General features: G+C 69.7%; 53 protein-coding genes and 2 pseudogenes (1 of these 55 only partly in view). 27 read left to right on the top strand and 28 right to left on the bottom strand.

The window, feature by feature from the left end; all coding sequences use genetic code 11:
- The 6 genes from PV419_RS39995 to PV419_RS39970 all read right to left on the bottom strand — a co-directional run.
- Nucleotides 1-791: the 5' portion of a DEDDh family exonuclease gene (locus PV419_RS39995; protein ID WP_319697453.1), read on the bottom strand. 187 nt of this gene lie to the left of the window's left edge; 791 of the gene's 978 nt are visible here — the first part of the coding sequence; the start codon lies at nt 789-791; its stop codon lies off the left edge, out of view.
- A gap of 123 nt (nt 792-914) precedes the next feature.
- On the bottom strand, nt 915-1829 hold the full coding sequence (locus PV419_RS39990) for a carbohydrate ABC transporter permease (protein ID WP_319697452.1): 915 nt from the start codon (nt 1827-1829) through the stop codon (nt 915-917).
- Nucleotides 1829-2716 carry a sugar ABC transporter permease gene (locus PV419_RS39985; protein ID WP_319697450.1) on the bottom strand — a complete coding sequence of 296 codons (888 nt, stop codon included), beginning with the start codon at nt 2714-2716 and terminating at the stop codon, nt 1829-1831. Before PV419_RS39985 ends, PV419_RS39990 begins: the two co-directional genes overlap by 1 nt.
- A 10-nt stretch (nt 2717-2726) precedes the next feature.
- Complete coding sequence (locus PV419_RS39980; RefSeq protein ID WP_319697449.1) at nt 2727-4058, bottom strand: ABC transporter substrate-binding protein; 1332 nt, start codon at nt 4056-4058, stop codon at nt 2727-2729.
- Nucleotides 4059-4442: 384 nt separating this feature from the next.
- Entirely contained in the window at nt 4443-5531 is a 1089-nt protein-coding gene (locus PV419_RS39975) for a LacI family DNA-binding transcriptional regulator (RefSeq protein ID WP_319697447.1), read from the bottom strand.
- Between the two features lie 131 nt (nt 5532-5662).
- The gene (locus tag PV419_RS39970) at nt 5663-6676 is read right to left on the bottom strand and encodes a hydroxyacid dehydrogenase (protein ID WP_319697446.1); all 1014 of its coding nucleotides are present in this window, start codon (nt 6674-6676) and stop codon (nt 5663-5665) included.
- Between the two features lie 315 nt (nt 6677-6991).
- Between PV419_RS39970 and PV419_RS39965 the strand changes: the two genes are divergently transcribed.
- Both PV419_RS39965 and PV419_RS39960 read left to right on the top strand, forming a co-directional pair.
- The gene (locus PV419_RS39965) at nt 6992-8524 is read left to right on the top strand and encodes a glycosyl hydrolase family 28 protein (RefSeq protein ID WP_319697444.1); all 1533 of its coding nucleotides are present in this window, start codon (nt 6992-6994) and stop codon (nt 8522-8524) included.
- Nucleotides 8525-8547: 23 nt separating this feature from the next.
- Complete coding sequence (locus tag PV419_RS39960; RefSeq protein ID WP_319697443.1) at nt 8548-11877, top strand: alginate lyase family protein; 3330 nt, start codon at nt 8548-8550, stop codon at nt 11875-11877.
- 9 nt (nt 11878-11886) lie between these two features.
- Here PV419_RS39960 and PV419_RS39955 read toward each other — a convergent pair whose 3' ends face one another.
- The 3 genes from PV419_RS39955 to PV419_RS39945 all read right to left on the bottom strand — a co-directional run bounded on the left by PV419_RS39955 (nt 11887) and on the right by PV419_RS39945 (nt 15692).
- Nucleotides 11887-12408: a hypothetical protein gene (locus PV419_RS39955; protein ID WP_319697441.1), complete on the bottom strand. Its 522-nt coding sequence runs from the start codon at nt 12406-12408 to the stop codon at nt 11887-11889.
- 84 nt (nt 12409-12492) lie between these two features.
- Nucleotides 12493-14046 (bottom strand): S8 family peptidase, encoded by a 1554-nt coding sequence (locus PV419_RS39950; RefSeq protein WP_319697440.1) that lies wholly within the window; start codon nt 14044-14046, stop codon nt 12493-12495.
- A 74-nt stretch (nt 14047-14120) separates the two neighbouring features.
- Nucleotides 14121-15692: a S8 family serine peptidase gene (locus PV419_RS39945; protein WP_319697438.1), complete on the bottom strand. Its 1572-nt coding sequence runs from the start codon at nt 15690-15692 to the stop codon at nt 14121-14123.
- A gap of 274 nt (nt 15693-15966) precedes the next feature.
- On the opposite strand from PV419_RS39945, the gene PV419_RS39940 reads away from it, so the two are divergent.
- From PV419_RS39940 to moaA, 3 genes are all read left to right on the top strand, one after another.
- Nucleotides 15967-16323, top strand: a complete 357-nt coding sequence (locus PV419_RS39940) for a DUF485 domain-containing protein (RefSeq protein WP_319697436.1) — start codon at nt 15967-15969, stop codon at nt 16321-16323.
- Nucleotides 16320-17918, top strand: coding sequence for a cation acetate symporter (locus tag PV419_RS39935; protein ID WP_319697434.1), 1599 nt, complete (start codon nt 16320-16322; stop codon nt 17916-17918). The genes PV419_RS39940 and PV419_RS39935 overlap by 4 nt, the downstream gene beginning before the upstream one ends.
- 166 nt (nt 17919-18084) lie before the next feature.
- Nucleotides 18085-19074: a GTP 3',8-cyclase MoaA gene (gene moaA, locus PV419_RS39930; RefSeq protein WP_319697433.1), complete on the top strand. Its 990-nt coding sequence runs from the start codon at nt 18085-18087 to the stop codon at nt 19072-19074.
- A gap of 5 nt (nt 19075-19079) precedes the next feature.
- Here moaA and PV419_RS39925 read toward each other — a convergent pair whose 3' ends face one another.
- Together PV419_RS39925 and PV419_RS39920 are read right to left on the bottom strand one after the other, a co-directional pair.
- On the bottom strand, nt 19080-19307 hold the full coding sequence (locus PV419_RS39925) for a hypothetical protein (protein ID WP_319697431.1): 228 nt from the start codon (nt 19305-19307) through the stop codon (nt 19080-19082).
- 193 nt (nt 19308-19500) lie between these two features.
- Nucleotides 19501-19890, bottom strand: a complete 390-nt coding sequence (locus PV419_RS39920; RefSeq protein ID WP_319697544.1) for a DUF3099 domain-containing protein — start codon at nt 19888-19890, stop codon at nt 19501-19503.
- 190 nt (nt 19891-20080) lie between these two features.
- Between PV419_RS39920 and PV419_RS39915 the strand changes: the two genes are divergently transcribed.
- Nucleotides 20081-20362, top strand: coding sequence for a GlsB/YeaQ/YmgE family stress response membrane protein (locus PV419_RS39915; protein WP_319697429.1), 282 nt, complete (start codon nt 20081-20083; stop codon nt 20360-20362).
- A 160-nt stretch (nt 20363-20522) separates the two neighbouring features.
- On the opposite strand, the gene tyrS is transcribed toward PV419_RS39915, so the two are convergent.
- From tyrS to PV419_RS39880, 7 genes are all read right to left on the bottom strand, one after another.
- Nucleotides 20523-21941: a tyrosine--tRNA ligase gene (gene tyrS / locus PV419_RS39910; RefSeq protein WP_319697427.1), complete on the bottom strand. Its 1419-nt coding sequence runs from the start codon at nt 21939-21941 to the stop codon at nt 20523-20525.
- Between the two features lie 77 nt (nt 21942-22018).
- The gene (locus PV419_RS39905; RefSeq protein ID WP_319697425.1) at nt 22019-23428 is read right to left on the bottom strand and encodes a metallopeptidase TldD-related protein; all 1410 of its coding nucleotides are present in this window, start codon (nt 23426-23428) and stop codon (nt 22019-22021) included.
- A complete protein-coding gene (locus PV419_RS39900) occupies nt 23425-24951 on the bottom strand; it encodes a TldD/PmbA family protein (protein WP_319697423.1) in 1527 nt (508 codons plus the stop codon). Before PV419_RS39900 ends, PV419_RS39905 begins: the two co-directional genes overlap by 4 nt.
- Nucleotides 24952-25108: 157 nt before the next feature.
- A complete protein-coding gene (locus PV419_RS39895) occupies nt 25109-25369 on the bottom strand; it encodes a hypothetical protein (RefSeq protein ID WP_319697422.1) in 261 nt (86 codons plus the stop codon).
- Nucleotides 25370-25371: 2 nt separating this feature from the next.
- On the bottom strand, nt 25372-29868 hold the full coding sequence (locus PV419_RS39890; protein ID WP_319697420.1) for a DUF6531 domain-containing protein: 4497 nt from the start codon (nt 29866-29868) through the stop codon (nt 25372-25374).
- A complete protein-coding gene (locus tag PV419_RS39885) occupies nt 29865-30416 on the bottom strand; it encodes a hypothetical protein (RefSeq protein ID WP_319697418.1) in 552 nt (183 codons plus the stop codon). Before PV419_RS39885 ends, PV419_RS39890 begins: the two co-directional genes overlap by 4 nt.
- 70 nt (nt 30417-30486) lie before the next feature.
- A complete protein-coding gene (locus PV419_RS39880) occupies nt 30487-30801 on the bottom strand; it encodes a hypothetical protein (RefSeq protein WP_319697417.1) in 315 nt (104 codons plus the stop codon).
- Between the two features lie 166 nt (nt 30802-30967).
- Here PV419_RS39880 and PV419_RS39875 point away from each other — a divergent pair, with 166 nt between their 5' ends.
- Nucleotides 30968-31492 carry a GNAT family protein gene (locus PV419_RS39875; protein ID WP_319697416.1) on the top strand — a complete coding sequence of 175 codons (525 nt, stop codon included), beginning with the start codon at nt 30968-30970 and terminating at the stop codon, nt 31490-31492.
- A 14-nt stretch (nt 31493-31506) separates the two neighbouring features.
- Here PV419_RS39875 and PV419_RS39870 read toward each other — a convergent pair whose 3' ends face one another.
- Both PV419_RS39870 and PV419_RS39865 read right to left on the bottom strand, forming a co-directional pair.
- On the bottom strand, nt 31507-31725 hold the full coding sequence (locus PV419_RS39870) for a DUF397 domain-containing protein (RefSeq protein ID WP_319697414.1): 219 nt from the start codon (nt 31723-31725) through the stop codon (nt 31507-31509).
- A complete protein-coding gene (locus tag PV419_RS39865; RefSeq protein WP_319697413.1) occupies nt 31722-32552 on the bottom strand; it encodes a helix-turn-helix transcriptional regulator in 831 nt (276 codons plus the stop codon). The genes PV419_RS39870 and PV419_RS39865 overlap by 4 nt, the downstream gene beginning before the upstream one ends.
- A gap of 151 nt (nt 32553-32703) precedes the next feature.
- Between PV419_RS39865 and PV419_RS39860 the strand changes: the two genes are divergently transcribed.
- The 4 genes from PV419_RS39860 to PV419_RS39845 all read left to right on the top strand — a co-directional run bounded on the left by PV419_RS39860 (nt 32704) and on the right by PV419_RS39845 (nt 35350).
- Nucleotides 32704-33165, top strand: coding sequence for an ATP-binding protein (locus PV419_RS39860; RefSeq protein WP_319697411.1), 462 nt, complete (start codon nt 32704-32706; stop codon nt 33163-33165).
- A gap of 186 nt (nt 33166-33351) precedes the next feature.
- The gene (fabG, locus tag PV419_RS39855; RefSeq protein ID WP_319697409.1) at nt 33352-34056 is read left to right on the top strand and encodes a 3-oxoacyl-[acyl-carrier-protein] reductase; all 705 of its coding nucleotides are present in this window, start codon (nt 33352-33354) and stop codon (nt 34054-34056) included.
- Nucleotides 34057-34061: 5 nt separating this feature from the next.
- Complete coding sequence (fabI, locus tag PV419_RS39850; protein WP_319697407.1) at nt 34062-34832, top strand: enoyl-ACP reductase FabI; 771 nt, start codon at nt 34062-34064, stop codon at nt 34830-34832.
- Between the two features lie 194 nt (nt 34833-35026).
- Nucleotides 35027-35350, top strand: coding sequence for a hypothetical protein (locus PV419_RS39845; protein WP_319697405.1), 324 nt, complete (start codon nt 35027-35029; stop codon nt 35348-35350).
- Between the two features lie 23 nt (nt 35351-35373).
- On the opposite strand, the gene PV419_RS39840 is transcribed toward PV419_RS39845, so the two are convergent.
- A complete protein-coding gene (locus tag PV419_RS39840; RefSeq protein ID WP_319697403.1) occupies nt 35374-36072 on the bottom strand; it encodes a FadR/GntR family transcriptional regulator in 699 nt (232 codons plus the stop codon).
- A 115-nt stretch (nt 36073-36187) separates the two neighbouring features.
- Here PV419_RS39840 and PV419_RS39835 point away from each other — a divergent pair, with 115 nt between their 5' ends.
- The 4 genes from PV419_RS39835 (at nt 36188) to PV419_RS39820 (ending at nt 38728) form a co-directional block, all read left to right on the top strand.
- Nucleotides 36188-37504 carry an MFS transporter gene (locus PV419_RS39835; protein WP_319697402.1) on the top strand — a complete coding sequence of 439 codons (1317 nt, stop codon included), beginning with the start codon at nt 36188-36190 and terminating at the stop codon, nt 37502-37504.
- A gap of 80 nt (nt 37505-37584) precedes the next feature.
- Complete coding sequence (locus tag PV419_RS39830; protein ID WP_319697400.1) at nt 37585-37701, top strand: SGM_5486 family transporter-associated protein; 117 nt, start codon at nt 37585-37587, stop codon at nt 37699-37701.
- Between the two features lie 192 nt (nt 37702-37893).
- Nucleotides 37894-38103, top strand: a complete 210-nt coding sequence (locus tag PV419_RS39825; protein ID WP_319697398.1) for a hypothetical protein — start codon at nt 37894-37896, stop codon at nt 38101-38103.
- Between the two features lie 106 nt (nt 38104-38209).
- Entirely contained in the window at nt 38210-38728 is a 519-nt protein-coding gene (locus PV419_RS39820) for a histidine phosphatase family protein (RefSeq protein WP_319697396.1), read from the top strand.
- 75 nt (nt 38729-38803) lie between these two features.
- On the opposite strand, the gene serB is transcribed toward PV419_RS39820, so the two are convergent.
- Together serB and PV419_RS39810 are read right to left on the bottom strand one after the other, a co-directional pair.
- A complete protein-coding gene (gene serB / locus PV419_RS39815) occupies nt 38804-40051 on the bottom strand; it encodes a phosphoserine phosphatase SerB (RefSeq protein WP_319697395.1) in 1248 nt (415 codons plus the stop codon).
- A gap of 78 nt (nt 40052-40129) precedes the next feature.
- Complete coding sequence (locus tag PV419_RS39810; RefSeq protein WP_319697394.1) at nt 40130-41578, bottom strand: streptophobe family protein; 1449 nt, start codon at nt 41576-41578, stop codon at nt 40130-40132.
- Nucleotides 41579-41801: 223 nt separating this feature from the next.
- On the opposite strand from PV419_RS39810, the gene PV419_RS39805 reads away from it, so the two are divergent.
- Nucleotides 41802-44474, top strand: a complete 2673-nt coding sequence (locus PV419_RS39805; protein WP_319697392.1) for an FHA domain-containing protein — start codon at nt 41802-41804, stop codon at nt 44472-44474.
- 88 nt (nt 44475-44562) lie between these two features.
- Here the strand turns inward: PV419_RS39805 and PV419_RS39800 are convergent, their stop codons facing one another.
- Nucleotides 44563-45384 (bottom strand): transglycosylase SLT domain-containing protein, encoded by an 822-nt coding sequence (locus PV419_RS39800; RefSeq protein ID WP_319697391.1) that lies wholly within the window; start codon nt 45382-45384, stop codon nt 44563-44565.
- Nucleotides 45385-45831: 447 nt separating this feature from the next.
- Here PV419_RS39800 and PV419_RS39795 point away from each other — a divergent pair, with 447 nt between their 5' ends.
- The 3 genes from PV419_RS39795 (at nt 45832) to PV419_RS39785 (ending at nt 48065) form a co-directional block, all read left to right on the top strand.
- Nucleotides 45832-46989, top strand: a complete 1158-nt coding sequence (locus PV419_RS39795) for a GAF domain-containing sensor histidine kinase (RefSeq protein WP_319697389.1) — start codon at nt 45832-45834, stop codon at nt 46987-46989.
- A complete protein-coding gene (locus tag PV419_RS39790; protein ID WP_319697387.1) occupies nt 46982-47632 on the top strand; it encodes a response regulator transcription factor in 651 nt (216 codons plus the stop codon). Before PV419_RS39795 ends, PV419_RS39790 begins: the two co-directional genes overlap by 8 nt.
- Nucleotides 47633-47822: 190 nt before the next feature.
- Nucleotides 47823-48065 (top strand): chaplin, encoded by a 243-nt coding sequence (locus PV419_RS39785; RefSeq protein WP_319697385.1) that lies wholly within the window; start codon nt 47823-47825, stop codon nt 48063-48065.
- A 120-nt stretch (nt 48066-48185) separates the two neighbouring features.
- Here the strand turns inward: PV419_RS39785 and PV419_RS39780 are convergent, their stop codons facing one another.
- Nucleotides 48186-48989 (bottom strand): hypothetical protein, encoded by an 804-nt coding sequence (locus tag PV419_RS39780; protein WP_319697384.1) that lies wholly within the window; start codon nt 48987-48989, stop codon nt 48186-48188.
- Between the two features lie 109 nt (nt 48990-49098).
- Between PV419_RS39780 and PV419_RS39775 the strand changes: the two genes are divergently transcribed.
- From PV419_RS39775 to PV419_RS39765, 3 genes are all read left to right on the top strand, one after another.
- On the top strand, nt 49099-49890 hold the full coding sequence (locus PV419_RS39775; RefSeq protein ID WP_319697382.1) for an ABC transporter ATP-binding protein: 792 nt from the start codon (nt 49099-49101) through the stop codon (nt 49888-49890).
- Between the two features lie 94 nt (nt 49891-49984).
- The gene (locus PV419_RS39770) at nt 49985-50410 is read left to right on the top strand and encodes an NfeD family protein (RefSeq protein WP_319697380.1); all 426 of its coding nucleotides are present in this window, start codon (nt 49985-49987) and stop codon (nt 50408-50410) included.
- A gap of 212 nt (nt 50411-50622) precedes the next feature.
- Nucleotides 50623-51576, top strand: a complete 954-nt coding sequence (locus PV419_RS39765) for an SPFH domain-containing protein (RefSeq protein WP_319697379.1) — start codon at nt 50623-50625, stop codon at nt 51574-51576.
- A 96-nt stretch (nt 51577-51672) separates the two neighbouring features.
- On the opposite strand, the gene PV419_RS39760 is transcribed toward PV419_RS39765, so the two are convergent.
- Both PV419_RS39760 and PV419_RS39755 read right to left on the bottom strand, forming a co-directional pair.
- Nucleotides 51673-52176 carry an HNH endonuclease gene (locus PV419_RS39760; protein ID WP_319697377.1) on the bottom strand — a complete coding sequence of 168 codons (504 nt, stop codon included), beginning with the start codon at nt 52174-52176 and terminating at the stop codon, nt 51673-51675.
- Nucleotides 52177-52344: 168 nt separating this feature from the next.
- Nucleotides 52345-52911 (bottom strand): YbhB/YbcL family Raf kinase inhibitor-like protein, encoded by a 567-nt coding sequence (locus PV419_RS39755; protein WP_319697376.1) that lies wholly within the window; start codon nt 52909-52911, stop codon nt 52345-52347.
- Nucleotides 52912-52995: 84 nt separating this feature from the next.
- Here PV419_RS39755 and PV419_RS39750 point away from each other — a divergent pair, with 84 nt between their 5' ends.
- Nucleotides 52996-53334 carry a barstar family protein gene (locus PV419_RS39750; protein WP_319697375.1) on the top strand — a complete coding sequence of 113 codons (339 nt, stop codon included), beginning with the start codon at nt 52996-52998 and terminating at the stop codon, nt 53332-53334.
- A 92-nt stretch (nt 53335-53426) separates the two neighbouring features.
- Here the strand turns inward: PV419_RS39750 and PV419_RS39745 are convergent, their stop codons facing one another.
- On the bottom strand, nt 53427-54209 hold the full coding sequence (locus PV419_RS39745) for a sporulation protein (protein ID WP_319697374.1): 783 nt from the start codon (nt 54207-54209) through the stop codon (nt 53427-53429).
- Between the two features lie 169 nt (nt 54210-54378).
- Between PV419_RS39745 and PV419_RS39740 the strand changes: the two are divergent.
- The 4 genes and pseudogenes from PV419_RS39740 to PV419_RS39725 form a co-directional block, all read left to right on the top strand.
- Nucleotides 54379-54509, top strand: a pseudogene (locus PV419_RS39740) (3-methyladenine DNA glycosylase); the annotation flags it as partial.
- Between the two features lie 9 nt (nt 54510-54518).
- Nucleotides 54519-55130 (top strand): DNA-3-methyladenine glycosylase, encoded by a 612-nt coding sequence (locus PV419_RS39735; RefSeq protein ID WP_319697372.1) that lies wholly within the window; start codon nt 54519-54521, stop codon nt 55128-55130.
- Between the two features lie 369 nt (nt 55131-55499).
- Nucleotides 55500-55682 carry a recombinase family protein gene (locus PV419_RS39730; protein ID WP_319697542.1) on the top strand — a complete coding sequence of 61 codons (183 nt, stop codon included), beginning with the start codon at nt 55500-55502 and terminating at the stop codon, nt 55680-55682.
- Between the two features lie 77 nt (nt 55683-55759).
- Nucleotides 55760-55966: pseudogene (locus PV419_RS39725) on the top strand (hypothetical protein); the annotation flags it as partial.
- Between the last annotated feature and the right edge of the window lie 290 nt (nt 55967-56256).

Raw genomic sequence — 56256 nt, 5'->3', positions numbered from 1 at the left:
TCCTCCAGCAGCTCGCGGTCGATCGAGGTGTCGCCGGAGAACGCCACCCGCATGCCCTGGACCAGCCGGCCGCCCGGCTCGTAGCGCCCCGGGTTGGGGTAGGGGCAGGCCGGGCGCTTGCGGCTGGGGCGCCAGCTGGTCGCGCGGTAGGACCGCTGGTAGCCGATCGGCCGGGGGGCGTCGGACCATTCGGTCAGCGGCTGGCAGGCGAGCAGGGGCAGCCGCAGCCCGGCCGCCGCGGCCAGGCGCAGACTCGGCCGGAACGTCTCGGCGAGCACCCGCGCGTCGTCCAGGGCGTGGTGGGCGCGCTGCTGGACCACCCCGTAGTGCGCGGCCAGGGACTCCAGCTTGTGGTTGGGCAGCGGCAGGCCAAGCTCCTTGGAGAGCGCGATGGTGCACAGCCGCTGCCGCACCGGCGCGGCGCTCTTGGCGCGCGCGTACTCCCGGGCGAGCATCGACCAGTCGAAGACCGCGTTGTGCGCGACCAGCACCCGGCCGTCCAGGCGCTCGGCCAGCTCGCCGGCGATCTCCGCGAAGAGCGGGGCGTCGGCCAGCGTGTCGCTGGTCAGGCCGTGGATCCACACCGGGCCCGGATCACGCTGCGGATTGACCAGGGTGTACCAGTGGTCCTGCACGGCGCCGCGCGCGTCCAGTTGGTAGACCGCGGCGGACACGATCCGGTCGTCGCGGGCGAGCCCGGTCGTCTCCACGTCGACGACCGCGTAGCCGTCGGGATAGGCGTCCGGCCACGGGGAGGACGGCGGTGCGGCGGCCATGCGGTCTTCGAGCATGGTCCATGAGGATACGCACCGCCGCCGACAGTCCGGCGCGCCCGTGCCCGAAGGGGCCCCGCTACCGGGCCCCTGACGGCCCGTCGGATGGCGGCCGACTCGGCCGTGCGGGCGTGCCGCTCGTCACTTCAGGGCTCCCATCGTGACGCCGGTCCGCCAGTAGCGGCGCATCGCCACCATCATGATCGCCATCGGCACGATGGACAGCAGCGCGCCCGTCAGCACCAGACTGGTCACGTCGACGCCGGACTCCAGGCGGTTGCCGGTCCAGTTGTACAGGCCCAGGTTGAGCGTCCAGTTCTTCTCACCGCGCAGCACGGTCAGCGGGAGGAAGAAGGCGTTCCAGGTGTTGACGAAGGCGAGCAGGAACACGGTGGCGCCGCCCGTCGTCATCATCCGCAGCACGATGCTGAAGAAGATCCGCAGCTCTCCGGCGCCGTCGAGGCGGGCCGCCTCCAGCAGTTCGTAGGGGATCGTGGCCTCGGTGTACACCTTGGCCAGATACACGCTGAACGGGTTGATCAAGCAGGGAATCAGCATCGCCCAGGGGGTGTCGACCAGTCCGATCGCCGAGAACAGCAGGTACAGCGGCAGGGTGAGCAGGGCGATCGGGATCAGGAACGAGCCCACCACGCATGCGAACACCACGCCCCGCCCGGGAAAGTCGAAGCGGGCGAGGCCGTAGCCCGCGGCGAGGGCGACGAGGGTGCCGCCGAGCGAGCCGACGCCCGCGTACAGGAACGAGTTGGCCGTCCAGCGCAGGTAGATGCCGTCGTGGTAGGTGAACAGCTGGTGCAGGTTCTCCCACAGGTGCATGCCGGAGAACCACAGGCCGTTCGTCTGGTACAGCCCGACCCGGTCCTTGGTCGCGGCGACGATCAGCCACCACACCGGGAACATGCTGTACACGCTGGCCAGGATCAGCCCGATCAGCAGGAACCGCTGACCGCCCCGCCCGCGGGAGGCGCCGTCCGGGCGGGTCAGCCGGCGGACGGTGCGGGCGGGGGGTCGCTTTACGTCGTTTTCGGTCAGCAGCATCAGTCGGCCTTCTTCGAGGTCAGCCGGTAGAAGAGGAAGGAGGCCACGCCGAGGATGAGGGCGAGCAGCACCGACAGGGCCGCGGCGTAGTGGTAGTTACCGGCGTTGAACGCCTGGTTGTAGATGACCATGATCGGGGTGAAGCTGTCATCGACCGTCTGCGGGGTGACGTTCCGGAACAGCGCGGGCTCGTTGAAGAGCTGCAGCATCTGGATGATCGAGAGCAGTCCGGTCAGGATGAGGGCGCCGCGCACATGCGGGATCTTGATGCTCCGCGCGATGCGGATCTCGGAGGCGCCGTCCAGCCGAGCGGCTTCGAACAGCTCACGGGGAACGCCCTGGAGCGCCGAATAGATGATCACCATGTTGTAGCCGATGCCGTGCCATGTCAGCAGGTTGCCTATGGACGGCCAGACCATCGAAGGCGCGAAGAAATTCCAGTCGAATCCGAAGAATTGGCCGAGCGGCGTCAGCGGTCCCACGGCGGGGCTGTAGATGTTGACCCACACGATCGCCGCGACCACTCCGGGGATCATGTAAGGGACCAGCAGGAAGATCCGGAACCGGCCGGCCACCCGTGAGGTGAGCGCGTCCAGGAGCAGCGCCAGCACCAGGCTGATGAGCAGCATCACCGGAATCTGCACGCAGGCGAACAGCACGACCCGCAGGATGGCGTTCATGAACGCCGAGTCGGTCAGGCCGTGCTGGTAGTTGTCCAGGCCGACGAACTCCTTGGTGGCACCGCCGTCGAGTCCGAGTCCGGACTGCTTCTCCAGGAACAGCGACTGGTAGACGGCGTACCCGATGGGAAGCAGGTACAGGAAGACAAAGCCGAGCTGGAAGGGCACCGTGAAGGCGGCGCCCTTCCAGCGCTGGGAGCGGATCATCGGGTATGCCTCAGCCCTTGACGCTGATTCCGCGGGACTTGAGGTCGTCGACCGTCCACTTCTGCATGTGCGCGAGCAGGTCGGTGACCTTCTGCTCCTTGTTCATGACCTTCGCCCAGCCGCTCTGCAGCTCGGTGAACATCGCGGTCCAGTTCGGGCCGAAGATCCAGTCGGTGGTGACCGTGCCCAGGCTGTCCGTGACGACCTTCTTGGCCGGTTCGTAGTTCTTGCCGAGGAGCTTGGCGGAGATCGCCTCGGCGATGTACGTGTCGCTGTCGGCCAGCGCGGGCATCACGCCGTTGCCGGTCTCCGGGCTGGCCATCGTCTTGACCGCGCCGGTGTCGGTGGACATCCACAGCGCGGCCTCGGCGGCCTGCCGCTGGTTCTTGCACTGCTTGGTCACCAGGGTCAGGCCGCCGCTCTGGTTGGTGCCGGCCGGGGTCTTGGCCGCCTCGCCCTTGAACGTCGGCCAGGGCGACAGCGCCCACTTGCCGTTGGACTTGGTGAAGTTCTGCACCATGCCGGCCATCTGCCAGGTGGAGATCTGCCGGGTCGCGGTGGCGCCGTTGTCATAGTTGCGCTGCACGGCGGCGTAGTCCGCGAAGGAGAGCTTGGAGTTCAGGTCGTTGTCGATGATCTGCTGGATCACCTTCGCCGCCTTGAGGGTGCCCTTGTCCTGGAAGTTCACCTTCCAGGAGTCGCCGTCGATGGCGTACCAGTGCGCGCCCGCCTGCATGGCGAGCACCTCCAGGGTGCTCGGGTCCTCACCGGCGTAGTTGGTGATCTTGATGCCGTGCTTCTTCAGCACCTTGCCCGCGGCGATGAAGTCGTCCCACGTCGCGGGCGCCTTGAGGCCGTACTTCTGGAAGACGTCGGTGCGGTAGATGGTGAAGGCGGGCGCCGAGCTGGTGGGCACGCCGTAGATCTTCCCCTGCACCTGCGCGCCGGCCCACGCCCCGGCGTTGAACTTGTCCTTGTCGGACTTCACGTACTGGGTGATGTCGGCGAGCGCGCCCTGTGAGACCCAGGTCGTCACATACTCGGCGGTGTTCTGAACCAGGCAGGGTGCGTTCCCGGCCTTGACCGCGTTGGTCAGGTTCTTCTGCATGGTCAGCTGGTCGGTGACCTTCGTGTACTTGAGCTTGATGTCCTTGTGGCTGGCGTTGAACGCCTTGACGACGGCTTCCTGGCCGTTGGCCCAACCCCAGAAGGGGAGGGTCACCGGACCCGAGGACGCGTCGTCCCCGGAGTCGGATCCGCCGCAAGCGGAGAGCAGACCCGTCAGGGCGAGACCCACGACGGCGGCGCGGGCGAACCTTCTCCTGGGACTGGTGAAGTTCATCGGACCGTGTTCCTTCGGAAAGTAGGCGTCTCGGGGCGAGAGTTGAGACGACGGTGGCTCGGGGCGTTGGCCAGGAAAGGCGTCCGGAAACCGTCGGCACGCGATGCGGGGACCGGCCAAGCAGAAGCTGTAGTAAGCGGTTCCTGGACGTTAAGCCGACGTGTCGGTTGATAGCAAGAGGTGTGCGGGAAAATATCGGCGGCCGGTTGTCCGCCGGGGCGCGTCAGGCCGACGGGCCGTCCACCCGTTAACCGCGGATGTCTCCGCAGCTCACAGGGGTTCCTGATCAAGTCGCCGCGACGTCTGGCGGATGCGGGGCACCGGTCAGGTGGAGCGCGTCAAACGTTGGGAAAACGCTTTCGTAACAACGCGCTCCAGTGTGCGCTACCCATGGCGGGCCGGCGGCTGTACGGAGTGTCGTACGACGACGTGGGTGCCCAGCACCAGGTGGTCGCCGTCGCTGCCCTTGCGGCGGCCCGCGGCGCCCTCACGCCGGTCGGCCACCGCGCGCAGCGCTACGCGGCCCATCTCCTCGTACGGCACGTGCACGGTGGTCAGCTGAGGAGTGAGCTGGGAGGCCAGCGGGATGTCGTCGTAGCCGACGATCGACACGTCCTCGGGCACTCTGAGGCCCGCCGCACGCAGCGCCTGCATGGCCCCCGCGGCGACCACGTCGGTGCCGGCGAGCACCGACGTGAAGTCCAGCCCCTGCCGCAGGCTCGCCCCGACCGCGTCGTACCCGTGCTCGTAGTCGTAGGGGCCGTGCCGCACCATGCCGGGATCGAAGGGCACGCCGTAGGCCTCGAAGGCCCGCTGGGCGCCGCTCAGCCGGGCCTGGGCCGTGGTGAGGTCGGCGGGGCCCGGCAACACCAGGACACGCCGGTGGCCGGTGGACAGGAGGTGGCTGGCCATGGCGTACGCGCCGCCCTCGTTGTCGTAGTCGACCGTCGTCGCCGGGACGTCGCCCTCCAGCGGTGGTCTGCCGACCAGCACGAGGTGCGAGCCGGCCGCGTCCAGGGAGCGCGCGAACCGGGCCATCCGCAGCTGGTACTCGTCGAAGTCATAGGCGCCGCCCAGCAGGATCACCGCGGCCACGCCCTGCTGGCGCATCAGGTTCACCAGCGCCAGTTCCCGCTCGGGGTCGTCCCCGGTCGTGCCGACCAGCGAGAGCCAGCCGCGCAGCGAGGCGGCGCTCTCGACGCCCCTGGCCACGTGGGCGAAGGCGGCACCGGTGATGTCGTTGATGAGGATCGCCACGGTCGGTGTGCCGCCGCCGGCCAGGGAGCGGGCGTGGGCGTTGGTGACGTAGTCCAGGTCCTGTACGACCTTCATCACCCGGCGGCGCAGGTCGTCCGACACCGGATAGTTGCCGGACAGAACGCGCGACACGCTCGCCACGGAGACTCCCGCGCGCTCCGCCACGTCGCGGATCGTCGCCCGTCCGCCGTCACCCGGCGCCTTGCGCTGACTCACCGTTGCGGCTCCTTCACCGTAGTGACCCGTGCGCCGGAGATGCCGGGTCCCCGCCCGCTGAAACCGTATCCCATCGTTACTCCCTGCAGAATTGCTCGTGGACCGCGGGGCACCTTGCCGAGGGCGGGGTGTCAGGCCACCCGGGCGAGATCCGTGCGGTGCACCTCGTGAGCGAGCGGCAGGCCCGCGGCCAGGCGTTCCAGCTCCTCGACGACGATGCGGCCGAGCCGCTCCAGCTCGTTGCCGAGCGAGCCCGCGATGTGCGGGGTGAGGAAGACGTTGGGGAGCGTGTACAGCGGGGACTCGGTCGGCAGCGGCTCGGGTTCCGTGACGTCGAGGACCGCGTGCAGCCGGCCGGCGGACAGTTCGTCCGTGAGCGCCTCGGGGTCGACCAGCGCGCCCCGGGAGGTGTTGATCAGTACACCGCCGTCCCGGATCAGGGCGAGCCGGGCCCGGTCGAGCATGCGGTGGGTCTCGGGGATGTCGGGGGCGTGGAGGCTGACGATGTCGCTGCGGCGCAGCAGATCCTCCAGGGGCAGGAGTTCGGCGCCGAGCGCGGCGGCCTCGACGGCGTCCACGTAGGGGTCGTGGAGCAGCAGCTCGAAGTCGAACGGCCGCAGCAGGTCGAGAAGGCGACGGCCCACGCGTGAGGCGCCGATGATCCCGATCCGGCGGCCGAGGTTGCCGGTGGTGGCGGTCTCGGCGGAGGAGGGGCGGGCGTGTGTGGCGCGGAAGCGCTCACGGTGCGTGAACGCGTCCTTCCCGGCCAGCAGGATCATCGCGAGCGTGTACTCGGCGACCGGCAGCGCGTTGCCGGTGACCGCGCTGGAGACGCTGATGCCGCGCTCCCACAGGGCCTCGCCGATCAGCGAGCGGACGGAGCCCCCGGCGTGCAGGACGGCGCGCAGCCGGGGCGCCGCGGCCAGGGCGTCCGCGCCGAGGTGCGGACAGTCCCAGCCGGTGATCAGCACTTCGGCGTCGGCCAGCGCCGAGACGGCGGGCGGGGTGGTGAAGTCCTGGAGGACCAGCGAGGGGTCGATCTCGGCCGTCTGCTTCAGCCGTGTCATGAGGGGCGGGGGGAGGAGCAGGGGGAGGTGCACCGGATCCATGGCGAATACGGCCCTCGGCAGCTGGGCGCTGGGCATGACTCTCCTGAGGTGCGAGAGAAACATTTTCTGAAAGCGTCTTCTACGCTATATCTGGCCCGGAGCGAGGGTCAATCGATGGCAGGCTCCGGCGGTCTTCTCCGCCGCGGCCGCCGCGGTCCCCCCATACCGGGGTATTTTTCGAAAACATGCGAAGACCCTTGACGAGCTTTCCGGACAGGAAGAAACTCTGGCCCACCCGGTGTAGGAACCGTTTGCTACCTGTTACTTCCGCCGATCGCGCGTATCACCCCCAGCAGAAGATGAGGCGTCCACGCGCTCCCACGCCCCTTCCGCTCTTGCAAGGAGTCGAGTATGAACACGCCCCTGACCCGCCGTTCCACCCTTCAGGCGGCGGGCGCCACCGTGCTCGCCGCCGGCCTGTCCGGCATGATGGCCACGGCTGCGCGGGCCGACGAGTCCTCGGGTGACACGCCCCAGCTGGTGACCTACACCGTGCCGTCCGGAGCCCCGGTCAAGACCGACAGCTTCAGCGTCAAGGTCCGTGTGCCGGGTGGCAGCTGGCAGACGCTCGGCACCTACCTGGCCACCCTGAACCTGGTCAACACCACCACCGGCTCCGGTCAGCAGCAGAAGGCGTCGCTGGCGTACTTCGACTTCTCGGGCACGGTCGAGGTTCAGGTGACGTACATCAAGGGAGGCGTGCGGAAGGTGCGCGTCCGCCCGGACTCGTACGGCATCAAGCCCGAGGTCCTCGCCGACACCCTCCAGTTCACCCTGGACCGCCCGCGGAACATCGTCGTCCAGATCAACGACGACATCTTCGACTGTCTGCACCTGTTCGCCCGCCCGCTGGAGCAGAACGTGCCGGACAAGGACGACCCCGACGTCATCTACTTCGGCCCCGGCGTGCACACCACCCCCGACGGAACCCTGACCGTTCCCTCCGACAAAACCGTGTACCTGCACGGCGGCGCGGTGCTCAAGTCGCGGGTCATCTTCAAGGACGTCGAGAAGGCGAAGCTTCTCGGGCGCGGCGTGATCTACGCGGCGCCCGGGGGAGGCGCCACCGTCGAGGGCTCGAAGAACATCACCATCGGTGAGGTCACCATGCTCAACCCGAACGGCTACGCCGTCACCATCGGCGAGTCGGAGCACGTCACCATCCGCGGCATGGGCTCCTTCAGCTCCAAGGGCTGGGGCGACGGCATCGACATCTTCTCCAGCAGCCATGTCACCGTCGATGGCGTCTTCATGCGCAACGCCGACGACTGCATCGCGATCTACACCCACCGCTGGGACTACTACGGCGACACCTCGAACATCCACGTCAAGAACTCGACCCTCTGGGCGGACGTCGCGCACCCGATCAACGTGGGGACGCACGGCAACACCGACAGCCCCGAGGTCATCGAGAACCTCACCTTCGAGAACATCGACATCTGCGACCACCGCGAACCCCAGATGGGCTACCAGGGCTGCCTCGCCCTCAACCCCGGCGACAGCAACCTGATCAAGAACGTGAAGGTCGACGGCATGCGCGTCGAGGACTTCCGCCAGGGCCAGCTCATCCATATGCGGGTCATGTACAACACGAAGTACAACACCTCGGTCGGACGCGGCATCCAGGACGTCTACATCAAGGACCTCAGCTACACCGGCCCCGCCCTCAGCACCTGCCTGCTGCTCGGCTACGACACCGACCACGGCATCGACAGCGTGACGTTCGAGAACCTGGTCCTCAACGGCAAGGTCATCGCCGACTCGATGAAGAAGCCCGGCTGGTACCTGACCACCGATTACATCCCGATGCACATCAACGAGCACGTCACGAATCTCAAGTTCCTCACCACCGCCGAGGCCGCCGCCGCGGCATCCGCGAGCTGAGCCGGCGGAAGGACGACATTCTCATGTCTTACGCAACCAGCCGCCGGGGTTTCCTCGGCAGCACCGCGGCCCTGCTGCTGGCGTCGGGCGCGACCGGACTGGTCATGGCCGGCCCGGCGCGGGCCCAGGACAACACCGGGCTCAGAAAGTTCGCCCACCCCGGGCTGCTGCACAGCGCCGACGACCTGGCCCGGATGAAGTCCGCGATCGCCGCCAAGGAATCCCCGATCTACGACGGCTATCTGGCGCTCGCGGCCCACTCGCGCTCCCAGGCGACCTACACCGTGCAGAACATCGGCCAGATCACCTCCTGGGGCCGCGGCCCCTCCAACTTCATGAACCAGGCCGTCGCCGACTCGGCCGCCGCCTACCAGAACGCCCTCATCTGGTCCGTCACCGGCGAGGCCGCGCACGCCGACAAGGCCCGTGACATCCTCAACGCCTGGTCGGCCTCGCTCACCGCCATCACCGGCGCGGACGGCCCGCTCGGCGCCGGGCTCCAGGCCTTCAAGTTCGTCAACGCGGCCGAGCTGCTCCGCCACACCGGCTACGACGGCTGGGACGCGGCCGACATCGCGCGCTGCGAGGAATCCTTCCTGCGCGTGTGGTACCCGGCGGTCTCGGAGTACATGCTCTACGCCAACGGCAACTGGGACCTCACGGCCCTCCAGACGATTCTGGCCATCGGCGTGTTCTGCGAGGAGCCCACGCTCTTCGAGGACGCGCTCCGCTTCGCCGCGGCCGGCGCGGGCAACGGCAGCGTCCGCAACCGGGTCGTCACCGACGAGGGCCAGGGCCAGGAGAGCGGCCGAGACCAGGGCCACGAGCAGCTTGCCGTCGGCCTGATGGGCGACGCCGCCCAGGTCGCCTGGAACCAGGGCGTCGACCTGTGGGGGTTCGACGACCACCGCGTCCTGGCCAACGCCGAGTACGCCGCCCGCTACAACCTGGGCAGCGATGTCCCCTTCGTCCCCGACCTCGACCGCACCGGCAAATACATCAAGACGACGGTCTCGAACAAGGTCCGCGGCACGCTGCCCCCGATCTACGAGATGTACTACGCCCACTACGCCGGTGTACGGGGTCTGGACACTCCGTACACGAAGAGCGCCGTCTTCCGCGGCACCGGCGGCGCCCGCGTCGTCGAGGGCAGCAACGACGACCTGCCCAGCTGGGGCACCTTCGCCTACGCGGGTGCCAAGGCATCCTCGCCGACCACGCCGACGCCCCCGGCGGGCGTCACGGCGGTGGGGGAGGACCAGGCCGTCACCGTGACCTGGCTGCCCTCCGCCTGGGCCGACTCGTACGAGGTCCTGCGGGCCACCCGCCCCGAGGGTTCGTACGAGCGGATCGCCTCCGGCATCGGCAAGCCGACGTACACCGACAGCGACGTACACGCGGGGCGGACGTACTACTACACGGTCATCGCCTCCAACGCGCTGGGCCGAAGCGGCGATTCGAGCTGGGCAGCGGCCACCGCGGGTCTGCCCGGCCCCTGGTCCACCCGCGACATCGGGGACGTGAAGATCCCCGGCTCCGCCGCCTTCGACGGCGAGCGCTTCGTACTCGAGGCGTCCGGCACCTCCGGCACCTGCCGTCTGGCCTACCTCCCGCTGCGCGGCGACGGCACGGTCACCGCGCGGATCGTATGGCCGCTCAGCTCGCAGTACTCCAAGATCGGCGTCACCGTGCGCGCCTCCCTCGACGCGGCCGCGGCACACGCCTCGATGCTGATCCAGGGGCTGCCGCTGCACACGTGGAGCGGCGTGTGGACGGTACGTCCAAAGGCCGGGGCGTCCGTCTCCGCCACCGGCAGCACGCCCGTGCCGCCGTCCCAGCAGCAGTCGATCACCACCAACGCCTCCTTCCCGATCTCCGATCTCGGCGAGCTGCCCGAGTCGGCCACACCGCTGGAGGCCCCGTACGTCGAGGGTGCGGGCGACGGCTACCGGCTGCGGGCACCGTACTGGGTGCGGGTGACCCGGAAGGGCGGCCGCTGCACCGGCGCCATCTCCCCGGACGGCATCCGATGGACCGAAGTCGGCTCCACTGCTGTCGACTTGGGGCGAACCGCGTACGTGGGGCTCGCGCTCACCTCCTGCCTGGGCGTTGACGAGGACTATGCCGAGACCGGCACCGGCGCCTTCGACAACGTCACCGTGACCTCCACCTCCGGCGAGGGCTGGTCGGTACCACGCCCCACGCGCACCGCCACCGGCCTTCGGGCCTTCGCCGACGCCGACGCCGTCGAGCTGGCCTGGACCGATCCCGACCTCGCGGCCCGGTACACCGTGCTGAGAGCGACGAGTGCCGACGGCTCGTACGAAACCCTCGCCACCGGTGTCCAGGCGGTCGGCTTCGGCACCCGCATCCGGTACGCGGACGCGACCGGGACGCCGGGGACGACCTACCATTACGCCGTCGCGAAGAGCAACACCAGCGGCCGCGGACCGCGCTCGACATCGGCGAGCGCCGAGATGCCGACGCCGTCCGCGCCCCAACTCACCTCCTCGGCCATCGCGTTCGCCAACAAGGGGGCCACCTTCCGCCATCTGCTGCGGGCCTCGCACGAGCCCGTACGGTTCACCGCCGGTGGCCTGCCCGACGGCCTGCGCATCGACAAGCGCACCGGCCTCATCTCGGGAACCCCCACCGAGACCGGCGAGTTCTCGGTGACGACCACCGCGGGCAACGCCTCCGGGACCGTATCCGGCACCCTGAGCCTCACGGTCGGCACGCCCCCGCCCGACCCGTGGAGCTACGGCGACCTCGGGGATCCCGTCCTCGACGACCGGGCCTTCGGCACCCTCGGCGTGGTGGCGGTCCGTACCCCGGGCAGCACGTCGTACCGCGACGGCACCTTCACCGTCCGCGGCGCGGGTGTGGACCTGACCGTCAACAACCAGGGGATGACAGGGCAGTTCGTCCGGCAGCCCGTCACCGGAGACTGCGAGGTCACCGCCCGTCTCGTCTCCCGTACCGGCGCCACCGCCGACCGGGTCGGCCTGCTCATGGCCAAGTCCCTGTCACCGTTCGACCAGGCGGCCGGGGCGATTGTCACGGCCGGGACCAGCGCGCAGCTCATGCTGCGCCCCACCGTGGCGGGCGCCTCCGTCTTCTCCGGCACCACCACCGTGCAACTCCCTCTGCTGCTCCGGCTGAAGCGCACCGGGACCGCCTTCGCCGCGGCCGTCTCGACCGATGACGGCGCCACCTGGACCTCCCTCGCCTCCGGCGAGATCTCCGGATTCGGCGATGCCCCCTACTACGTGGGTCTCGTGGTCTGCTCCCGTAACCCGCTGGCCCTCAGCACCACGCGGTTCGAGGAGGCGAGCGTCAGCACACCGGGCTGAGGGTGCCTCTCACGCCGCGACCGGCAGCCGCCGCAGCCTGACCACGCGCTGCGGGTCCGAGTGCCGGTCGTGGCTCAGCTCCCAGCCCAGCTCGCGGGCCGTCTGGAGCACATAGCCCGCGCCGACGCCGCGGAAGTCGCGCAGAGGTATGTCGTACGGGCCGGGCGGCGGGGCCTTCCTGGCCGCCTGGGCCGCCTCTTCCTTGCGGGTCCAGGCGGCGAGCTTCTTGTCGACGCGCGCCCGGTAGAAGTCGGCGTCGCCCTCGTGCCGCAGCTCGGGGAGCGTCACACACCAGCGGGGCCAGATCTCCACGCGGTCCCCGAACGAGTCGAGCAGCTTGGTGAAGCCCTTCTCGAACCCGGGAATCAGCGACAGCACCTCCCCGACGACCGCGAACGCGAGGAACACCAGGAAGACGGCCAGCAGCAGCACCCACCACACCGGCAGGACCACCACGGTGAGCAGGAACAGCGGCACCAGCAGGGCCCTGGAACGGGTGGGAAGCGGCCCCCAGGAGTCGTGGCGGTCCACGGGACGGTCCTCTCGCGGCATCGGAGCATACGTACGGGCCGTCGGGCGGAATCCGCCCGACGGCCCGTGCATTGTGTCAGTGCCTCACTTGGTGACCGCGTCCAGGGCGTCCGCGATCCCGGCCCCGTAGAAGCCGTTGTACGCGGGGCTGCCCTCGCACACCGCGTCGGCAGTGCCGTCGCCGTCGATGTCGTACGGGTCGGGGCAGGCGGTGTCGTCGGCCTGGGCCTTGAGCAGCGCCTTGACCTGCCATGCGGAGGCGTGCGGGTGGGTGCTCTTGATGAGCGCGGCGACACCGGCCACATGCGGGGAGGCCATGGAGGTGCCCGCCATGTAGCCGTACTTGCCGCCCGGGAGGGTGTTGTAGATGAGTCCGCTCTCCGCCGGGGGCGCCGGCTTCTGGTACACGGTGCTGTCGCCGCCGGGGGCCGCGATGTCGATCACGCCGAGGCCGTAGTTGGAGAAGGAGGACTTGAGCCCCTTGGCCCCGGTCGAGGCCACGGTGACCACGCCCGGCAGCTGGGTGGGGATGTCCAGGCAGGTGCGCGGGTCGATCTCCCGGTCGCCGGGGGTGGTGTCGTTGGGGCTGGAGGGGTCGGTGATGGAGTCGGCGGCCAGGTCGTAGCTCTCGTTGCCCGCCGCGGCCACATTGACCACGCCCTTGCGCTCCGCGTACCGCGAGGCGCGGGTGACGGCCTCGACCAGGGCCTTCTGGTCCGGGTCTGTGGTGCAGTTGAAGTACCAGGGGTCGGTGTAATAGCTGTTGTTGGTGACGTCCACGCCGTGCTCGGCGGCCCAGACGAAGCCGCACACCACGGCCTCGGTGTAGAAGAAGCCGTCGGTCGTGGACACCTTGATACCGGAGACCTTGACCCCCGGGGCCACCCCGGTGACGCCGATGCCGTTCTTCGCGGCGGCGATCTCCCCGGCGACATGGGTGCCGTGCGGGCTCTCGGAGGCCGAGGGACGCCAGGCGCCGTCGGCGGTGTCCGGCTTTCCGGTGACGCAGTTGACCGACGCCTTGCGGTCGAAGTTCGGGGCGAGGTCGGGGTGGGTGTCGTCCACGCCGGTGTCGATCACGCCCACGGTGACGTTCCGGCTGCCCAGGCTCTTCTCATGGGCCTTGTCCGCCTTGATCGCGGGCAGGTCCCACTGCAGCGGCTCCAGCGGGTCCTGCCCGGCGGTGGCCTGCGCGGCGACGGCCTTGCGCTGCGCCTCGGTCAGCATCCGCGGCGCGCCGGTGTCGGTGGTGGACTGGGCGGGCAGCGGGGCGGTGCGGGTGGCGCCCGCGGAGGCGACGCCGCGCACCTGACGGATCGTCTTGGCGAAGGCGGGGTCGGCGGAGTGGACGACGATGACGCCGATCCGGTCGTACGCCACGACGACGCTGCCACCGGCCGTGGCGATGGCCTTCTTCACCCGGGCCGCGTTCCCGGGGCCGGGGCGGGTGTTGACGACATAGCTCAGCGACGGGCCGTCGGCCGCGGCGCCGGAGGCCCGGGCCGAACCGCCGCCGGAGCCGCCGGAGCCGCCGGCGGCGGTGGCGGTCGTGGGCAGGAAGGCCAGGGCGGCGGTGAGGGCCAGGGCGGCGGGTATCGCGGCGGTGCGCGGCGCCAGGGCGGAGGAGCGCGACGTCATGGGTACTCCGGTTCTGGTGGATGGGCGGGCTGGGGCGTGTGGCGTCACGGGGCGATCGCTCACTGGGCGACTGCTCACTTGGCGACGGCGTCCAGCGCGTCGACGATGCCGTAGCCGTAGAAGCTGTTGATGTGCTTGGTGCCGGTGCAGGTGGCGTCCGTGTCTCCGTCACCGTCCGGGTCGTACGGCCCGGTGGGGCAGCCCGGGTTGTCGGCCTGGGCCTTGAGCAGCCACTGGATCTCCTGCGGGCTCGCCTTGGGGTGCGTGCTCTTCAGCAGCGCCGCGACCCCCGACACATGGGGCGAGGCCATCGAGGTGCCCTGCAGATAGCCGTAGTCGCCGCCGGGCATGGTGGACAGGATGCGGCCGTCCTTGGCGGGCAGCTCGGGCACCTGGTACTTGTCGCCGCCCGGGCCCGCCACATCGACCTGGTCCAGGCCGTAGCTGGAGTAGTACGACTTCAGGGACGTGACGCCGGTCGCGGAGACCGTGACGACGCCGGGCAGCTGGGTGGGCACGTCCGGGCAGACCGACGGGTCGACGGTGCGCTCCACGGGGGTGGTGTCGTTGGGGCTCGTGGTGTCGGTGAGCGAGCCGGCCGCCAGGTCGTGGCTGGAGTTGCCCGCGGAGGCGACGTTGACCACGCCTTTGCGCTGGGCGTACGCCGTGGCCCGGCCGACCGCGTCGGTGATCGCCTTCTGGTCCGGGTCGGCCGCGCAGTTGTACTTCCACGGGTCGACGAAGTAGCTGTTGTTCGTCACCTCGACGCCGTGGTCGGCCGCGAAGACGAAGGCGCACACCACGCTCTCCGCGTAGAACAGGCTCGTGGTCGGCTCGCTGACCTTGATGGCGGAGACCTTCACCCCGGGCGCGACGCCGGCCACGCCCACGCCGTTGCGCGCGGCGGCGATCTCCCCGGCCACATGCGTGCCGTGGTAATCCTCGGCCGGGTCCCACGGGCGCCAGGCGCCCGGGCTGGTGTCGGCGACGCCGCCGACGCAGCCGGCCGACTGGGTCCGGGAGAAGTTGGGGGCCAGATCGGGGTGGGTGTCGTCCACGCCGGTGTCGATGACGGCGACGGTGACCTTGCGGCTGCCCGGGTTGACCTTGGCGGCCTGGTCGGCCTTGATGGCGGGGATGTCCCACTGCAGGGACTCCAGCGGCTCCTGCCCGGCGGACAGCGCCTTCGCCGCGGTGGCCGCCGAGGTGCGGGGCGCGGGCACCTTCTCGGGCCTGCCGACCTCGGTGGTGGCGGCCGGGGTCAGCGGCGCGGTGCGGGTCGCGCCCGCCGACTGCACGCCACGCACCTGACGGATCGTCCGGGCGAAGGCGGGGTCCGCAGAACGGGCGACGATGACTCCTATGCGTTCATAGGCGGTCACCACCGTGCCGTGCGAGGCCGTGATCGCCTTCTTCACCGCGCCGACGGTGCCGTGGTCGGCGGCGGTGTTGACCACGTACGACAGCGACGGGCCGTCGGCCGTGGCCGAAGAGGTGAGGGCCGAAGGGGTGGGCGCGCCTTGGGGGATGGCCGAGGCCGCCTGGGGGAGCAGGACGAGGGACGCGGTGAGCGCCAGCCCGGCCGGCACCGCCGCCAGGGCGCGCCGTGGTCTGGTGCCTGGATGTGCCGGTCTGTGATGAGCCATGGGGTCTCCACATCATCCGTACAGACCGCCCGACGCGAGTCGCGCGTAGGCGGGTACATGACGAGCGAAACTATCGTCGATCAAGGCCCCCATCAAGGCATTCCGGAGGAAAACGCGCCACAGTACCCGGAGTCAATCACTCCACCGACTTCTTCCCTCCTTTCAACTACCAGCCTCTGTCGGACGGCCCCCCGTCGCCCTACCATGCGTGATCTGGATCACGAGAACCGCCGAACAGACGTACCGTCAAGAACGCCATTCACCGGGAGAGACCGTGGACACCGCGCCGGCCAGCGATCGCCCTGGCGATCAGCGACAGCAAGAACATCCCCCGTACGCCGAGGTGCAAGCGAGTGAGGAGTTCGGCGAACTGCGCCGCGCCCACCGCTCGTTCGCCTTTCCGCTCACCATCGCGTTCGTCAGCTGGTACCTGTTGTACGTCCTGCTGTCCAACTACGCGGGCGGCTTCATGGACACCAAGCTGGTCGGCAACATCAACGTCGCCCTGGTGTTCGGCCTCGCCCAGTTCCTGACCACCTTCCTCATCGCCTGGTGGTACTCCCGGCACGCCGCGGCCAAGCTCGACCCCCGGTCCGCCGCGATCAAGTCCAGTTTGGAAGGCGACGCATGAGTATCCATCAGCTCGCAGTCGACAGCGCGTCGGACAACCGGCCGCTGATCATCACGCTCTTCTCAATCTTCGTCCTCGCGACCCTCGGCATCACCGTATGGGCCGGCCGCCAGACCAAGGACGCCACCGACTTCTACGCCGGCGGCCGCTCCTTCAGCGGCTTCCAGAACGGCCTGGCCATCTCCGGCGACTACATGTCCGCCGCGTCCTTCCTCGGCATCGCCGGTGCCATCGCGCTCGCCGGTTACGACGGGTTCCTGTACTCGATCGGCTTCCTCGTCGCCTGGCTGGTCGCCCTGCTGCTGGTCGCCGAGCCGCTGCGCAACACCGGCCGGTACACGATGGGCGACGTGCTCGCCTACCGGATGCGCCAGCGCCCGGTCCGCACCGCCGCGGGCGTCTCCACCATCGTCGTCTCGATCTTCTACCTGCTGGCCCAGATGGCGGGCGCGGGCCTGCTGGTCTCCCTGCTGCTGGGCATCACCAACGAGGCCGGGAAGATCCTCATCGTCGTCCTCGTCGGCGTCGTGATGATCCTTTACGTGTCCATCGGCGGTATGAAGGGCACCACCTGGGTCCAGATGGTCAAGGCCGTGATGCTGATCGCGGGCGCCCTGCTGATGACCTTCCTGGTGCTGCTCAAGTTCGACTTCAACGTGTCCGAACTGCTGGGCGAGGCGGCGAAGAACAGCAAGATGGGCCACGCGTTCCTGGAGCCGGGCCTGAAGTACGGGGTGAGCGGCACCACCAAGCTCGACTTCATCTCGCTCGGCATCGCCCTGGTGCTCGGCACCGCGGGCCTGCCGCACATCCTCATCCGCTTCTACACCGTCCCCACGGCCAAGGCCGCCCGCACCTCGGTGAACTGGGCGATCGGCATCATCGGCGCGTTCTACCTGATGACCATCGCCCTGGGCTTCGGCGCCGCCGCACTGCTGGACAAGACCGACATCAAGAATTCGAACAAGGCCGGCAACACCGCCGCACCCCTGCTCGCCGAGGAACTCGGCGGCCCGGTGCTGCTCGCCGTGATCTCCGCGGTGGCGTTCGCGACGATCCTCGCCGTCGTCGCCGGGCTCACCCTCGCCTCCTCGTCCTCCTTCGCCCACGACCTGTACGCCAACGTCATCCGCAAGGGTCAGGCGACACAAAAGGAGGAGGTCAGGGCCGCGCGCTGGGCGACCGTCGGGATCGGCGCCGTCGCGGTCGTGCTCGGGGTCTTCGCCCGGGACCTCAACGTCGCCGGGCTCGTCGCACTGGCCTTCGCGGTCGCCGCGTCCGCCAACCTCCCGACGATCCTCTACAGCCTGTTCTGGAAGCGGTTCACCACCCAGGGCGCGCTGTGGTCCATCTACGGCGGGCTGGTCTCCTCGGTCGTCCTGGTGCTCTTCTCGCCGGTCGTCTCCGGCAAGGACACCTCCATGTTCAAGAACGCCGACTTCTACTGGTTCCCGCTGGAGAACCCCGGCCTGATCTCCATCCCGCTGGGCTTCCTGCTCGGCTGGGTGGGATCCCTGCTGTCCAAGGAGGAGCCGGACAAGGCCAAGTACGCAGAGCTGGAGGTGCGCTCGCTCACCGGCTACGGCGCGCACTGACACCCCGCCCCCAAAGAAGCACCGCCGGCCCCGCCACGGACCTGCTCGACGGCCCGGTGAGATTCGCGAAACCTCGAATGTCACAGGCGTCGCGTACGCTACGGGAGGATTGACCGTAGCGTGAAGAAATGCGCGACATCGAGCACCAGTCCGTGGAGGGGCCGCCATGCTGATCGACACCTATGGTCGTATCGCCACTGACCTGCGCGTCTCCCTCACCGACCGCTGTAATCTGCGCTGCACCTACTGCATGCCGGAAGAGGGCCTGCAGTGGCTCGCCAAGCCCGATCTCCTCACCGATGACGAGATCGTCCGGCTGATCCGGATAGCCGTCACCGACCTCGGGGTCACCGAAGTCCGCTTCACCGGCGGCGAGCCGCTGCTGCGCCCCGGGCTCGTCGGCATCGTCGAGCGCTGCGCCGCCCTCGACCCCCGCCCCCAGATGTCGCTCACCACCAACGGCATCGGCCTCGAGCGCACCGCCGCCGCCCTGCGCGCCGCGGGCCTGGACCGGGTCAATGTCTCGCTGGACACCCTGCGCCCCGAGGTCTTCCAGACCATGACCCGGCGCAAGCGCCACGCCGATGTGCTGCGCGGCCTGGAGGCCGCCGGGGCCGCCGGGCTCGCCCCGGTGAAGGTCAATGCCGTGCTGATGCCCGGGCTCAACGACGACGAGGCCCCCGACCTGCTCGCCTGGGCCCTCGCGCACCAGTACGAGCTGCGCTTCATCGAGCAGATGCCGCTGGACGCCCAGCACGGCTGGAAGCGCGACGGCATGATCACCGCCGGGGACATCCTGACCAGCCTGCGCACCCGCTTCACCCTCACCCCGGAAGGTGACGAGGAGCGCGGCTCCGCGCCCGCCGAGCGCTGGCTGGTCGACGGCGGCCCGGCCCGCGTCGGGGTCATCGCCTCCGTCACCCGCCCCTTCTGCCGCGCCTGCGACCGCACCCGGCTCACCGCCGACGGACAGGTGCGCACCTGCCTGTTCGCCCGCGAGGAGTCCGATCTGCGCGGGGCGCTGCGCTCCGGCGCGCCGGACGAGGAGATCGCCCGGCTGTGGCGGCTGGCGATGTGGGGAAAGAAGGCCGGCTCCGGTCTGGACGACCCCTCGTTCCTCCAGCCCGACCGCCCGATGTCAGCGATCGGCGGCTGACGACGTCAGCGGTCGGCGGCCGACGACCACTCCTCCAGGGTCACCACGTCCTTCAGGAAGCCGCGCACTCCGAGGAAGTCGGACAGATACCCGCGGTGCTCCTCGCACGCCAGCCAGGTCTTGCGCCGCTCGGGCGTGTGGATCTTCGGGTTGTTCCAGGCCAGCACCCACACGGCAGGGGCACGGCAGTCCTTCGCGGAGCAGATGACGGCGTCGGTCTCGGGAGTGTTCACACCGCAGACTCTACGGAAGCCGTGCTGGACATGGCGACGCCGGGCAGCCACGGGGGGAGCCGCCCGGCGTCGGTCCATCGCTCCGACGGGGGATGCGGAGCGCGTACGAAGTATGTCACGAGGGATGGGGCCGAGTGCACCGGAACCGCGCTATTGATCTGAGGTTTTCTTGAGCTTACGGAATCGGCCCAGGTCAGCTGTGTTCGGCGCGTCCATCTTCGGAGGGCGTTGTGGTGTCTTCCACGTCGGGTTCCGCCCTGGTCGATCCGGAACCCCCCTTCTCCTGACCGGAGATGAGCATCGGACGGTGCGGCACGGGAATGAAGGTGGAGGGGAGCGAGGGGGCGTTCTCCCGGCCCGCGTTGGCTATCACCACGGCGATGTACGGCAGCACCGCACCCAGCACCAGGGCCACTATGGCCACATGCCGCTCCACGTTCCACAGCACCGCGGCCAGGATGACGGACACGGTCCGGATCGACATCGAGATGACATAGCGCCGCTGCCGGCCACGCACATCGTCGGCCAGCCCCTGCCGGGCCCCGGTGATCCGGAAGACCTCGGTTTCGCTGTGCTTCCGCATCACGTTCCACCACCCGATCGCCACGCCGGAACTCCCCGCTTCCGGACGTACCCCACGTTACGCCCGAACTCCAGGGGGTACACGAGCGGGGCACCCTCGCGGGTGGGGCGTCGCTACGCCGTACCGCGTACGGCGGACTACGGCATGCGCCGCACTACCATCACCCGCAATCTGGCTGGAGGAGGCGTTCATGAACTGGCTGTGGGCCATCGTCGTGGGCCTGGTGCTCGGTGTGCTGGCCAGGGCCATCCTGCCGGGCAGGCAACTCATCCCGCTCTGGCTGACGACGATCTTCGGCATCCTCGGCGCCATCGTGGGCAACCTGGTGGCGGGCTGGGTGGGGATCCGGCACACCTCGGGGGTCGACTGGGGACGGCATCTGCTCCAGCTGGCCGGAGCGGTGCTCATCGTCGCGGTGGGCACGCGGCTGTACGCCGCGATCCGCGGCGGCCGGCGGAGAGAGCGGGCCTGAGCCTGCCGGCATGGCGTTGGCCCGGTGGCGGCATGGCACCGGCCTGCCGGGACCGCGCCATGCCGGACGGACGGCTGCCGGACAGACGGCGGGGGCCGGCGCGCTTGGTGGACGCGCACCGACCCCCGCTCAGCCCTGCTGATCGGCCGCTCCCGGCCGCTCACAGCCCCCGCAGCCGGGCGATCTTCCGTCCCGCCTTGAGGTAGACGCTCCCCGAGTCGGCGGTGAGCCCGGCGCCCGCCAAGGTCTCCGCCGCCACCTCGGCCAGCGGCCGCACCGCCTGCGCCTCGGTGAGCACCGCGGACTCCTGCCCGCCGTCGGTCTCGACGACCAGGCGCAGACCGTTCTGCTTGGCGACCCTGCGGGCCGCCGAGGCGCTCGGCTGGAACTGGAGCACCTTGCTCAGCACGGTCGCGATCGACTCGGCGCCATGCTCCGCCGCGTCGACCTCCGGCAGCGTCTCGACGTCCGTGAACGACTTCTTCGAGAACTGCGCCACGAACCCGGCGCGCGCCGCCATGGCCGCCGCCACGCCGTACAGCGCCGTCACCACCTCGCCCGCCAGCACCTTCTTCAGGTCCATCGGGTGCAGCGACCGGTCCTCCAGCCGCTCCTTGACGAGGTCGATCTCGCTGTCGGTCCACTCCGTCCAGGCCCGCAGGTACGGCGCCATCAGCCGGTCCGGGATCGACATGATCTTGCCGAAGACATCCTCGGCGGTCGCGGACAGCGGGATGTAGTTGCCCTTGGACTTGGACATCTTGGCGCCGGTGCCGTCCGTGCCCTCGATCAGCGGCATGGTGACGACCAGTTGCGGCCGCTGCCCGCGCAGCTCCATCAGCTTGCGGCCCATCTGCAGATTCAGCAGCTGGTCCGCGCCGCCCAGTTCGATATCGCATTCCAGCGCGACCGAGTCGAGCCCCTGGGCGATCGGGTAGAGCAGCTCCGACATGGTCAGGCCGGAGCCCTCGGCCAGCCGGTTGCGGAAGTCGTCGCGCTGCAGCAGCTGGGAGGCCGGCACCTGGGCGAGCAGCCCCAGCAGCTCGGGGAAGGTGTACGGCGCCAGCCACTCGCTGTTCTGCCGGAAGCTGACCTTCTCGAAGTCGAAGAAGGGCCGGACCTGCTCCCGGTAGCCCGCCAGGTTCCGGGCGATGTCCTCGTCGGTGAGTGGCGGCCGCTCGGCCGTACGCCCGGTGGGGTCGCCGATCTTGGCGGTGAAGTCACCGATGAGCAGGGTGACGTCGTGCCCCATCCGCTGGAAGCGGCTGAGGACGGCCATCGGCACGGCGTGGCCGAGGTGCACATCGGCGGCCGTCGGGTCGATGCCCAGCTTGAGGTGCAGACCCCGGCCCGCGGTCCGGCGCTCCTCGATCCGCTCGGCCAGCTGGTCCACGCCCGGCAGGACCTCGACCGCACGCGCCGCGATCAGCTCGGCCTGCTCCTTCGCCGACAGGTCCGTCAGGTCCAGATAGCGCCGGGAGCCCGTCTCCCCGAGCAGCTCCTCCACGGTCTTGTCGGAGGAGAGGTCTGCGGTGAGCAGTGCGCTGGCGCGGGCGACGGATTCGCCGAGGCGTGTCATGGCGTTCCTGGTAGTAGTCGGGAATCGATGGATGGATGGGCGTGGACCAGTCTATTCGGCCCGTTCGTACGGCCGGTTCACACGCCCTTGCTGACGGAGCTCATATTGAAGTCCGGGACCCGCAGCGCGGGCATCGCGGCGCGGGTGAACCAGTCACCCCACTCGCGCGGCAGCGTCCGCTCGGTGCGGCCCGCCTCGGTCGCCCGGGACAGCAGGCTCACCGGCGATTCGTTGAACCTGAAGTTGTTCACCTCGCCGACGACCTCACCGCCCTCCACGAGATAGACCCCGTCCCGGGTCAGCCCGGTGAGCAGCAACGTGGCCGGGTCGACTTCGCGGATGTACCACAGGCAGGTGAGCAGCAGGCAGCGCCCGCCGTGGCCCGTGGCCTCCACCATCTCCTCCAGCGAGCGCGGACCGCCCCCGTCCAGGATCAGATTGTCGATCCCGGGGGCCACCGGCAGATCCGTCAGACCCGCCGTGTGGCGCGTGGTGATCAGCTGGTTCAGCACGCCGTCCCGGATCCAGTCGGTGGCGGTCAGTGGCAGTCCGTTGTCGAACACCGACGCGTCGTCCCCGGAGGAGTGCGCGATCACAAACGGCGCCGCCTCCAGATCGGGCGCCGCCGGGTCGCTGCGCAGCGTCAGCGGCAACTCGGTCAGCTTCTCGCCGACCCGCGTGCCGCCGCCCGGCTTGGAGAAGACCGTACGGCCCTCCGCCGCGTCCCGCGCCGCCGAGGACCAGAACTGGTAGATCAGCAGGTCGGCGACCGCCGTCGGGGGCAGCAGTGTCTCGTACCGCCCGGCCGGGAGGTCGACCTTGCGCTGCGCCCACACCAGCCGCCGGGCCAGCTCGGCGTCGATCGCGGCCGGGTCCACGTCCGTGAAGTCGCGCGTCGCCTGACCGGCCCAGGCCGAGCGGGTGCGGTCCGGGGACTTGGCGTTGATCTCCAGTGTGCCGGTCGGCTGGTCGTGGCGCAGCCGCAGCCCCGTGGAGGTGCCCAGGTAGCTCGTGACGACCTCGTGGTTGGCGAACCCGTACAACTCCCGCCCGCCCGCCCGCGCCTGCGCGAACGACTCGCCGAGGGCCGGTGCGAAGGCCGTGAACACCTCGGAGGAGGTCTCGTCGGGCACGTCGGTGAATCCCGCTGAGGCAGCCGGCCCGCCGTCCCCCTCCACCAGCGGCTGGGCGTCCTCGGCCGGCCCGGCCTCCCGGGCGGCGGCCTCGGCGGCCCGCACCAGCGGCTCCAGGTCCTCGGCGGTGACGGCCGACCGGGACACCACGCCCGAGGCGGCCCCCTGGCCGCCGTCGACCGTGGCCACGACCGTGAGCGTGCGGCCCCGGGTCACGCCGTTGGTCGTCAGGGCATTGCCCGCCCAGCGCAGATTGGCGGTGGAGCGCTCATTGGCGATCACCACGCAGCCGTCCGCCCGGGACAGCTCCAGGGCCCGCTCGACGACCTCGTGAGGCTTGTTGACGCCGCTCATGCACCCGCCTCCTGCGTGGTGTTCAAAATATTGACATCCCGGAACAAGGCGGACGGGCAGCCGTGCGAGACGGCGGCGACCTGGCCCGGCTGGGCCTTGCCGCAGTTGAAGGCGCCGCCCAGGACATACGTCTGCGGGCCGCCGACCGCGGCCATCGAGCCCCAGAAATCGGTGGTCGTGGCCTGGTAGGCGAAGTCCCGCACCTGCCCCGCCAGCCGCCCGTTCTCGATCCGGAACGCCCGCTGGGCGGTGAACTGGAAGTTGTAGCGCTGCATGTCGATGGACCACGAACGGTCGCCCATCAGATACAGCCCCCGCTCCACGCCGCCGATCAGCTCCTCGGTCGAGGGCCCGTCCGGCGCGGGCTGCAGCGATACGTTCGCCATCCGCTGGACCGGCACATGACCGGGGGAGTCGGCGAAAGCACACCCATTGGACCGCTCGAAGCCGGTCAGCCTGGCGATCCTGCGATCCAGCTGATACCCGACCAGCGTCCCGTCGCGGACCAGATCCCAGGACTGCGCGGCCACCCCCTCGTCGTCGTAGCCGATGGTGGCCAGCCCGTGCTCGGCGGTCCGGTCGCCGGTGACGTTCATGATCTCGGAGCCGTACTTGAGCTTGCCCAGCTGGTCGAAGGTGGCGAACGAGGTGCCCGCGTACGCCGCCTCGTAGCCGAGCGCGCGGTCCAGCTCGGTCGCGTGCCCGATCGACTCATGAATCGTCAGCCACAGATTCGACGGGTCGATCACCAGGTCATACGCCCCCGCCTCGACCGACGGCGCCCGCATCTTCTCCGCCAGCAGCTCCGGGATCTCCGCCAGCTCCGCGTCCCAGTCCCAGCCGCCCGCCCCGGTCAGATACTCCCAGCCGCGCCCCACCGGCGGGGCGAGCGTACGCATCGAGTCGAACTCTCCGCTGTCCGGGTCCACCGCGACCGCCGTGAGCTGCGGATGCACCCGCACGCGCTGCTGGGTCGTCGTGGTCCCCGCGGTGTCCGCGTAGAACTTGTTCTCCTGCACGGTCAGCAGCGACGCGTCCGCGTGCGCGACCCCGTTCGCCGCCAGCAGCCGCTCGCTCCACTCCGTGAGCAGCCCCGTCTTGTCCGCGTCCGGCACATCGAAAGGATTGATGTCGTAACGGGACACCCAGGTCCGATCCGTGTGCACCGGCTCGTCCGCCAGCTCCACCCGCTCCTCGGACCCCGAGGCCTGGATCACCTTCCCCGACAACTTCGCCATCGCCACCGCCTGCGCGGCCACCCGCGCCGCGGCATCCATGGTCAGGTCCACCCCTGAAGCGAACCCCCAGGTCCCGCCGTGCACCACCCGCACCGCGTACCCCAGATCGGTGGTATCCGAAGACCCCGCGGGCTTCCCGTCCCGCAACCGCCAAGCGGCGCTCCTCACCCGCTCAAAGCGGAAGTCGGCATGATCGGCCCCCAGCGCACGGGCGCGCGCGAGGGCCGCGTCCGCGAGTGCGCGCAGCGGCAGCGCGAGGAAGGACGGATCGATCTCATGCGGCACGGGCGACTCCCCTTCGTCGGTGTGTGACCGGTCGATATGTGTCCGTCCGCAGTGAACCATGCCGGTAGGGCGGGGGTCTGGTTATTTCCGGTTTGTGCCCAAGGCTCTGCCATGATGCGGCTGGCGGGCCTCGGCGCGTTAGTGCGCATGAGATGAATTAGTGAAGATTATTATCTTGTCCATCGCTGAGGGAGGCTTGAATTCCTTGCCAATTTTCGTGTTGGTCTCGCCATGAAGCACTCTGATAGAGAGCTGTTTTCGCTTCTGGCAGCGACAGCCCGAGAACCCGGGAAGCTACATAGATCGTCTCGATCGGGGATTTTCCAAGGTCGTGCAACTTTCGAAATACTTCTTCCTGTTCAGTCATTCCATCTTCGGTGAACTTTGACGCGAGCGCGTCCAGGAGCGATCGATCCATACTCATTCTCCTCCCAAAATTTTATCGACATCCAAGGTCATGGAGCTAGGGCGCTTAAATATTGATCCATCCGGCTTCGGGATGTGGCGCTCATAATCGAGCACAACGGTACTGTATCCATCGGCTCGCGCTTGTGTTGCCAGTTCGTATTTCATCTGCCTCAGCGCATCAGGACCGACTGGCGCTCGACTGAGTCCCTCTGTGCCCTTGGGGAATACCATGAAACCTTCCAGATGCAAAGTGTCGCCGGCTGCACGCACCGTCGCCATGGTCTCAATTGTCTGGCCAGACACGTCGAATGAGTCGTCCCAGATGTCACCATCGACAAATCGAGGGCTTGGTTTGCAGCCCTCCAGTCCGAGTTGATCAATCCAGGTGAGAGGGTTGGTGACGTAGACGTGGGGGTTGTCAGCTGGGGCAAGGCCAAGTGGGTCGGGAGTGAGATAGCGAGCCGTCTCTGGGTCGTAGTAGCGAAAACAGTTGTAGTTGAGGCCCGTTTCCAGGTCCGCGTATTGGCCGGAAAAGCGGAGGGGGCAGTCGGGCGTGCCGGGTGGGGTGGGGAGGGGGGTGCCCCAGAGGGTGGTGCGGTGTTGCCAGGCGAGGGTGCCGTCGGGGGTGACGAGTTCGGTGGGGGTGCCGACGAGGTCGGTGATGATGGCGTGGAAGCGGGCGTCGTACTCCGACTGGGGGGTGCTGTCGGGCAGGTGGGGGATTGAGGCTGTCTTCTCCGCCCCGTCACGCGATGCGTGGTGCTCGGTCTGGGTTATGGGGCGGTGGGTTCCCGGGGCGTAGTCCCAGGTTGTTACCACCCCGTCCATTGCCGTTTGTTCGGCCAGGCGGGTGCCGTCCCAGGTGAAGTGGATCTGGTCGGCGACCGTGCCGTCCTCCGCCAGCCGCTGCTTGGCGGTGCGGCGACCCAACGGGTCGTAGGTGTAGTGCCAGCGTTCGCCCCCGGGGGTGGTGGCGTCAGTGAGGCGGTCTTCCGCGTTCCAGTCGTAGGTCCAGGTGCGGGTCTGGCCGTTGAGGAGTTTGCGGGTGCGGCGGACGAGGCGGCCCTGCGCGTCGTGTTCGTAGGTGGTGCGGCCGGCGCGGTGGATGATCGTGCCGGTGAACTGGCGGTCGCCGGGCGCCTCGTGGTCGGGGGCGATGGCGTGGGTGAGGTTGCCCGCGCTGTCGTAGGCGTACGTTTCGCTCCAGCCGTGGGCGTGGACCGCCCTGACGCGGCCGACCGGGTCGAGGTCGAAGCGGCGGGTGCCGGACGTCAGTTCGCGGATCTCGGTGAGGTGGTCGTCCGGGCGGTAGGCGTACTCCCGGTGCTGGAGCAGCGCGGACGTGTTGCCGTGGGTGAGCGCCTGGGTCGTCAGGCGGTCCAGCGCGTCCCATGCCTGGGTCAGGCTCACGTCGTCCCCGAGCGTGCGCGAGGTCTCGCGGCCCGCCGCGTCGTAGCCGAAGTGCAGCGCGTTGTCCGCCGTGGTGAGTGTTGTGGGACGGCCCGTCGCGTCGTACGTCCATTCCGAGCGCAGGCCACTCGGCGTGATGCGTTCGGTGCGGTTGCCCGCCTGATCGTAGGTGTAGGCCGTGGTCCTGTCGTTGACCGTCTCGGTCAGGATTCCGCCCCGCGCGTCATACGTGCGGCGCAGCTGCGTGTCCGGGTTCGCCGCCTGGGTCAGGCGGCCCGCGGCGTCATACGCGAATGTCGTCTCCGTGCCATCCGCCGTGCGCGACGCGATCGGGCGGCCCAACGCGTCCCGCGTGTAGGTGAGGGTTTCGCTCGCGCCGTTCTCCCGGGATATCAGGCGGCCCGCCGCGTCGTGCTCGTACCTCAGCGTGCGGCCGTTGAAGTCCGTCTCGGCCGAGACCCGGCCTGCCCCGTCATAGGTGTACGTCCACGTCCGGCCTTGGGGGTTGGTGACAGCGGTGAGGCGCAGTTCCGTGTCGTACGTGAAGGCGTACGTCGCCCCATCCGGGCCTGTTCGGGTCGCGGGGAGATCGAAATGGGTGTGGGTATGTCGCGTGGTGTTACCAGCCGGATCGGTGTGTTCGACGAGGTTGCCCTCGGCGTCCCAGGTCCATGTCTCGCGGGAGCCATCCGGACGAGTGCGCCAGGCGGGCCTGCCTTCGATCGTCCAACCTTGGCCGGTGGTGTGGCCGAGGGGGTCGGTTATGCGGGTGATGTGGCCGTGGGGGCCCCGACGGAGGGCGGTCGTGTTACCCAGGGCGTCGATGACCTGGACCGGCAGGCCCGCCTCGTTGCACACCACGTGAGTGGTGTGGCCCAAGGGGTCGATGACCGAAGACAAGTGGCCCGACTCGTCGTAGGCGTAGTGAGTCGTGGCGCCCGTGGGATCCGTGGCCCTGATGCGGTTGCCCCGGTCGTCGTATGTGTGGCGCCACACGGCTCCGTTGGGTTCGCGGACCTCCAGCAACTGACCGTGCCCGTTGTACGTGGCCGTGACCGCTGTGCCGTCCGGGCGGTCGAGGCGTACGAGGTTGCCGGAATCGTCGTACGCATAGCGCGTGGTGTTGCCCAGGGAATCAGTGGTGGCGAGGGGGTGGCGGTTGGCGTCGTCCCACTGCGTACGGGTGGTGTTCCCGAGAGGGTCGGTCTCCGCGACGACCTTGTACGCCTCGTTGTAGACGTAGGTGGTGGTGTTGCCCTGCGAGTCGGTGTAGCGGGTGGTGCGGGCCTCGGTGTCGTAGTGGAGGCGGCCCGAGAGGATGCCGTCCGGGCCGATCCCGCGCAGCACCCGGCCCCGGTGGTCGTAGACGTAGGCGTACGTCGTGCCGTTGCGGTCCGTCCAGGACGTGACGCGGTGCCGGTCGTCGTACTGGTACCGCAGCGGCAGACCAGTGGAGTTGATGATCTCGGTCAGGTTCCCGGCCTCGTCGTAGCCGTAGGAGATCAGTGTGGTGCTGTGCTCGTGGTCCTCGCCGTGCAGGAGGCGCAAGGAGGTGATCCGCAGCAGGGTGGGGTCGGTGTCGATGGCGATGCGGTAGCCGCCGGAGTGGACGACCTCCTGCGGTGCGCCCTGCTCGTCGTACGTGATGTCGATGCGGTCGCCGTCGCCGTCGCCGGTCCGGTCGGTGATCGCCTTCAGGGCCAGCTCGCGGCCGCCTGCCGGGAGTGGCACGAAGTGGAGGGTGCGGTTGTGTTCCGGGGCGGTGATGGTGAAGGTGCTGTCGGGCTTGCCGTCCCAGCACAGTGGCCAGCGCGGCCCGGAGGTGGGCAGCGTCGGGACGTCGGGCTCGGGCACCGGGTAGGTGAGGAGCATGCCGTCGTCGGTGATGTAGACGACGCCGGCGTCGTCGATCTCCAGACGCTGGTCGAGGGTGCCGGCCCAGGTGCGGCCGAACCAGCCCCCGCACGGATGCCCCGAGACATAGTGCCGCTCCAGCACCAGCGGCAGGGCTCCGGGCAGGCTGACGTCGGTGGCGGACATGACCATCTCGCCGGTCGCCACGTCGATCGGCTCACCAGTGGTGCACTTCTCCCCACCGGGGGTGCAGTTCCGCTTGGGGTCGCTGTCGGTCCGCTTGCGGGCGCTGCCGTCCCGGCGCAGCCCGCGCTCGCGGTTGAGCAGGCGTTGTGCGGCGTTCTTGGCCGCGGCTCCGCCGCGGCGTACCGCGCCGGAGCCGCCGGTGGCCAGGGCGAGGAGGAGTTCGGGGGTGAGCTGGCCGGCGGCGCGGGCGGGGTTGCGCTGCCACTCGTCCCAGTTGGTGACCGCCTTGGCGAACTCCTTGGGATGGTCGACCGCGTAGGCGATGCCGTCCTGGATGCCGGCCAGGTGGAGGCCGAGCCCCTGGGGCCCGTCCTTGACCAGGTCGTCGAAACCCTCGTACCAGCCGTACAGGGTGTCGCCTGTGCCACCGACGAAGTCCCCGAGCCCCTTCTTGACCTTGTTCCAGCCCTTCGGAGCCGGGGGCTTGTCGGGGGCCTTCTCCGCCGCCTTGACGAGCTTTTTCTTCGCCGCGTCGATGACGGGCTGCAGCTCGCTCTCCAGCTTGTCCAGCCGGCGGTAGCAGGCATCCAGTGCCGCGATCCCCGGATCGTCCTCCGGCGGACGCTCCGGCAGCGGATCATCCTTGCGGTCCTGGGCGTCGTAGTAGTCGTTGACGTCCTTCCAGTACTTCTTGGAGGCCGCCCGTGCCGCGTCCGCGTCCTCGATGATCGGCTTGACCCGCTTCTGCACCGAACGCAGCTTGTCCGCGTACGAGTCCAGAGCGTTCGCAGCAGCCTGGAAGTAGATCTGTGCGGACTCCAGTTCCAGGGGAAGCTTCGTCGTCGCGTTCTGGAATCCCTCCGAGCCGGCCCCGGTCCAGTCCATCAGCGACAGGTCAACGAGCTGGTCCTGGCCGTCCTTGAACGCGCCCGCGTAGGCGCGGAGTTTAATGACCAGGTCATCGACGTCGGACGGATTGCCGTAGATCACCTCGGAGGGTTCCGCGCCCGGAGGTATGCGCTCGGCGGAACCGTCCCCCGCCGAATCACCCTGGGTCATGCGATCGTCCCCTTCGAACCGCCGTCGTCCTCCCAGCCGCCGTCGTAGCGCATGCCGGGATGGGTCGGCACGTCATAGTTCCCGCCGACTCCGTAGTCATCGAGCCAGGGCTCCTGGTAGATCTGCGGCGGCGGATCGAACTTCGGCCGAGACCCCTCCTGCCACGCCTTCAAGCCGCGTTCGCCGAACGGCAGCTTGGCGATGTTGTCCTCCGTCGGCGCGAAGTCCTTGATACGCAGCAGATCCGCCAGCACATAGGCGGCGATGACCTGCCGGAGCGTGGCCACGACCGTGTCCGTGTGCTCCGCCACCCGCCCCATACCGAACCCCCACGACGAGAGCATCTTCTCCGCCGCGTCATAGACGTCGAAGTCGGCCGAATTCCCAATGTGATCGGCCAGCGTCTTCCAATCGCCCTTGATCTTGCGCGCCGCGACGACCGACTCCTCCAGCGGCTTCAACACCGCGCGCACCGAAGCGATCTCAATCTTGTAGCCATCACCCGGCTTCGGCCCATCCGAAGATGTTCCCCCACTGTGGTCTGTCATTCCGCACCTCCTGCGGCCGCGTCCCTGAATGTTTCCGCATCCAGCAGGAACGGGCGCTCACCCAGCGGGTCTACCAACGCCCGTACGCCCTCGGGCAACAGCCCCACCAGATCCTCGGCGCCGTCGTGGAAGCCCAACCGCACGCTCCCACGAAGCGCGCAAGCCCCTCGATCGAGGTGAAGACCGGTACGAGCGGGCCGGCCTCCGCCGTCTCCGAGACCAGAAACCCCGGGGTCTCCGGGCGCTGGAAGTACAGCCGCGCCCCGCGCAGCGCCGCCCACTTCTCCCGCTCCGACATCCCCGTGGCGGTCTCCTGGCGTACCAGGTCGGCCAGGCTCGCTTTGCCGCCTTCACCAGGCGGTCTGGTGTTCCCACCCTCGAACATGAGGGCCATCTTTACGCAGGTGACCGACACCTTGAGTGACTGATACTCGCCTCTTCGCAACCGCGTCGCGTACGCCGGGTAATGGGTTGAGCGCGGAACGAGCCCGTGTTACCACTGGCGGGTTCGCGCACGGGGATCACGAAGGCTTTGAAAGGCGGGCCCTGGCATGGTGCTTGGAGAGCTGGTCCGGCTACGGCCCATGGAGCCGGAGGACGCAAAGGCGCTGTGGCGGTGGAACCACGACCCCGAGGTCATGCGCTGGATGAGCGATGGGTACGCCCAGCCGCTGTCCCAGGTGAGAAAGCGGTTGGAGGAACGGCCGCGCAATGCCTACGGCGAGGTGCTCTACGGAGTCGAAGTCCTCGCTGACGCGAAGCTCATCGGCTTGGTCCGACTGCGCGATGCCGAACCGGAGACGGGCAGGGCCGAGCTCGACATCTACATCGGTGAGAAGGAGTACTGGGGGCGCGGCTACGCCACCGACGCGATGCGGACGACATGCCGCTACGGCTTCGACAAGATGCGGCTACACAAGATCACGCTGACCGTCGTCACCGAGAACCTTGCCGCTCATCGCGTCTACCAGAAGATCGGCTTCGTCGACGAAGGCAGGCTGCGTCAGGAGTTCCGACGCGATGGCCAGTGGTACGACATGTTCACGATGGGGCTGCTGGAAGGCGAGCTGCGCTGACGCGCCGTCGGCCCCTACGCGTTGAACTCCCCGACGCGGAGGGTGCCGATGAACGCGTGCCACTCGCGTATGTGGAAAGCGAGCTGCGGTCCCTGCGCGTGCTTCGAGTCCCGTACGTGGATGGCGGTCGGGCCCGAGGCCACCTCGACGCACATGCCGCCCTCATTGTCGCTGTAGCTGCTCTTGAACCATGAGAGGTCAGGTGCGTCGCTGTCAGCCTGCTTGTTGTTCACGTTTCTCCCCGCAGCTTGTCGATGAAGTCCAACGAGTCCTGTGGCGTGAGGGCTTGGGCGCGAATGATCCCGTATCGCTGCTCAAGCTCTCGGACCGCTTTGCGATCGGTTACCAGGGTGCCCCGTCCTTGCACTTCTGAGTAGGCCACAAGCTGTCGCCCCCTGGGCTCAAGGAGCGCGAACGGGCCGCCAAGACCGGCATGATCCTTCCGGCTGGTCGGCATCACCTGGAGCTCGACATTCCGCATCTGGCCGATGGACAGTAGGTGCTCCAGCTCGCCTCGGAGGACTTCCTCTCCGCCGAGCGGGCGACGCAGCACAGTCTCCTCCACGACGAAGCTCATGACGGGCGAAGGGCGATGCGAAAGGAGCTCCTGCCGGGCCAGCCGCGCTGCTACTCGTTGCTCGATGATCTCCTCGTCCAGCGCCGGGCGACGCATGCGGTAGATGGCGCGGGCGTAGTCCTCTGTCTGCAACAAGCCGTTGATGACCTGGCTGTCGTACGCGTGGAACTCCGTCGCCTGCGCCTCCAGCCTCGCCGCTCCGCGAAAGAACGCCGGAAGCCGCGCCTTCGACACCTCCTCCTTCGCGGCCCGCAGCACCCCGAACGCATCCAGCACGTCATCCGCCGCGTCCAGGAACTCCGGCTGTGGCACCCGCCGCCCCTGCTCCACAGAGGACACCAGCTCCTCGCTGTACCCGATCGACTCGCCCAGCTGCGGCTGTGTGAGCCCCGCCCGCTCGCGGAAGAGCTTCACCTGCTTGCCCAGGAACTTGAGGAAGTCCGCCCCGTACTCGCCCTGCTCCGGCCGCTCCGTATCTGCCATGTCCCGCCACCTCCCGTGCGCAAGAACGTCATGCCTCCCCGCCCGCGTCACGGCATCACTCCCGTACGCGCACTTTCCGTGCCCGTACAGCGACCCTGGGTACTCGCGGGGTGTCTGGTCAGACTATGCACGCTTCGCCACGCTCGGTGACGTGAATGGCGAAAATCCCCCTGGTAATACGCTCGGCACGTTCGAGATGTTCTTCACTTCCTCCCGGCACGGCGCACGGCTCGCCCGGCGGCTCGTGGTCCGCCGGTTGGAGGAATGGGGCATTCCGCGGGACAGCGATGCCTCGTACGGCATCGCCCTGCTCGCGGGTGAGCTCACGGCGAACGCCGTGAACCACGGGCATGTGCCCGGCCGGAACTTCCATCTCCGACTCACCGTCCAGCCCGGGCCCGGAGCGCATCGGAGCCCGGTCACCGCCCGTATCGAGGTGTCCGACGCCCGGGGCGAGCGGCGTCCTGAGCTCCGCGATCACGCCACTGCGGCCGTGGCCCACCAGCAGGAGCACGGGCGCGGGCTGGTGCTCGTGGACGCGCTCGCGTCCAAATGGGGGGTGACGGATCGCACCATCGGCAAGACGGTGTGGTGCGAGTACGCCGTGGAATGACAGGCGAACGCGGGAGCCGTCCGTCGTGAGGCTTCCGGAGACTTCTGTAGGAAGTCGACAGTGACCGAGTGGCGCCCCTGTGCGTGCTCGATTCCCCGCACCGGGCCTTTGCCCGATAGTTTGCGTACACAAGGGTCGCCACACATAGTGACGCCCGGCACGACATCCAACAGAGAGGGTGGTCCCTTGAGCCGCTCGGTTCTCGTCACCGGAGGAAACCGCGGTATCGGCCTCGCCGTGGCCCGTGCCTTCGCCGACGCAGGCGACAAGGTCGCCATCACCTACCGGTCCGGTGAGCCGCCGGCCGGCTTTCTCGCGGTCAAGTGCGACATCACCGAGCCCGAGCAGGTCGAGCAGGCGTACAAGGAGATCGAGGAGAAGCACGGCCCGGTCGAGGTGCTGGTGGCCAACGCCGGCGTTACCCGCGACCAGCTGCTGATGCGGATGACGGAGGAGGACTTCGCCACCGTCATCGACACGAACCTCACCGGTACGTTCCGTGTCGTCAAGCGCGCCAACCGCGGAATGCTGCGCGCCCGCAAGGGCCGTATCGTCCTGATCTCGTCCGTGGTCGGTCTGCTGGGCTCCGCGGGCCAGGCGAACTACGCCGCGTCCAAGGCCGGTCTGGTGGGCTTCGCCCGCTCCGTCGCCCGTGAGCTCGGTTCGCGCAACATCACGGTCAACGTGGTCGCGCCCGGTTTCGTCGACACCGACATGACCCGCGCGCTCGACGAGAAGCAGCGGGAGAACATCGTCAAGCAGGTGCCGCTCGCGCGCTATGCGCAGCCCGAGGAGATCGCCGCCTCGGTCCGCTTCCTGGCCTCCGACGAGGCCGCGTACATCACTGGAGCCGTCATCCCTGTCGACGGCGGATTGGGCATGGGTCACTGAACGTCATGAGTGGAATTCTCGCCGGTAAGCGCATCCTGGTCACGGGCGTCATCACCGAGGCGTCGATCGCCTTCCACGCCGCCAAGCTCGCCCAGGACGAGGGCGCCGAGGTCATCCTCACCGGCTTCGGCCGGGTCTCCCTCGTCGAGCGGATCGCCAAGCGGCTGCCCAAGCCCGCGCCGGTCATCGAACTGGACGTGCAGAACCAGGAGCAGCTGGACGGCCTGGCCGACAAGGTCCGCGAGCACCTGGGCGAGGGTGTCGACCTGGACGGCGTGGTGCACTCCATCGCCTTCGGCCCGCAGGGCGCGTTCAACTTCCTGGAGGGCTCCTGGGAGGACGTGTCCACCGCCGTGCATGTCTCGGCGTACTCGCTCAAGGCGCTGACCATGGCCTGCCTGCCGGTCATGCCGCGGGGCGGCTCGATCGTCGGTCTGACCTTCGACGCCCAGTTCGCCTGGCCGAAGTACGACTGGATGGGTGTGGCCAAGGCGGCGCTGGAGTCCACCAACCGCTACCTCGCCCGCGACCTGGGTGAGAAGAACATCCGCTGCAACCTGGTCTCCGCGGGCCCCATCAAGTCCATGGCCGCGAAGTCCATCCCGGGCTTCGAGGACCTGGCGGACGTGTGGAACCACCGCGCGCCCATCGGCTGGGACCTGAGCGACCCGGAGCCGGCCGGCCGTGGCGTCGTCGCCCTGCTGTCGGACTGGTTCCCGCGCACCACGGGGGAGATCGTGCACGTCGACGGCGGGGTGCACATGATGGGCGCCTGAGTCCTCTGCCTTCTGATCCGGCCCGCCGCCCCGGCCCGCGCTCCGCGGGGCCGGGGCGGCGGCCTTATCGCCCGTTCGGCCCAGTGCGCCGAGCGCATCGGGCGTCGTCACGCGCACTGTGGAGTATCGGGTGCGGCGGCCCGGGCGCTGCGGCGGTTCAGCGCGGTCCAGAGCGCGGTCGAGGAGGTCCTGCCATGCGTACGTCCCGCCTCGTCGCGGCCGCAGTACTGGTCGGGGCCGTGGTCGGCTTTGTCGCCGTCGCCTCGAACTCGGCCGCTCAGGAGCGCCCCCGGCCGCGCGAGGCGGCGTGCAGCACCTGGGTGCGCGGCTCGCACGCCACGGCCAGCTGCTTCAACCCCAACCCGGACACGGACCGGGTCCAGCTGCACGTCGAGTGCGCGCGCTGGTGGGACCCGGACATGGACGGCCGACCCGTCGAGGTCGGCCCGGCCCAGCACGTACGGCTGGCGGACCGCTGCTGGAAGGAGATACGGAAGGCCTGGGTGAGCCACCGCTGAGCGGTGGGCCGGTCAGCCAGTGATCAGCCGGCTGCTCCCGCGCCGCCCTTCCGGTCGGCGTACCGGCAGCTGAAGGGGTGCGTGCTCGCCTCGGCCGCGGCCCGCTCCCCGTGCCCGGCCCGGATCGCCTCCACCAGCCGCGCGTGGTCCACATACGTCTCGGGCCGCAGCCCGCCCTCGACGTCCCCGTGCAGAAACTGCCGCACCACCCCGCCCAGATCGGCGTACAGCTCCTCCAGTACGTCGTTGTGCGAGGCCGCGACCACGGCCATGTGCAGCGTCGCGTCCGCCTCGACGAAGGCCTCGGCGTCCCCGGAGGCCCAGGCCCGCTCCCGCCGGTCCAGCAGCGCGTCGATCTGCTTGAGGTCCTGCTCGGTACGGCGCTCCGCGGCCAGCCAGGCCGCCTTCGTCTCCAGGGCGCTGCGCAACTCGGCGACGTGCAGTGGGTCGGCGTCCGCGAAGCGGCGGTGCATGACCCCCGCCAGCTCACTGGTCGCCAGCACGTAGGTGCCGGAGCCCTGCCGGATGTCCAGCAGGCCGTTGTGCGCGAGCGCGCGCACCGCCTCGCGCACGGTGTTGCGGGCCACCCCCAGCTGCTCGACCAGCTCGGGCTCGGTGGGGATCCGGGACCCCACCGGCCACTCGCCTGAAGTGATCTGGGCGCGCAGCTGGGCGATCACCTGGTCAGCGAGCGCGGAGCGCCGGGGCGAGGTCAGCGGCATGACTCTCCTGTGCCTGGGCCGGGGAAGCGGGTGCTCCCATGATGCCGTCCGGCCGTCACCGGGCGGCTACAAACCACTGGACAGCCATTCATCCCATCATTCTATGATGGCTCGCATGGCCAACCAGGATCTCGCGACGTCCGACACCGCCGCCCCGATACGGCAGCGAAGCGCTCAGGAGCCCGCCGCGGCCCCGTGGCGGTGGCGCTTGCTGGTCCTCGGCCTGGTCCTCGCCGCGGTCAACCTCCGCCCCACCGTCACGAGCCTCGGCCCGCTCCTCGAAGAGGTGCGGGCCGACCTGGGCATGAGCGGCACCGTCGCCGGGCTGCTCACCTCGATGCCCGCGGCCTGCTTCGCCCTCTTCGGCGTCGCCGCGCCCCGGCTGGCCCGCCGCTGGGGGCCGGGCGCCGTCGTCTGCGCCGGGCTCGCCGCCATCACCGCGGGCCTGGCCGTACGCCCTCTGGTGGGCGGGACCGCCGCCTTTCTCGCCGCCAGCGCACTCGCGCTCGCCGGGATCGCCGTGGGCAACGTCCTCATGCCGGTGGTCGTCAAGCGCTGGTTCCCCGACCGGGTGGGGCCGATGACCGGCCTGTACTCGATGGCCATGTCGCTGGGCACGGCCGTCGCGGCCGCCGTCACGGTCCCCGTGACCGACGCCCTGGGCGGCGGCTGGCGGGCCGGGCTCGGGACGTGGGCGGTGCTCGCGGCCGTCGCCGTGCCGCCCTGGCTGGTGCTCGCCCGCGACCGTACGCGTGACCGTACGGGCGGGGGCGCGGCCACGGAGGCGGCTCCTGCCGCTGCCTCTGCTGCCGCCCCCGACGCCCCCGCCGCCTCCTCCGCCGCTCCGGCCCGGACCCGGATCAGCAAGAGCCCCACGGCCTGGGCGCTGGCCGTCTTCTTCGGCCTCCAGGCCACCGGCGCCTACATCACCATGGGCTGGATGCCGCAGGTCTTCCGGGACGCCGGTGTCTCCGCCCCCACCTCCGGGCTGCTGCTCGCGGTCACCATGGTGATGGGCGTGCCGCTGTCCTTCGTCCTGCCGCCGGTGGCGGCCAGGCTGCGCAGCCAGGGCCCGCTGGTGGCGATCCTGGGGGCCTTCGGGCTGAGCGGGTACGCAGGGCTGTGGCTCGCCCCGGCCCAGGGCGCCTGGGTGTGGGCGGTGCTGCTCGGCGTCTCCAACTGCTCCTTCCCGCTCGCCCTGACGATGATCGGTATGCGGGCCAGGAGCGCGGCGGGCGTGGTGCGGCTGTCCGCCTTCGCCCAGAGCACCGGCTATCTGCTGTCCATCCCCGGGCCGCTGCTGGTCGGCGCGCTCTACCAGCACAGCGGCGGCTGGGACCTGCCCATCGTGCTGATGGCCGGGCTGATGCTGCCGCAGATCGCCGCCGGTCTGCTGGCGGGGCGCGACCGCGCCGTCGAGGACGAGATCTGAGCGAGCCCGGCCCCCGGCACGCCCCGCGCGAACCGCGGGGCGGTGGTGGGGCGGCGGCGGGGCGGTGGGACACTGGGGCCATGCCAGTGCTCGACGAAAACCCCCCGGACGGCCAGAAGAAGCTGCTCATCATCCTGGGCGTGATGCTGGGCATCACCGTGATCATCGGCGTGATCGCGGCCATCGCCTCGCCCTGAGGCTCGCCCTGAGGGTGGGGCTGGCCCCACCATCCCTTAGGGGGCCAGGGTCAGGGGCAACTGGGTGGTTCACCGGATGGGACCGGCCCCCGGCGGTCCGTACATTCGAGGTGTGCGAAGGCGGGGGCCGAAGGCGCGGCGCCCGTCGTCGGCCGTTGGTCACCCACCCCTCGCGCCCCGGAGGCGATCCCCATGTCCGCGCGTCCCCACCCCCGGCCCGCCCGCCCCGCGGTCCGTACCATGGACAGCCGGCTGCCGTGGTGGGCCCTCGCGCTCCCGGCTCTGGCCTTCGCCGCCCTGCTGCTGCTCGCGGGCTCCTCCGACGCGCACGCCGCCGGCGACTCCGGGACGCTCTCGCAGCTCTTCGGGCTGGTCCGGGGCGCCCTCACGCATCAGCCGTGACACCTCGCCGCCGTGGTGGCCGCCTGTCCCGTCCTTACTCACCTGAGGACGAGGTCCGCTCCAACACCCTGCGCCGGGCACCCGGTTTCGTGCGAAGCTGGGACACATGAGCGTCGATGTGCCCCGCAGGATCGTCCTTCTCCGACACGCCAAGGCCGACTGGCCCCAGGTATCCGACCATGAACGGCCGCTCGCGGAGCGCGGCCGCAAAGACGCCCCGCTCGCCGGACACTGGCTCGCCGAGGCCGGGATCACCCCCGAACTCACCCTCTGCTCGACCGCCGTCCGCACCCGGGAGACCTGGAAGCTCGTGGTGCACGAGTTGCCGCAGCGGCCGAAGACCGTCTATGAGGAGCGGCTGTACGAGGCCTCGCTGGGCGAGCTGCTCGCCCTGCTCAACGAGACGCCCGACGATGTGAGCGAGCTGCTGCTGGTCGGCCACAACCCCGGGATGCACGCCCTGGCGGACGCGCTCGCGGGCGAGGCCGAGGAGGGCACGCGGGAGCGGATGGCCCGGAGCGGGTTCCCGACCTCCGCCCTCGCGGTGGTGACCTTCAGCGGCTCCTGGAAGTCGGTGGAGCACGGCGTCGGCCGCCTCAGCGACTTCTGGGCGCCCCACGAGTGATCGCGACCGGTCGGGCCCGGACGGCCTTGCCGCCCGGGCCCGGGCCCGTACAGTGACGTACGGTGACGCCTTCGCTCAAGCGTCGACGGTGCCCGCCGCGGTGTCCGCCGCCTCCACCTCTTCGCGGGTGATCCCCAGCAGAAAGAGCACGGTGTCCAGGAACGGCACATTCACCGCGGTGTGCGCGGCCTCCCGCACCACCGGCTTGGCGTTGAAGGCGACACCGAGCCCGGCCGCGTTGAGCATGTCCAGGTCGTTGGCACCGTCCCCGATCGCGACGGTCTGCACCAGCGGCACCCCGGCCTCCGCCGCGAAGCGCCGCAGCAGGCGCGCCTTGCCCGCCCGGTCCACGACCTCCCCGATCACGCGCCCGGTCAGCTTGCCGTCCACCACCTCCAGGGTGTTGGCGGAGGCGAAGTCGAGACCCAGCCGCTCCTTGAGGTCGTCGGTCACCTGAGTGAAGCCGCCGGAGACCACGCCCACCTGGTAGCCGAGACGCTTGAGCGTGCGGATCAGGGTCCGGGCGCCGGGCGTGAGCCGCACCTCCGCGCGCACCTTCTCCACCACGGACTCGTCGATCCCCGCCAGCAGCGCGACCCGCGCGTGCAGTGACTGCTCGAAGTCCAGCTCACCGCGCATCGCCCGGGCCGTGACCTCGGCGACCTCCTCCTCGCACCCCGCGTGCGCCGCGAAGAGCTCGATCACCTCGTCCTGGATCAGGGTGGAGTCCACGTCCATGACCACCAGGCGCTGCGCCCGGCGCTGCAGACCCGACGCCACCACGGCCACGTCCACGCCGATCCCGGCGGCCTCGGTGACCAGCGCGGTGCGCAGCGCGCCCGTCTCGGCGCCGGACACCTCGAACTCCACGGCCGTCACCGGATACTTCGCGAGCCGGAAGATCCGGTCGATGTTGCCGCCGCTGCCGGTGATGCTGGCCGCGATGCGCGCCGTCGACTCGGCGGTCAGTGGATGGCCCAACACGGTGACATGGGACCGGCCCGTGCCACGGGGGCGGTTGTCGCCCCGCCCGGAGATGATCTCGGCCTGCAGCCGCATCGACTCGGCCCAGCTGTGCACGGTCGCCCGCAGATCGCCTTCCGAGGTCCAGCCGCCCGTGGGGGCCGTCACCAGCACGCACAGCACGATGCGGCCTCGGGTGACCACCTGCTCTATGTCGACTATGTTCACGCCGTAGGCGGCGAGGGTGTCGCAGAGGCCGGCGGTGATGCCGGGGCGGTCCTTGCCGAAGATCTTGACGAGAAGGGTGGGGACATCGTCGCCCAGGACGGCGGTGGCAGGAGGGATCTGCGATGTGCTCATGGTCTTCCCACCGTATCCGGCCACGCGGGGCCATCGCGCGGCAGTCCGCGCTACGGACGGCTGTGCGGTACAAAACGTTCATTTCGTCGTAGCCGGGCCGTCATACGGCGTTGTGCCGTCATGCGGGGCTGAGCCGTCATGCGGCGTCGAGTCGAGCGCGAGGCCGGACGCCCGCCCGCCCGCGGCCCCCGTCGCCCACGCCGCCAGCGCCCCGGCGGCCCCCGCCGCCGCGCCCCACCCGGCGCCCAGCGCCCACGCCGCCGCCCCGCCGCCGTGCAGCTCGATCCCGGCGCCGAAGGCGTCGAAGCCCAGGACGGACAGGCTCGCCCCGGCCGACACGCCGGTCAGCCGGCACAGCAGCGGCAGCGCGAGCGCCGTGACGATCCCCAGCCACAGCGCACACCGTCCCACGAAGCCCGCCCGCCGGGCCCGGCCGACGGGCGTACGGACCGCGGTCAGCACCCCGGCGGCCAGGATCATCAGCACACAGCCGACCATCAGCAGCCACACCCGGCCGTCCAGCTCCGCGAGGCGCGCGACCGTGATCGGCTCGTCGTTCCGGTTGGCCAGCAGGTCGTCCAGCGGGTCGGGCAGCACCCGCACCAGCGCCCCGCTCGCCCCTCCGTGCCAGGGCACGAACAGCCCCAGCGGCACCCCTAGCCACACCCCGTTCGGCGCGCCGAGCAGCGCCGCCCCGAGGACCAGGCGGGGGTGGTCGTCGCCGATCGCCGCGTACAGCGCCGCCGCGAGGCCCGCCCCGACCGCGAGCACCAGCACCCCGCACAGCGCGGAGGCGGCCGGCCGGACGGTGCGGTGCGCCGCTTCCAGGCCGCGCGGCACCGGCGCGCGGCGCGCGACGAGCAGCGCGATGAGCAGAACCGCGACGACCCAGACCGCGCCGCCCAGGACGGAACGCCCCGCCTCGACGGTGAACCCGACCGCCGCCTTGGCGTCGATGAGCCGCTCGATCCGGTCCGGCAGCAGCCCGCTGCCGATGTCCGCGATATCGCCCAGCTCGCCGGGGAGCTTCTCCAGCAACCCGCCCCGCTGCTCCGGCTTGCCCGTCACACCGAGCGTCGAGGCGTCGATTGTGACGGTATCGTTGCCCGCCCAGGTGAGCCCGGCGAGCACCAGCAGAAAGAGCAGGACGACCGCGCCCGCCCGCGCGGCCAGTTCGGCCCGGCCGATCACCGCGCCCGCCCCGCGCAGCGACCGTACGAACACCCCGCCCAGCAGCAGCGCGCCCACCAGGCTGATGCCCAGTGGCGCGATATCGACGGCCGAGTGGGCCTGGACGCCTGTCAGCCCGAACGCCTCCACATCCCCGGACGGGGTGACAAAGCCGCCGACCGCGAGCACCACCGCGGCCGCCGTCATGGGGCCGAGCGCGCCCGCGCCGTCCGCGCCGACCAGATGCAGCCCGAGCGCGGCGACGCCCGCCATGGCCAGAAAGGCCCAGCTCACCGTCGCCACTGTCGAGAGCAGCACCTCTCCCGGGCGCACCCGCCCGCTGCCGCTCGCGCTCATGGCGTCGGTCCCCCCGATCGGTATGAGTTGCCCGGATGATCCATGATCTGTCCCATCCGTGGGCCCTTACTGCTTTCCGTGGGCCTTTCAGGCGAGTCAACGCCGCCCGCGTGCGGTCTTGTCAATGCCCGACTTCCGGTTCAGCGACTGAGCCTGAAATAGTTCCTCACGATGTTCGCCATCCCTAGACTCCCCGTACAGGGGGTCCATCGGGGGACAAGTAGTGGGGCGTGGAGTGCCGGAACTCGTACTGGAATTGAACGGACAGACCTGGACACTTGATCCTTCCAGGTCATACAGCCTCGGACGCGATCCGCAGGGCGACATGGTGCTGGACGACGCCAGGGTGTCCTGGCGCCACGCCACCGTGCGCTGGGGCGGGCGCAGTTGGGTCATCGAGGATCACGGCAGCACCAACGGCACTTATGTGCAGGGCCAGCGCATCCAGCAGATGGAGATCGGGCCGGGCTCGACGGTCCATCTGGGGAACGCGACCGACGGCCCCCGGCTGATCCTCTCCGGAGGCGGAGCGGGCACCGGCGCCGCTCCCGGGGTCGCAGCGGGCGCCTACAGCGCACCGTCGGTCATGGGCGCGCCGCAGGCGCCGCACCAGCAGCCCCCGTATCAGCAGCCCGCCGCCCCCGCCTGGCCCCAGGCCGGACAGCAGCCGCAGCCCCAGCCCCAGGCTTGGCCACAGCCGCAGGGCGGGCCGCAGCAGATGCCCCACCAGCAGCAGCCCTTCGTGCCGCAGCAGCAGGCCCCGCAGCAGCAGGTCCCGCAGCAGCAGGCCCCGCAGGCGCACGCCCCGCAGCAGCAGCACGCCCCGCAGCAGAACTTGGCGCAGAAGGTCCCCGGTGCCGGCGCCGGGGCCCCGCCCGCCCACAGCGGCGACCGCAGCCCGACCACCTTCCACCAGCTGGCCATCGGCCGGGTGATGCGCATCGGTCGTGCTCTGGAGAACGAGCTGGTCGTCTCCGACCTGCAGGTCTCCCGCCACCACGCGGAGTTCCGCGCCCTGCCCGACGGCCGCTTCGAGATCCGGGACCTCGGCAGCCACAACGGCACGTACGTCAACGGCCAGCCGGTCCGCCAGCAGATCATCGGCCCGAGCGACATCGTCGGCGTCGGTCACTCCACCTTCCGGCTCGTCGGCGACCGCCTCGAGGAGTTCGTCGACACCGGCGCGGTGTCCTTCTCGGCCCGCCATCTGACGGTGACGGTCGACGGCGGCAAGCAGATTCTCAAGGACGTCTCCTTCGGCGTCCCCGAGAAGTCCCTCGTCGCGGTCATCGGCCCCTCGGGCTCCGGGAAGTCCACCCTGCTCAAGGCGCTCACCGGCTACCGCCCGGCCAACCAGGGCGACGTCCTCTACGACAACCGGAACCTCTACAAGCAGTTCGCCGAGCTGCGCCAGCGCATCGGCCTGGTCCCGCAGGACGACATCCTCCACAAGGAGCTGTCCGTCCGGAAGGCGCTGCGCTACGCCGCCAAGCTCCGGTTCCCCGGTGACACCGCCGAGGCCGAGCGCGAGGCCCGGATCGGCGAGGTGCTGCGCGAGCTCAAGCTGGACATACACGCCGACAAGAAGGTCACCTCGCTCTCCGGCGGCCAGCGCAAGCGCGTCTCCGTCGCGCTGGAGCTGCTCACCAAGCCGTCGCTGATCTTCCTGGACGAGCCGACCTCCGGCCTCGACCCGGGCATGGACCGCGACGTGATGCAGCTGCTGCGCGGCCTCGCCGACGACGGGCGCACGGTGCTGGTGGTCACCCACTCGGTGGCCGAGCTGGCGCTGTGCGACAAGCTGCTGGTGATGGCGCCGGGCGGCTCGGTCGCCTACTTCGGCCCGCCGGAGGAGGCGCTCAACTTCTTCGGGTACGAGACCTGGGCGGATGTCTTCTCCGCCTTCGAGAACTACCGCGACTACGACTGGGCGGGCCGCTGGCGCGGTTCGCAGCACTACCAGATGTACGCCGCGGACCTCGACGCCGTCGCCCCGCAGTCCGTACACGTCCAGCCGCCGCCGGCGCGCATGCAGAAGCCGCAGAGCTGGGGCTCCCAGCTGTGGACCCTGATGCGCCGCTATGTCTCGGTGATCGCCTCGGACAAGGGCTTCATCGGGCTGATGGTGATCCTGCCCGCCGTCCTCGGCGCGGTGAGCATCGTCATCCCGTCGGACTTCGGCCTCACCAAGGCGCCGAAGGGCCAGTTCAACCAGGACTCGGGCACCATCATGCTGATCCTCGTGGTCGGCATGTGCTTCTCCGGTGCGGCCAACTCCGTACGGGAACTGATCAAGGAGCGGGTGATCTACGAACGGGAACGGGCGGTCGGCCTGTCCCGCTCGGCCTATCTGATGTCGAAGGTGATCGTGCTCGGCGTGATCACCGCCTTCCAGGCCGTGATCATCTGCGCCATCGGCTTCTCGACCCGCGAGCTGCCGGAGGAGGGCCTGATCATGCCCCCGGCCATCGAGCTGTGCGTGTCCATCATCGCGATCGGCTTCACCTCGATGATGGTCGGCCTGGTGATCTCCGCGCTGGTGAAGACCGCGGAGAAGACCATGCCGCTGCTGGTCATGTTCGCGATCGTCCAGGTCGTCTTCACCGGCATCCTGTTCAAGATCTACGGATCGCCGGGCATCGAGCAGTTCGCCTACCTGATGCCCTCCCGCTGGGCGGTCGGCGCGGCCGGAGCGACTCTGGACCTCGGCCCCGGCCCCGGCCACATGATGGCGCCCTGGGACCGCAAGAAGCCCAATGACACCGACCCCCTGTGGGAGCACGCCACGTCGCAGTGGAGCATCGACATCCTGGTGCTGCTCGCGCTCGGTGTCATCTGCGCCTTCGCGGTCGCCCGGCTGCTGCGCCGCCACGAGCCGGAGGTCATGCGCAAGTAGCGGAACGCCTCGCGCCCGGAACGCCGAAGGGCGGCGGCACCCTCGTACACGGAGGGGCCGCCGCCCTTCGGCGTCAGGCGTTTACGGCTTAGTACGGGCCGTTGACGTTGTCGATCGAGCCGTAGCGGTGGTAGGCGTAGTTGCACGCGGCGGTGATGTTGGCGACCGGGTCGTAGATGTCCCACGAGGTGCCATCGACGTGGTAGGCCTTGAAGGTCGGGTCTATGACCTGCAGCAGGCCCTTGGAGGGAATGCCGTTCTGGGCGTTGATGTCCCACAGGTTGATGGCGCGCGGGTTACCGCTCGACTCCCGCATCAGGTTGCGGTAGATGCCGTTGTAGGTGCCCGGGATGCCCTTCTGCTTCATGATGTCGAGCGAGTGCTTGATCCAGCCGTCGAGGTTGTTCGCGTAGACCGGCTGGCGCGCGGCGGCACGGCTCGCGGCCTCCTTGGCGGCCCGCTCCTTGTCCGCCTTCTCCTTGGCGGCCTTCTCCTCGGCGGCCTTCTTGGCAGCGGCTTCCTCGGCAGCCTTCTTCTTCGCCGCGGCTTCCTCGGCAGCCTTCTTCGTCGCCGCTTCCTCGGCGGCCTTCTTCTTGGCGGCTTCCTCAGCGGCCTTCTTCTTCGCCGCCTCCTCGGCCGCCTTCTTCTTCGCGGCCTCCTCCTTCGCCTGCTGCGTGGCGAGATCGGCCTGGTGGACAAGGCTCTCGTGCTGGGCCTTGTGGTCGACGACCTGCTGGCTCCATGAGACGGGTTTGGCGGGCAGTTCCTTGGCGGCGGTCGTCTGGCCCTCGGCCTGGCCCGGGACGACGGCGAAGGCGAGGGCTGCGGCGCCCGCGGCGGCGATGCCTGCGGCGGAGAACTTGTGCGTCTTGGTCAGGCGGCTGTAACCGGGAATGCGGGGGACGGGCATGGCGGACTAACCTCTTCCAATCGCTGGTGTCGCAGGCCAAACCGGCGCTTGTGAGCGCCGTGTTCTGATCTACGGCGCCGTGCGACTGGGGAAATTCTTAGCGCCCGCAAAATGTTGTGGCAAAGGTGTGACATACGACCCTGCTTAGTGGATACCTGGGCGGCTCCCACCTGTGCGAGCGGCCGTCTTCCCCGCTCACGAGTGCTTTAAAACGTCCACTAATCGTGGTCGTACGTGATTCAGGTCCTGTGTCAGGGGTCACAGCACTGAGGCTTTCGTGTCGCGTGATGTGCCTGAGCAAATACATACTGTGGTCGCCATTCCGGATCATCGCGACGCGCCGTTCCATGGCGATTTCCTCCCTCCTCGGGACTAGGACTCAGGTCCCGAGGAGGGCCGCCGACCGGCCGATATGCCCGAGTCGCGCCCCCCGGTACGGTGTGGCTCATGACAAAGGGACGCGGTGGCGGGGCCGGGGCCGGCCTGGCCAATGTGAGCGGTGCGCTCCTCGCCATGAGCAGGCATCTGGAAGTCCGCGATGTCCTAAAGACAATCGTTGTGTCCGCACGTGAGGTGCTTGACGCGGAGTATGCGGCCCTGGGGGTTCCGGACGACCATGGGGGCTTTGCGCAGTTCGTAGTAGATGGCGTCAGTGAGGAGCAGTGGAAGGCCATCGGCCCACTGCCCCGCCAGCACGGAATCCTGGCCGCGATGCTGCACGACGCCACCCCGCAGCGGTTGGCCGATGTCCGCCTGGATCCGCGTTTCGAGGGCTGGCCCGACGCACACCCCGATATGTCCGACTTTATTGGACTTCCCATTGCCGACGGCGACGAAGTGCTCGGTGCGCTCTTCCTCGCCAACAAACGCTGCCCCAAGCCGAGCGGAAGCTGCGGCTTCACCGCCGAGGACGAGGAGCTGCTCGGCATCCTCGCCCAGCACGCCGCGATCGCCCTCACCAACGCCCGGCTCTACGAGCGCAGCCGCGAGCTCACCATCGCCGGGGAGCGGGCCCGGCTCGCCCACGAGCTGCACGACGCCGTCTCCCAGAAGCTGTTCTCGCTGCGGCTCACCGCCCAGGCCGCCACCGCGCTCGTGGACCGCGACCCCGCCCGGGCCAAGGGCGAGCTGCAGCAGATAGCCGCCCTCGCCGCCGAGGCGGCCGACGAGCTGCGCTCCGCCGTCGTCGAGCTGCGCCCGGCCGCCCTCGACGAGGACGGCCTCGTCGCCACCCTGCGCACCCAGATACGGGTCCTCGACCGCGCCCACAGCGCCCGCGTCACCTTCGCCGCCCGCGGCGTCCGCGCGCTGCCCGCGGCCCAGGAGGAGGCGCTGCTGCGGGTGGCCCAGGAGGCCCTGCACAACGCGCTGCGCCACGCGGACGCCGACCGGGTCGAAGTCACCCTGGCCCGCCACGGCCAGGGCGCCCTGCTGCGCGTGGCCGACGACGGCGGAGGCTTCGATCCCTCGGTCGTCCGCCGGGCGGGGCGCCACCTCGGCCTGGTCTCGATGCGCGACCGGGCGAGCGGCGTGGGCGGCCGGCTGGCCGTGGAGTCGGAGCCCGGAAAGGGCACCGTGATCGAAATGGAGGTGCCCGGTGGTTGAGCCGGTCCGTGGGATCCGGGTGTTGCTCGTGGACGACCACCAGGTGGTGCGGCGCGGGCTGCGGACGTTCCTGGAGGTGCAGGACGACATCGAGGTGGTGGGGGAGGCGGCGGACGGCGAGGAGGGAGTGGCCCGCGCCGAGGAGCTGCGGCCCGACGTCATCCTGATGGATGTGAAGATGCCCGGCACCGACGGCGTCGAGGCGCTGCGCCGGCTGCGCGGCCTCGACAACCCCGCCCGGGTGCTGGTCGTCACCAGCTTCACCGAGCAGCGCACGGTCGTCCCCGCCCTGCGCGCTGGCGCGGCGGGATACGTCTACAAGGACGTGGACCCCGAGGCCCTCGCGGGCGCCATCAGGTCCGTACACGCCGGGCATGTGCTGCTGCAGCCCGAGGTGGCCCTGGCGCTGCTCTCGCAGGAGGAGGCGGGCGGCGGCCAGGGGCGGGGCGGCTCGCTCACCGAGCGGGAGCGCGAGGTGCTGGCACTGATCGCGGACGGCCGGTCCAATCGGGAGATCGCCCGCGCGTTGGTCCTGTCCGAAAAGACCGTTAAGACCCATGTGTCCAATATCTTGATGAAGCTCGATCTCGCCGACCGGACGCAGGCGGCGCTGTGGGCCGTGCGTCACGGGATCGGGGCGTAGCCGGTATGAATTGCCCGGATTGTCGCACTAAGCGGCGATCTGTTGGTGATACGGGAGTGCCGTCTGCCGAGCCGAGATTCATACCGTCGTGTGTATGTCACCCGGACAGCGCAACCGGGCCCGCCCCGCGCCGTTCTCCATGGCGGCTGCGGCGGCCTGCCGCAGTGTTGCGCTAGAAGGGTCTTACCAAGTGAAGAGCATCAAGAAGTTCGCGGCCGTCACCATCGTGGCGGGCGGCCTCGCCGTCGCCGGTGCCGGTGCCGCCTCTGCCCACAGCCCCGCGGCTCAGGGTCAGGCCGTGAACTCCCCGGGCATCGCCTCCGGCAACCACGTCCAGGCGCCCGTGTTCATTCCGGTCAACGCCTGTGGCAACGGCGCCCATGTCCTCGGGGTGATGAACCAGACCTTCGGCACCCCCTGCGGCAACCGCTGAGCATTCCCCACCGCATCACCGCACCACTCCACCACCCCGGCGGCCCGGCCGCCGGGGTGGTGTGACGAGAGGCCCTGTGACATCAGGTCCCGTTGGCATCAGGCCCTGTGGCGGCAGGCCTCAGAACCCGCCCCGCTCCAACTCCTCCACATACGCGTTGTACGCCGCCACCTGCGCCCGCCGCGCCGTACGCTCCACCGGCCGCAGCGCCTCCGCCCGCGCCGCGATCTCCGACGCGCTCACCGCCGCGCCGTGCTCCCCGGCGCCCGCGCCCGACCCGTGTGCGATCTCGATCAGCGCGCCCACCCGCTGAGCCAGCTCCAACACCCGCAGCGCCCGCGGCGGATAGCCCGGGGCGAGCACCTCGCGCCCCCGCCCCGCCCGCGCCCGGTACGCCTCCAGGGCCGCCTGCGCGGCCGGCCCCGCCCCGGCGACATTCAGCCGCGACAGCACCTCGGTGGCATCCCGCAGCGCCTCCGCCAGCTCCCGCTCGGCCTCGCCCAGCGACGGCACATCGGCCGGCGGCGCCTCACGCACCGGCAGACAGCGCCACATCACCTCGATATGCGCATCGCCCTCGGGCCCCGCCTGGAACACCTCGGGCACCAGGCCCACGGCCACCCCCGTCACGATCACCGCCTCGCCCGCGTCCAGCGCCCGCGCGTTGAACTCGTGCGGGCCGCTCAGCCCCAGCGGGTGGCCCGCTATCGGCAGCGCCACCCGCAGCCCCTTGGCGCCGAGCGCCCGCAGCCGCCCGAGCGCGAGCGTCAGCCCCACCGGGGCGGTCTCCCCCGGCAGGTCGGCCACGCGGTGCGAAGCGTCGTCGGCCGCGATGCGATGCGCGGCCTCGTCCGGGGAGACAAGTCCGGCGAGAAGGGCATTTCCCCAGGCGGCAAGGCGCCCTGAGCGCGGTTCATCGAGCATGGCCCCAGCCTAGGGACTGGCGCCGACAATACGTGGCGTAGGTTTTCCCTGGGGGCTGCGCCTACAGGCGTACGCGATACTCGAGACTGCATTGGGAGACAACGCGCTCATGAGCGATGTTCTGGAGCTGGTGGACGTATCCGTGGTCCGCGATGGTCGGGCTCTGGTGGACGAGGTCTCCTGGTCGATCAAAGAGGGAGAGCGCTGGGTGATCCTCGGGCCCAACGGCGCCGGGAAGACCACCCTCCTCAACGTGGCCTCCAGCTACCTGTTCCCGACCACCGGGACCGTCCAGATCCTCGGCGAGAAGCTCGGCGCGGTCGACGTCTTCGAGCTGCGCCCCCGCATCGGCATGGCGGGCATCGCCATGGCCGACAAGCTCCCCCGCCGCCAGACCGTGCTCCAGACCGTGCTCACCGCCGCGTACGGCATGACCGCCCACTGGCACGAGGACTACGAAGCCGTCGACGAGCAGCGCGCCCGCGCCTTCCTGGACCGCCTGGGCATGACCGACCATCTCGAGCGGAAGTTCGGCACCCTCTCCGAGGGCGAGCGCAAGCGCACCCTCATCGCCCGGGCCATGATGACCGACCCCGAGCTGCTGCTCCTCGACGAGCCCGCGGCAGGCCTGGACCTCGGCGGCCGCGAGGACCTCGTACGGCGCCTGGGCCGGCTCGCCCGCGACCCGCTCGCCCCCTCGATGATCATGGTGACCCACCATGTGGAGGAGATCGCCCCCGGCTTCACCCACGTCCTGATGATCCGCCAGGGCAAGGTGCTGGCGGCCGGCCCGGTCGAGACCGAGCTGACCTCCCGTAACCTCTCGCACTGCTTCGGACTCCCGCTGGTCGTGGAGCGCAACGGCGACCGCTGGACCGCCCAGGGGCTGCCGCTCAGCTGAGCCCCGCGCCGACCGGCTCGCGGTGGCGCGCAGCGCTCCCGGCCGGTGATCCGCGCTCTGTTCCTGGGCGCACCCCGAGAACTACCATGACCTTGTGGATTCTTGGGTGTGGTGGCTGGTCGCCGCCGTAGGGCTGGGCATTCCGCTCGTACTGACCGCGATGCCGGAATTCGGCATGGTCGCGGTCGGCGCTGTCGCCGCCGCGATCACGGACGCGCTCGGCGGCGGCGCCGTGCTCCAGGTCGTGGTCTTCTCCGCGGTCTCCGTCGCGCTGGTCGCCGTCGTACGGCCGATCGCGGTCCGCAGCCGCACCCAGCGGCCCGAACTGGTCAGCGGGGTGGAGGCGCTGAAGGGCCGCCAAGCCGTGGTCCTCGAGCGGGTGGACGAGAGCGGCGGCGGGCGCATCAAACTCGCGGGCGAGGTGTGGTCGGCCCGCGCGCTCGACCCCGACCAGGCCTACGAGCCGGGCCAGCAGGTCGACGTCGTGGACATCGACGGCGCCACGGCTGTGGTCATGTGAACCACCGAGGTCATGTGAACCACCCAGCCGTCATACGCGGATACGAGCCGGATACCAGCCTCAGGCCGCCCGGCTGCCAACTGGCCCTCAGATCTGACAGACTCGACTCGAGATCGCCATCGCTGTCGAGATCATCGACGTGGCCATCGAGATCGACGACCAGACCTGATCATCCCGATCAACCGGAAGCCTGAAGGGCACAGGGAGCCGCTGTGGGTATCATCATCGTCCTGATCATCCTGGTGGTGCTCGTCTTCATCGCACTCATCAAGACGATCCAGGTCATCCCGCAGGCGAGCGCCGCCATCGTCGAGCGCTTCGGCCGCTACACCCGCACCCTCAACGCGGGCCTCAACATCGTCGTGCCGTTCATCGACTCGATCCGCAACCGCGTCGACCTGCGTGAGCAGGTCGTGCCGTTCCCGCCGCAGCCGGTGATCACCCAGGACAACCTGGTCGTGAACATCGACACCGTCATCTACTACCAGGTGACCGACGCCCGCGCCGCCACCTACGAGGTCGCCAGCTACATCCAGGCGATCGAGCAGCTCACCGTCACCACCCTGCGGAACATCATCGGCGGCATGGACCTGGAGCGCACCCTGACCTCCCGCGAGGAGATCAACGCGGCGCTGCGCGGCGTGCTCGACGAGGCCACCGGCAAGTGGGGCATCCGCGTCAACCGCGTCGAACTCAAGGCGATCGAGCCGCCGACCTCCATCCAGGACTCGATGGAGAAGCAGATGCGCGCCGACCGTGACAAGCGCGCCGCGATCCTCCAGGCCGAAGGTGTCCGGCAGTCCGAGATCCTGCGCGCCGAAGGTGAGAAGCAGTCCTCGATCCTGCGGGCCGAGGGTGATGCCAAGGCGGCCGCGCTGCGCGCCGAGGGCGAGGCGCAGGCGATCCGTACGGTCTTCGAGTCCATCCACGCCGGAGACCCGGACCAGAAGCTGCTCTCGTACCAGTACCTGCAGATGCTGCCGAAGATCGCCGAGGGCGACGCCAACAAGCTCTGGATCGTGCCCAGCGAGATCGGCGACGCCCTCAAGGGACTCGGCGGCGCCCTCGGCAACTTCGGCCCGATGACGGGCGGCAACGGCGGCGGCGCCCCGGCCGCCACCGGCAAGGAGGCCGCCCCGCGCCGGGAGCAGCCCAGGATCGACTGACACCGGTCGCCTGACACGTCCGAACCCCCCGCGCATATCGCAAGCGCGGGGGGTTCGGACATGTCAGGCGCTGGCCGGATCAGGTCAGGTCAGGGCTCAGGCAGGCAGCGCCAGCCACTCGGGCAGGCCCTCGCGCTCCGCCATCCCCACCGCCAGCAGCAGCGCGTCCGAGGGCGTCGGCTCGAACGGCGTGCTCAGCAGCCGCATCCCGGCCTGCTCCGGCGTCCGGTCCGCCTTGCGGTGGTTGTCCTCCGCGCAGGAGGCCACCGTATTGAGCCAGGTGTCCCCACCACCGTGCGACCGTGGCACCACGTGGTCCACGGTCGTCGCCCTGCGGCCGCAGTAGGCGCACCGGTGCCGGTCCCGGACCAGCACCCCGCGCCGCGACCACGGAGCGCGTCTTCGGAACGGCACGCGTACGTACCGGCACAGCCGGATCACCAGCGGCACGGGCAGATCCACGTCCGCGGCCCGCACCCGCAGCCCGGGGTGGGCGTGTTCGATGACGGCCTTGTTCTGCAGAACCAGCACCACCGCACGGCGCAGCGACACCGCCGACAGCGGCTCGAAGCTCGCGTTCAGAACCAGTGTCTCGCGCATCCCGACCACCTCCGCATCCGGCCAATCCCGGCCCGCGCGGACGGGCGGGCCGGGATACATCTTTGGCCGGGAGCGAGGCCGAGGACAACGCAATTTAGGCCCGATAGAAGGCCTGTACGGGCCTGTACGCACCGGTGCGCCGGGTCAGCCCGCCGGTGGACGGGGGCGTCAGCCGGCGGCCGGGTTCTCGTACTCGCCGATCAACTGGGCGCGCGCCAGCGTGTGGAAGCGCAGATTGAAGCCGACGACCGCGGGCGAGGCATCGGCGTCCGGGCCCAGCTTCTCCGCGTCCACCGCGTAGACGGTGAACACATAGCGGTGCGAACCGTCCCCGGGCGGCGGCGCGGCCCCGCCGAAGTCGCGCGAGCCGTAGTCGTTCCGGGCGTGTACCGCACCCTCGGGCAACCCCCTGCCCTGCTCGATTTTCGCGCTCCGCGCGGTGACGCCGCTGCCCGCACCGGCAGGCAACTCGGTCACGTCCGCCGGGATGTCGAACAGCACCCAGTGCCAGAACCCGCTGCCCGTCGGCGCGTCCGGGTCATAGCAGGTGACGGCGAAGCTCTTGGTCTCCGCCGGGAAGCCCTCCCAGCGCAGCTGCGGCGAGGTGTTCCCCTCGGCGTGCACCTGGGCGGACTTGAGAGTGCCCCCGGGCTCGACATCCTCGCTCACGACGGTGAACGACGGCACCGGCGGATGGAAGTCGTGGGGGAGTGGGCGCCGGTTCTGCTCGGGCACGTCGAAACCTCCTGCTGCTCGCGCTGGTCGTATTGGCGGCCAGCCTAACGAGGCCGCCGCCGCGCGGGCTGACACCATGCCCCCATGACCGGACCGACACCCACGCCCCCGCCCGGCCCCGGCCGGCGCACCGCCACGCTGCGCCTGGACGGGGTGCGGGACAAGGCGGGCTTCCTCGACCGCTGCGCCCGGGACCTCGGGTTCCCCGCGTGGTTCGGCCACAACTGGGACGCGCTCGCCGACTGTCTGCGCGACCTGTCCTGGTGGGGCCGGCCGGAGGAGGGCTTCGTCCTGCGCGTCCACGGCTGGGAGGCCTTCCGTACGGCCGCCCCCGAGGCCGCCGCGACGGCCGCCGAGGTGTTCGCCGAGGCCACCGGGCACTGGGCCGGCCGCGGAACTCCGCTGACCGTGCGGTACGAGTGACAGCACGCGGGGCGCGCACCGAGGGAACACGGTGCACGCCCCGCGTGAGAGCCGAACCAGGCCAGGACCAGCGGCGGCCGGACCGGCGACGGTCAGAACCAGTTGCGCTTACCGCCGACCTCGGCGAGCCACTGGTTCAAGTACGCGGCCCAGTCGGTGTCCTGGTAGGAGGCCAGGTTGACGGTGAAGGCGCGATAGGAGTCGCCGCCCTCGGCGAACAGGCCCGGCTTCTTGTCCATCTCCAGGATGACGTCCATCTCGCGGTCGTCAGCGACGAAGCTCAGCTCGACCTGGTTGAGCCCGCGGTACTGCTGCGGAGCGTGGAACTCGATCTCCTGGTAGAAGGGCAGCCGCTGCCGCGTCCCGCGGATGTGACCGCGCTCCAGGTCGGCGCTCTTGAACCGGAAGCCGAGCTGGCCGAAGGCGTCCAGAATGGCCTGCTGCGCGGGGACCGGGTGCACATTCACCGGGTCCAGGTCGCCCGAGTCCACGGCGCGCGCGATCTGCAGCTCCGTCGTCACGCCCACGTTCATCCCGGTGAGGTGCTGGCCCAGGAACATCGTGATGGGCGTCTCCCAGGGGATCTCGAGGCTGAACTGCACCGCGTGCACCGCCCCGGGCTGCACCTCGAAGGCGCCGCCCAGCCGCTGCTTGGTGAACTCGACGTCCTGCTTGTACTCCTGGTCGTTGCCCTCCACCTCGACCCGCGCCTGCAGACCGACCGAGAGCGCCTCGATCTGCTGTGCCACCGAGCCGCCCTGGATCCGGACCTCGCCCTGGACGACGCCGCCCGGAACGACGTTCTCCTCCGTCAGCACCGTCTCCACGGAAGCGCCACCGGCACCCAAACTCGCGAGCAGCTTCTTGAAGCCCATGTTCTCCCTCTCACGGACGCGCCTGCGTCTTGTTCTGATCGCACGACGACCACTGTCGAACCCTAGAAACGCGGAACGGCGGGGAGCGGTTCCGCGTGGGCCCACCCTGTCAGCGGACCGGCTCCGCTCCAACCACCCGTTCATATCGCTTGCACTACGCTCGGGCCGCGTGATCGCTTCACCCGACCGTACGCCGCTGACCCGTCCGTTCTTCGACCGCCCCGTCCTGGAGGTGGCCCCGGACCTTCTGGGACGCACCCTCATCCGCCGGACGCCCGACGGCCCCATCGGCATGTCAAGTCGGTCAGCATGAATGTTGTGGATCTCGCTCACCCCGCTGAAGAAGTCGCCCCCAGGCTGCTCGGTGCCATCCTCACCCACGAGACCCCCGAGGGAACCGTGAGCATCACCATCACGGAGACCGAGGCGTACGCCGGTGCGGCCGACCCCGCCTCCCACGCCTACCGAGGCAGGACACCCCGCAACGCCGTCATGTTCGGACCCGCGGGACACCTGTACGTCTACCGGTCTCACGGTCTCCACTGGTGCGCCAACATCGTCACCGGGGCAGACGGCATCGCCACAGCCGTCCTCATCCGGGCAGGCAAGGTCATCGAAGGGGAAGACCTGGCACGCAAGCGGCGGGGGAGCAAGGTCGAGAGTCCACGTCTCGCGCGGGGTCCGGGGAACTTCTGCCAAGCGCTCGGCATCACGTCAGAGCACAACGGCACAGACCTACTGACAGGCGCCTCGGTCACGCTGTCCGAGGGCGAGCCCGTACCCGCCGCACTCATCCGGGTTGGTCCTCGAGTAGGCGTGAGCAAAGCCCACGACTGGCAGCACCGCTTCTTTCTCGCCGGTGATCCAACAGTCTCGGCGTACCGACTGAGCCCGAGAGCCAAGCCGTCCGCCGGAGCCTGAGCCGCTGTGCGCCTTGCTCGCGGCTCGTCGGTGAGTCGGCGCGGAATTTGTCACGCGCCATGCTCGCGGGTGACTGTCGACGTGCGCCGACTCGGGCCGCAAGGGTGGGGGATGACTCCCTTGGTGCGTTCCTCCGCACCGCCAGGATCACGGTCACTGTGCACATCGACGAGCAGCCAACGGTGTACATCGACGGACGGCCGCTTACGACTCTCTCTCCCGATGGGGGACGGGTCATCGTCCCGCTCGGGCGTGTAAGACCCCTCGGCCAGGTCGCCGCCGTCGCTCCCGACCGCACGAGACCGAGTCCAAGCGCAAAGCCTTGGGCGTCACCTGTGAAGAGACCGTGCCAGCCATGGCCGGTCCACCATCGACCCCGGCACGGCTGACGGCCGTCTCATGCTTCAGGTGGCCGGAGCTATGGCAGCGTTTGAGCGCAGCCTCATCAAGGAGCGCACCCGCGCCGGACTGGACGCAGCCAAGGCACAGGGGCGTACCGGCGGACTCGTCCCGGACCGCCATCGCGAACGACGTACAGACACGCCGGCATAGCGAGAAGCCCCGGTGTGCACGCCGGGGAGGAGTCACAAGCACCGTCCCAGGCCCCGATGGCGATATTCACCGGCGTCCCCGCCCAGGCCGACCAGGTGCTCAACGGCCCGCGCACGGGCGTCGGCGGCGAGGGAGCAACCCACCCATGGCGCTTCTGGATCGACGGGGACCCGACGGTGAGCCCGTACCGCGCGCACACCCCCCGCCGCCGGAAGATCCGACGCACCGTCAGACGCAACTTGACTCCGGACACCCCGGCGCCTAACGTAGCTCGAGCCGCTTGAGACGGGCAGCGCTGTCGACACGACCACGGTCGGGCCGCAGCACCCCCGATCCACAGGCGGCCAACCACTACCGATGATTCCCGAACAGGGTCTATTTCCGCTGCGCGGAAATTCGATCCGAAGGCTCGATTAGGAGCCGGGCGGGAAATCAGCTAAAGTAGTGGACACAGCGAAGGGAAGCGCCCGGAGAAACCGGTGAAACGGTTTCAAAGGAAGCGTCCGTTCCTTGAGAACTCAACAGCGTGCTAAAAGTCAACGCCAGATATGTTGATACCCCGTACGGTCGCGAA

This window comes from Streptomyces sp. ME19-01-6 (assembly GCF_033793745.1).
Lineage (GTDB): Bacteria > Actinomycetota > Actinomycetes > Streptomycetales > Streptomycetaceae > Streptomyces.
Note: the sequence above shows the minus strand (reverse complement) of the source record. Positions and strands in the feature narration are given on the sequence as shown.

Excerpts from the sequence above, each read along its gene's own strand:
- PV419_RS39845 (WP_319697405.1), top strand. The coding sequence starts at position 35,027 with ATGCGTACGTCCCGCCTCGTCGCGGCCGCAGTACTGGTCGGGGCCGTG.
- PV419_RS39865 (WP_319697413.1), bottom strand. The coding sequence starts at position 32,552 with ATGGCAGATACGGAGCGGCCGGAGCAGGGCGAGTACGGGGCGGACTTC.
- PV419_RS39810 (WP_319697394.1), bottom strand. The coding sequence starts at position 41,578 with ATGAGCGCGAGCGGCAGCGGGCGGGTGCGCCCGGGAGAGGTGCTGCTC.
- tyrS (WP_319697427.1), bottom strand. The coding sequence starts at position 21,941 with ATGACACGCCTCGGCGAATCCGTCGCCCGCGCCAGCGCACTGCTCACC.
- PV419_RS39840 (WP_319697403.1), bottom strand. The coding sequence starts at position 36,072 with ATGCCGCTGACCTCGCCCCGGCGCTCCGCGCTCGCTGACCAGGTGATC.
- PV419_RS39735 (WP_319697372.1), top strand. The coding sequence starts at position 54,519 with ATGAATGTTGTGGATCTCGCTCACCCCGCTGAAGAAGTCGCCCCCAGG.
- PV419_RS39885 (WP_319697418.1), bottom strand. The coding sequence starts at position 30,416 with ATGACAGACCACAGTGGGGGAACATCTTCGGATGGGCCGAAGCCGGGT.
- moaA (WP_319697433.1), top strand. The coding sequence starts at position 18,085 with ATGCTGATCGACACCTATGGTCGTATCGCCACTGACCTGCGCGTCTCC.
- fabI (WP_319697407.1), top strand. The coding sequence starts at position 34,062 with ATGAGTGGAATTCTCGCCGGTAAGCGCATCCTGGTCACGGGCGTCATC.
- PV419_RS39780 (WP_319697384.1), bottom strand. The coding sequence starts at position 48,989 with ATGCTCGATGAACCGCGCTCAGGGCGCCTTGCCGCCTGGGGAAATGCC.
- PV419_RS39985 (WP_319697450.1), bottom strand. The coding sequence starts at position 2,716 with ATGATCCGCTCCCAGCGCTGGAAGGGCGCCGCCTTCACGGTGCCCTTC.
- PV419_RS39835 (WP_319697402.1), top strand. The coding sequence starts at position 36,188 with ATGGCCAACCAGGATCTCGCGACGTCCGACACCGCCGCCCCGATACGG.
- PV419_RS39915 (WP_319697429.1), top strand. The coding sequence starts at position 20,081 with ATGAACTGGCTGTGGGCCATCGTCGTGGGCCTGGTGCTCGGTGTGCTG.
- PV419_RS39775 (WP_319697382.1), top strand. The coding sequence starts at position 49,099 with ATGAGCGATGTTCTGGAGCTGGTGGACGTATCCGTGGTCCGCGATGGT.
- PV419_RS39895 (WP_319697422.1), bottom strand. The coding sequence starts at position 25,369 with ATGGATCGATCGCTCCTGGACGCGCTCGCGTCAAAGTTCACCGAAGAT.
- PV419_RS39945 (WP_319697438.1), bottom strand. The coding sequence starts at position 15,692 with ATGGCTCATCACAGACCGGCACATCCAGGCACCAGACCACGGCGCGCC.
- PV419_RS39820 (WP_319697396.1), top strand. The coding sequence starts at position 38,210 with ATGAGCGTCGATGTGCCCCGCAGGATCGTCCTTCTCCGACACGCCAAG.
- PV419_RS39830 (WP_319697400.1), top strand. The coding sequence starts at position 37,585 with ATGCCAGTGCTCGACGAAAACCCCCCGGACGGCCAGAAGAAGCTGCTC.
- PV419_RS39880 (WP_319697417.1), bottom strand. The coding sequence starts at position 30,801 with ATGTTCGAGGGTGGGAACACCAGACCGCCTGGTGAAGGCGGCAAAGCG.
- PV419_RS39750 (WP_319697375.1), top strand. The coding sequence starts at position 52,996 with ATGACCGGACCGACACCCACGCCCCCGCCCGGCCCCGGCCGGCGCACC.
- PV419_RS39760 (WP_319697377.1), bottom strand. The coding sequence starts at position 52,176 with ATGCGCGAGACACTGGTTCTGAACGCGAGCTTCGAGCCGCTGTCGGCG.
- PV419_RS39920 (WP_319697544.1), bottom strand. The coding sequence starts at position 19,890 with ATGCGGAAGCACAGCGAAACCGAGGTCTTCCGGATCACCGGGGCCCGG.
- PV419_RS39875 (WP_319697416.1), top strand. The coding sequence starts at position 30,968 with ATGGTGCTTGGAGAGCTGGTCCGGCTACGGCCCATGGAGCCGGAGGAC.
- PV419_RS39745 (WP_319697374.1), bottom strand. The coding sequence starts at position 54,209 with ATGGGCTTCAAGAAGCTGCTCGCGAGTTTGGGTGCCGGTGGCGCTTCC.
- PV419_RS39905 (WP_319697425.1), bottom strand. The coding sequence starts at position 23,428 with ATGAGCGGCGTCAACAAGCCTCACGAGGTCGTCGAGCGGGCCCTGGAG.
- PV419_RS39935 (WP_319697434.1), top strand. The coding sequence starts at position 16,320 with ATGAGTATCCATCAGCTCGCAGTCGACAGCGCGTCGGACAACCGGCCG.
- PV419_RS39960 (WP_319697443.1), top strand. The coding sequence starts at position 8,548 with ATGTCTTACGCAACCAGCCGCCGGGGTTTCCTCGGCAGCACCGCGGCC.
- PV419_RS39890 (WP_319697420.1), bottom strand. The coding sequence starts at position 29,868 with ATGACCCAGGGTGATTCGGCGGGGGACGGTTCCGCCGAGCGCATACCT.
- PV419_RS39970 (WP_319697446.1), bottom strand. The coding sequence starts at position 6,676 with ATGCCCAGCGCCCAGCTGCCGAGGGCCGTATTCGCCATGGATCCGGTG.
- PV419_RS39965 (WP_319697444.1), top strand. The coding sequence starts at position 6,992 with ATGAACACGCCCCTGACCCGCCGTTCCACCCTTCAGGCGGCGGGCGCC.
- PV419_RS39990 (WP_319697452.1), bottom strand. The coding sequence starts at position 1,829 with ATGCTGCTGACCGAAAACGACGTAAAGCGACCCCCCGCCCGCACCGTC.
- PV419_RS39800 (WP_319697391.1), bottom strand. The coding sequence starts at position 45,384 with ATGCCCGTCCCCCGCATTCCCGGTTACAGCCGCCTGACCAAGACGCAC.
- PV419_RS39950 (WP_319697440.1), bottom strand. The coding sequence starts at position 14,046 with ATGACGTCGCGCTCCTCCGCCCTGGCGCCGCGCACCGCCGCGATACCC.
- PV419_RS39980 (WP_319697449.1), bottom strand. The coding sequence starts at position 4,058 with ATGAACTTCACCAGTCCCAGGAGAAGGTTCGCCCGCGCCGCCGTCGTG.
- serB (WP_319697395.1), bottom strand. The coding sequence starts at position 40,051 with ATGAGCACATCGCAGATCCCTCCTGCCACCGCCGTCCTGGGCGACGAT.
- PV419_RS39825 (WP_319697398.1), top strand. The coding sequence starts at position 37,894 with ATGTCCGCGCGTCCCCACCCCCGGCCCGCCCGCCCCGCGGTCCGTACC.
- PV419_RS39795 (WP_319697389.1), top strand. The coding sequence starts at position 45,832 with ATGACAAAGGGACGCGGTGGCGGGGCCGGGGCCGGCCTGGCCAATGTG.